Source organism: Necropsobacter massiliensis (assembly GCF_000827595.2).
In the GTDB taxonomy this organism is placed as follows: domain Bacteria; phylum Pseudomonadota; class Gammaproteobacteria; order Enterobacterales; family Pasteurellaceae; genus Necropsobacter; species Necropsobacter massiliensis.
In genome coordinates this window covers 172,482-230,152 of record NZ_LN776189.1, presented here as the reverse complement: position 1 = coordinate 230,152, position 57,671 = coordinate 172,482, and the positions used below count along the sequence as shown (strand labels likewise).

The window sequence follows — 57,671 nt, the reverse complement described above, 5'->3', positions numbered from 1 at the left end:
GAAACAAGTGGACTATATCGTTGCGAAAGCTTCGGTGGCGGCACTGGATCAACACGGCATTTTGGCAATGCACGCTTACGAAGAAACCGGTCGCGGTGTATTCGAAGATAAGGCGACAAAAAATCTGTTTGCCTGTGAATATGTCGTCAACAATATGCGCAATCTGAAAACCGTCGGCATCATCAGCGAAGACGATGTGACCGGCATCACCGAAATCGCCGATCCAGTGGGCGTTATCTGCGGCATCACACCGACTACCAACCCCACTTCCACCGCCATTTTCAAATCTTTAATCGCCTTAAAAACCCGCAACCCGATCGTCTTCGCTTTCCACCCGTCCGCTCAGCAATCTTCCGCACATGCGGCACGCATCGTTTATGAAGCGGCTGTGGCGGCAGGAGCGCCGAAAAACTGTATTCAGTGGATTGAACAACCGTCGATGGAAGGCACTGGCGCATTGATGAAACATCCGGGCATCGCCACAATTCTCGCCACCGGCGGTAACGCAATGGTGGAAGCGGCGTATTCCTGCGGTAAACCGGCGTTGGGCGTCGGCGCGGGCAACGTTCCGGCTTATGTGGAAAAATCGGCCGACATCAAACAGGCGGTACATGATATCGTTATGTCAAAAGCATTCGATAACGGTATGGTGTGCGCCTCCGAACAAGCGGCGATTGTAGATCAGGAAGTGTATGATGAATTCGTCAAAGAATTGAAATCCTACGGTGTTTATCTGGTCAACAAAAAAGAAAAAGGACTGCTGGAAGAATTTATGTTCGGCGCCAAAGCCAACAGCGCAAACTGCGCCGGCGCCAAATTAAACGCCAATGTGGTAGGTAAACCGGCGCATTGGATCGCCCAACAGGCGGGTTTTGAAGTGCCTGAACACACCAATATTCTGCTGGCGGAATGTAAAGAGGTCGGTCCAAAAGAACCGTTAACCCGTGAAAAACTTTCTCCGGTACTGGCATTGCTGAAATCCCGCTCTACTGATGAGGGCGTGAATCTGGCGGAAGCGATGGTGGAATTCAACGGTTTGGGTCACTCCGCCGCCATTCATACCAAAGATGCACAGCTGGCGAAAGCATACGGCGAACGGGTTAAAGCCATTCGCGTTATCTGGAATTCGCCGTCAACTTTCGGCGGTATCGGTGATGTATATAACTCCTTCCTCCCTTCTCTAACATTAGGTTGCGGCTCCTACGGTAAAAACTCGGTGGGCAACAATGTAAGTGCGGTGAATTTATTAAATATCAAACGTGTGGGAAGACGGAGAAATAATATGCAATGGTTTAAAGTGCCTTCAAAAATCTATTTTGAACGTGACTCAATTCAATATCTGCAATCGATGAAAGGCATGGAACGCGTTGTGATTGTTACCGACCGTACTATGGTCGATTTAGGTTTCGTAGAAAAAATCGCCAAACAAATCACCGCTCGTGGCAATCATGTTACCTATCAGTTATTTGCCGATGTTGAGCCGGATCCGAGCATTGAAACCGTACGTCGCGGGGTGGAATTAATCCGCAGCTACAAACCGGATACCATTATCGCGCTCGGCGGTGGTTCCTCAATGGATGCTGCCAAAGTCATGTGGCTGTTCTATGAACAACCGGAAGTGGATTTCCGCGATTTAGTACAGAAATTCATGGATATTCGTAAACGTGCGTTTAAATTCCCGCAGTTAGGGCGTAAAGCGCGCTTTGTCGGTATCCCAACCACATCCGGTACCGGTTCTGAAGTTACGCCGTTTGCCGTAATCACTGAAGGCGACAAAAAATATCCGATTGCCGACTACTCGTTAACTCCGACCGTGGCGATTGTTGACCCGGCACTGGTCATGACCGTTCCGGCACATGTGGCGGCAGATACCGGTTTGGACGTATTAACGCATGCCACCGAAGCCTATGTGTCCGTACTGGCAAACGACTTTACCGACGGTTTGGCATTGCAGGCAATCAAGCTGGTGTTTGAAAATCTGGAACGTTCGGTGAAAGAAAAAGACGAACACGCGCGCGAAAAAATGCACAACGCCTCAACTATGGCGGGGATGGCATTTGCCAACGCCTTCTTAGGTATGAATCACTCGCTGGCGCACAAAATCGGCGGTCGTTTCCACACTCCACACGGACGTACCAATGCGATCCTGATGCCGCATGTTATCCGTTATAACGGCACCCGTCCGCAAAAAACCGCGACTTGGCCGAAATATAATTATTACAAAGCCGACGTGAAATATCAGGAAATCGCTCGCATGCTGGGGCTGCCTTGCGCAACGCCGGAAGAAGGGGTGAAATCCTTTGCCCAAGCCTGTTATGATCTGGCGATCAAAGTCGGTCTGAAAATGTCGTTTAAAGAACAGGGACTGGACGAACAGGTTTGGATGGATGCGCGTCGCGATGTTGCGCTGCTTGCCTTTGAAGACCAATGCTCGCCGGCAAACCCGCGTTTGCCGTTAGTGCAGGATATGGAAGTCATTCTCACCAACGCGTACTACGGCTACGACGCCAGCAAATATTAATTTGCTGAAAATCAGCTAAAAATAAACCGCACTTTAGATACAAGCTCAAAGTGCGGTGCTTTTTTTAATCAATTATTAATTGCAGCTTGCACAAGCGGCGGCAAACATCCAGACCAATTTTTCCTGTTCTTTAATATAATCGCTCATTTGCGAAGCGGTTCCTTCATCGCCCGCGTCTGCGGCGACGGTAAGAATTTCCCGCTGCTGTTTCAATAACGTCTGTAAACCTGCCAACGTACCGTTTAAACATGCCTGTGCGGCACTGGCGCCCACATCTTCTTTAATCCGCGACTTGGTTAAATATTCGCTAAACGCATTGCTCGGGGTATAGCCCAATGTCAGAATACGTTCTGCAATCTCATCGACTTTCACCACTAAATCATTATAAACTTCTTCAAATTTCGCATGCAGTTCAAAGAAATTCACGCCTTTAATATTCCAGTGATAACCGCGCACATTCATATAAAAAACCTGATAAGTGGCTAATAGATTATTTAATTCGCCGGCCAGTTTTTCTGCCGAATGGGTATTTAAACCGATAGTATTTGTTGTCATCGTATGCACTCCTTATGTGTTTTGTTCGGGAGATATATTAAGCAATAATGACCTACAAATAAAATGGGTATAAATAATAGATTTAATAGAAAAATCCTATTAGTATTACCAAAATCAATAGTTACCACTTTTTATCCAGTTAGATAATAGCTGATAACCGAATTCCGACATATAAGATTCAGGATGAAACTGCACGCCATAAAGCGGTAGCGACCTATGCTGAACCGCCATAATGACATCCTCGTCACAGACCGCCGTTACCACCAGTTCCGACGGGAAATATTTGTCCGCCACCGCCCAAGAATGATAAAGCCCGACCTGAAACTGCGCTGGCAATCCACGAAACAACGCGCAATCCGACCGCACTTGCAGCGTTTTGGTCTGACCGTGGCGCACCTGCGGCAGATTATACAACTCGGCACCGAAAAAACGGCACAACGTCTGATGCCCGAGGCAAACGCCCAAAACGGATTTATCCCGATACCCCTGTTCCAGCACAGCGAACAGCTGCGGGTAAGCCTCCGGTACATCCGGTCCCGGCGAAATCAGAATATGACTGAACGGCGCAATCGTTTCGGGCCGCACATCTTCCGTATTCACCAGCGTAAACGGCACAGACAAACGGCGAATTAATTCCACCAAATTATAAGTAAAGGAATCGTGATTATTGATAATCAATAAATTTGTATTCATCTTGAGTATTAGGCTACAATCGCAAACCAATAAATTGCGCTTATATTACTAAATTAACTGAGCCTATGCCATTAAATCACTTTATCCGTCAGGCTGATGAATTCGGCACAAACAAACAGCCTTTTTTCTTTCTGATTGACTTTGAACGGCAAAAACCCGTTATCTGTCCGCCTGAGCAAGCCGAAAAACATGGCATTTCTTTTCAAATTGCCGCCCATAACAACCGATGCAACCGTCTGGCGCCACCCGCATCGCCTTTTTCTCTGAGCATGCAGCCGATGCCCTTTGCCGACTATCGCCGGGGTTTCGATATCGTTCATCAGGCATTGCAGAACGGCAATTCTTATTTGCTGAATCTCACTTACCCGACCGAAATCCACATCAATTACCATTTAAATCAGCTGTTTCTGCAATCTGAAGCGAAGTATAAGTTATTGTTTAAAGACGAATTCGTCTGCTTTTCACCGGAAACTTTTGTGAAAATCGAACACAATAAAATTTATACCTATCCGATGAAAGGCACCATTAACGCGGCGCTGCACAATGCTGAACGGCAGCTGCTGGATTCACAAAAAGAACTGCGCGAGCATTACACAATTGTCGATTTAATGCGCAATGATCTCGCAATAGTGGCAAAAAACATTAAAGTAAACCGATTTCGTTATGTCGAGAAAATTCACCGGGAAAACGGCGCAATTTTGCAGACCAGTTCGGAAATTTGCGGCGATTTGGCAGACAACTGGCAGGCGAATATCGGTTCGCTACTGGCGGCACTGCTGCCCGCCGGTTCAATCAGCGGCGCACCGAAAGAAAAAACGGTGGACATTATCCGTCGCGCAGAAGGTCAACCGCGCGGCTATTACACCGGCATCTTCGGTATCTTCAACGGCGACAGCCTGCAAAGTGCGGTGGCAATCCGCTTTATTGAACGCCGGCAAAACCGTTATTACTTTCGCAGCGGCGGCGGTATCACCATCCACAGCGATGCATATGCCGAATACCGCGAATTGCTCGAAAAAGTCGATGTTCCTTTGCGTAAGGTTTGAGCATGTATCCTTTATTTGAAACGTTGTGTATCGAACAGGGCAAAATCGGCAATCTCGCATTCCACCAGCTGCGCTATGAACGTTCGCTGGCGGTATTTTACGGCGAAAATGCAGCTAACATCTTCGATCTTGCGGAAATTATCAAAAAATCCAGCGCACTTTTACCCTTGGTGGACGAGCCCTTAATCCGCTGTCGAATTGATTATAACCGGGACAGCTATCAGATTCGCGCTTTTGCTTATCAGCGTAAACGCTATCGCACTTTTCAGCCGGTGATCTGCGACGATATTGAGTACGGACTGAAATACAGCGACCGCCGTCGGTTGGACGAACTGCTACGACAAAAAGGCGACTGCGATGAAATCATGATCATCAAACAAGGCAAAGTGACAGACTGTTCTATCGGCAATCTGATTTTTCGCCGCGGCGGACAATGGTTTACCCCGGACAGCCCGCTGTTGGCGGGCACTCAGCGAGCAAAATTAGTGGCAGAAAAGAAAATCAAAGTGCGGTCGATTTTCTTGCAGGATCTGGCACAATTTGAAGAAATCCGTTTAATCAATGCCTTAAACGGGCTTTAAGTTTCAACCAAAAACGGTAAAATAAATCCGCACATTCAATCACGACAATAAGGAAATCAATATGACAAAAATTATTCATAGCGAAAAAGCGCCAGCGGCAATCGGTCCGTATGTACAAGCAGTGGATTTAGGCAATTTGGTGTTCACATCCGGTCAGATTCCGGTGAATCCGGCAACCGGCGACATTGCCGCCGATATTACCGCACAGGCGCGTCAATCGCTGGAAAATATCAAAGCCATTATCGAACAAGCGGGACTGACCGTCGCCGATATTGTGAAAACCACCGTATTTGTCAAAGATCTCAATGATTTCGCCGCCGTCAACGCGGAATACGAACGTTTCTTTACCCAACACAATCACCCGAATTTCCCGGCGCGTTCCTGTGTGGAAGTGGCGCGTTTACCGAAAGATGTTGGGCTTGAAATTGAAGCCATTGCAGTACGTAAATAACTTGCCGATAACAGGGCACAATCGCCCTGTTAAATTTCCATCTCAAGTCAAACCGCACATATTGCCGCCACCTATCACCGACCGACATATTGCGGCGTGTTTATCTCACACAAATCGCTGCGAGGTTCTTATTCTATGATTTCACTGCACAATTTCCTTAAATTTTGCGCCATTAAGTAGTACACTAGAAACCGTTTATTTCCGCCATGTAAGAGGACAGCATGAAACCTTATTTAATTGCGCCGTCAATTCTATCGGCAGATCTCGCCCGCTTAGGCGATGATGTTGCAAACGTATTACAGTGCGGTGCGGATCTTATCCATTTTGATGTGATGGATAATCATTACGTGCCGAATCTGACCTTCGGTCCGGCAGTGTGCAAAGCGTTGCGCGATTACGGCATCCGTGCCCCGATTGATGTGCATTTAATGGTCAAACCGGTAGACCGCCTGATTCCCGACTTTGCCAAAGCCGGTGCTGATTACATCACCTTTCATCCGGAAGCCAGCGAACATATTGACCGCTCACTGCAACTGATTCGCGATTGCGGCTGTAAAGCCGGGCTGGTGTTCAATCCGGCAACGCCGTTAAGCTATCTGGATTATGTTATGGATAAGGTAGATGTGATTTTGCTGATGTCGGTCAATCCCGGCTTCGGCGGTCAATCCTTTATCCCCGCCACGCTGGAAAAACTGAAACAGGCACGCCGACGCATTGATGAAAGCGGTTTTGCCATTCGTTTGGAAGTGGACGGCGGCGTAAAAATTGACAATATCGCGCAAATTGCCCGCGCCGGTGCAGATATGTTTGTGGCGGGTTCGGCAATTTTTGATCAGACGGATTATCGCAAAGTCATCGACGATATGCGTCAGCAACTAGCAACGGTAACACAACCATGACTTCACAATTTAAACTTATCGGCTTCGATCTGGACGGAACATTAGTGAACAGCCTGCCGGATCTGGCACTGTCGGTAAATTCCGCCCTGGCGGAATCCGACTTGCCGCAAGCGTCAGAACAATTAGTCTTAACTTGGATCGGCAACGGCGCGGATATTTTAATCACCCGTGCGCTGAACTGGGCGGCGGAACAAACCGGTCGCTCGCTGAATGCCGACGAATTCAAGCAGGTGAAAGCCCGTTTTAATTTTCATTACGGCGAAAATCTTTGTAATATCAGCCGGCTTTATCCGCATGTCAAAGAAACGCTGGAACAACTGAAAGCGCGCGGTTTTATTCTGGCAGTGATTACCAATAAACCGAGCAAACACGTTCAGCCGGTTTTACGGGCGTTCGGTATTGATCATTTATTCAGCGAAACCCTTGGCGGGCAGTCGCTGCCGGCGATTAAGCCGCATCCGGCACCGTTATATTATCTGTGCGGTAAATTCGGATTGTACCCGAAACAGATGCTGTTTGTCGGCGATTCCAGAAATGATATTCTGGCAGCACATGCCGCAGGCTGCGCCGTGATCGGTCTGACTTACGGTTATAATTACAATGTTCCTATTGCCGAATCAAAACCGGATTGGGTATTGGATGATTTCGCACAAATTTTACAGATTATTTAGCAGAATTTTATAAGGAAAATAAAATGACAAAACCAGTTGTATTCAGCGGCGTTCAGCCTTCCGGCGAACTGACTATCGGCAACTACCTGGGCGCATTGCGTCAATGGGTGAATATGCAAGACGATTACGAATGCCTGTTCTGTATTGTAGATCAGCATGCGATCACCGTGCGCCAAGACCCCAACGCATTGCGCAAAGCCACATTAGACGTGCTGGCACTATATTTGGCCTGTGGTATCGATCCGCAAAAAAGCACGATTTTCATTCAATCTCATGTACCGGAACATGCACAGCTGGCATGGATTCTAAACTGTTACACCTATTTCGGCGAAATGGGACGCATGACGCAGTTTAAAGACAAATCGGCGCGCCATGCCGAAAATGTCAATGTCGGTCTGTTTACCTATCCGGTTCTCATGGCGGCAGATATTTTATTGTATCAGGCAAACCACGTGCCGGTAGGCGAAGATCAAAAACAGCATCTGGAAATTACGCGCGATATCGCTCAGCGTTTCAATGCCCTTTACGAACCGCTCTTTGCCATTCCGGAAGTGTTTATTCCGAAATCCGGCGCACGAGTCATGTCGTTGCTGGAACCGGAAAAGAAAATGTCCAAATCGGACGAAAATCGCAATAACGTAATCGGTTTACTGGAAGATCCGAAAGCGGTGGCGAAAAAAATTAAACGCGCGGTGACAGATTCCGACGAACCGCCGGTAATTCGCTATGATCTGAAAAACAAAGCCGGCGTATCCAATCTGCTGGATATTCTTTCCGGCGTCAGCGGAAAATCTGTGGCAACGTTGGAAACGGAATTTAGCGGTAAAATGTACGGTCATTTAAAAAGCGCGGTGGCGGATGAAGTTTCCGCTATGCTGACCGCACTACAGGAACGTTATCATCATTTCCGCAGCAATGAGGCATTATTAAAAAATATCGCAGCGGAAGGGGCGCAAAAAGCGCAGCAACGCGCCAAAACCACACTGGATGCAGTATATAATGCGGTGGGTTTTGTTGCGCGTTAAACCGGTAAATGGCGACGAGGCGGGCGGATGTCCGCCTTTTTTCTGAACTAATCCGCATAAACCGACTCTAACTATAAACTTTTTATATGATTTTGAGGGACGCAGCATGAAACTAATCAAAATATTACTTATCGCACTATTCGCCGTACCCGCTTGGGCGAATCTGAACACCAAGATAAAATACAGCTCAAACTATTTAATGCCCGCCTATGTTCATTTCAACACCGACGGCAAACAATATTATGTGAACGCGCAGATTAACGTGCCGCTGTATAACATCAAATTCAAATCCAACGGAACGCAAAGCGGCAGACAGTTTAATATGCTCAGCTATCAGGATACCCGTAACGACAAAGTCTATGCCAAAGCCAATATTAAAGGCAATGCCATTGAATACGGCAAAGTTAAAGACGGTCTAAAAACAGAAGCCATGAACATGCCGACCTTTGATTTGTTCACCGTTGCCTTTCAGTTAAGTTATTTTGATAAATTGCCGGTGAATTTTCAGATTACTAACGGTAAAAAACTGTATCCGATGACCAACGTCTTCGTGAAGAAAAATGAGCGTCAGGTGAAATATAATAAACAAAATGTCACGGAAATTACTTATCAATTTCACACCGGTGAGAAAGCCTTTATCGTGAAGAAACACGCCGGAGAACAATTCCCGCGCTATATTTCCTACGATAAAGACGGTGATCATTACGAACTAACCTTCAGCGAATTCGTCAAATAATCAGAATTACAACGGCAAGGAAAGCGACGGCGTCCTTGCCGCTGGTAGTTAGCCCAGAAAATAACGATACGCCGGGCTGTCGGTAACATCCTGATAGCGATACGCCAATTCTTCCAAATGCCCGTTAAATCGGATTTCATCGTTCTGATTAAATTGGAATCCCGCCAACACATTGCCGTAATCCGCACCGTGCGCACGATAATGAAACAGCGAAATATTCCAATGAGTGCCGAGCATTTCCAAAAATTTCAGCAGCGCGCCTTTCTGTTCAGGAAACTCAAAACTATATAACCGCTCTTTCGCCGGACTGGAAGAGCGCCCGCCGATCATGTAGCGAATATGGGTCTTAGCGACATCATCATCCGACAGATCCATCACCGTATAACCGTTTTGCTGGAGTTGCTCGATAATTTCCGCCTTCTCCCGTTCGCCGCTGATCCGTACCCCGACAAAAATACAGGCTTGGGTCTGGTCGGCATAACGATAATTGAACTCGGTTACAGCACGATCACCCAACAAATGACAGAAACGCAAAAAACTGCCCTTTTCTTCCGGAATCGTCACCGCCAGCATGGCTTCACGTTTTTCACCGATTTCACAACGTTCGGAAACATAACGCAAAGTATGAAAATTAAGGTTCGCGCCGGATAGAATATTCACCAGCGTTTCACCGTGCAGATCATGCTGCTGTGCATATTTTTTCAGTCCAGCTAAGGATACTGCACCGGACGGCTCGGACACGGCACGTACATTTTCAAATATATCTTTCATCGCCGCACAAATCTCATCACCGTCCACCAACACCACATCATCCAGATATTGCCGGCATACACGGAAGGTTTCCTCGCCAATACGTTTTACCGCAACACCGTCGGCAAATAAACCGACTCGTTGTAAATCCACCGGATGCCCCGCCTGCAAGGCTTCATATAAGCAGGCAGAATCCTTGCTTTCAACCCCAATTACCTTGATTTCCGGCATCAGCTGCTTAATCAACACCGCAACGCCAGCCGCCAGACCGCCGCCGCCAACCGGAACAAAAATGCGATCAATATGAGTATTTTGCTGTAACAGTTCCATTGCCAGCGAGCCTTGTCCTGCGATCACTGCCGGATGATCAAAAGGCGGAATAAACGTCATATTGTTACTCTGTGATAATTCAATTGCTTTCGCTTTCGCCTCATCGAAATTCGCACCGTACAACAGCACTTTGCCGCCAAATCCGCGCACCGCATCAATTTTAATACTCGGCGTATTTTGCGGCATCACAATCAGCGCCTGCAAACCGAGATGTTTTGCCGACAATGCCACGCCCTGTGCGTGATTCCCGGCAGACGCAGCTATCACACCGGCATCTTTCTGCGCCTGTGTCAGACCTGAAATCATGGCATAAGCACCGCGCAACTTAAAGCTGTGCACCGGTTGACGGTCTTCGCGTTTTACCAAAATCCGATTGTCCAACCGTTCGGACAGTTTTTCCATCGGCTGCAACGGCGTCACCTGCGCCAATTCATACACTTTTGAACTTAATACTGCTCTAAGATACTCAGCACCGCTCGGCTGAGCTGCTAAATTATAAACCATACGTCTGTTACTCATGAAAAAGTGCGGTTATTTTTACCGCACTTTTCGGTTAATTAAATTTTCGATTTATCCCGCACTGCGCCTTTATCGGCGGAAGTGGCGAAATGGGCGTAAACTTTTAAGGCGAAGGAGACTTCACGTTGACGGTTTACCGGTTGCCAGCCGCTTGCGTCCTGCTGCGCACGGCGCTGTGCCAGTTCCTGTTCGGATACTGCCAGGTGAATAGATCGGTTCGGAATATCAATTTCAATACGGTCGCCGTCTCTGACCAATCCAATCGCACCGCCCGCTGCTGCCTCCGGTGAACAGTGACCGATAGACAAACCGGAAGTGCCGCCGGAAAAACGTCCGTCCGTCAACAACGCACAGGCTTTGCCCAAGCCCATGGATTTCAGATAACTGGTCGGATACAGCATTTCCTGCATTCCCGGCCCGCCTTTCGGCCCTTCGTAACGAATCACCACCACATGCCCTGCCTGCACTTTACCGCCCAAAATGCCCGCCACCGCGTCTTCCTGACTTTCAAATACAATGGCGGTGCCGTTAAACCTCAAAATGGACTCATCCACACCGGCGGTTTTAACAATGCAACCGTCCTGCGCGATATTGCCCGATAACATTGCCAAGCCACCGTCCTGACTGTAAGCGAATTCTTTGCTGCGGATACAGCCGTGCTGACGGTCATTATCCACGCTGTCCCAGCGACAATCTTGCGAGAAGGCTTGCGTCGTGCGAATACCGGCAGGTCCGGCACGGAAGAATCGATGTACGGCAGGATCTTGCGTCTGCATAATGTCATAAGCAGCGATTTGCTCGCCCAAACTGGTTCCCAGCACGGTACGAGTATCGTTGTGCAACAAACCGGCGCGTGCCAGCTCGCCCAAAATCGCCATAATGCCACCGGCGCGGTGAACATCTTCCATATGGTATTTATTGGTATTCGGTGCGACTTTGCTCAAACAAGGCACGCGACGGGACAAACGGTCGATATCCGCCATAGTGAAATCCACCCCAGCTTCCTGCGCCGCCGCCAATAAATGCAATACGGTATTGGTCGAACCGCCCATAGCAATATCCAAACTCATGGCGTTTTCAAATGCGGCTTTGATGGCAATTGCGCGCGGCAACACGGATTCGTCATTCTGTTGATAATATTTGTGGCACAGCGCCACAATTTGTGAGGCGGCATTTAAAAATAATTGTTTGCGATCCGCATGGGTCGCCAAACAGGAGCCATTGCCCGGCAAACTTAGCCCCAGCGCTTCGGTTAAACAGTTCATGGAATTGGCGGTGAACATACCGGAACAGGAACCGCAGGTCGGGCAGGCGGAGCGCTCAATTGCCGCCACATCCGCATCGGACACATTTTTATCCGCACTTTGTACCATGGCATCGACCAGATCCAGCTTAATCAGTTGATCAGACAGTTTGGTTTTGCCCGCCTCCATTGGTCCGCCGGAAACAAAAACCGTCGGAATATTCAGGCGCAGCGACGCCATTAACATTCCCGGCGTAATTTTATCGCAGTTGGAAATACACACCATGGCATCGGCACAATGGGCATTTACCATATATTCCACGCTGTCGGCAATCAAATCGCGGCTCGGCAGGGAATACAGCATACCGCCGTGTCCCATGGCAATACCGTCATCCACCGCAATAGTATTGAATTCTTTCGCCACGCCGCCCGCCGCTTCGATTTGCTCCGCCACCAGCTTGCCGACATCACGTAAATGCACATGCCCCGGTACGAATTGAGTGAACGAATTCACCACGGCGATAATCGGTTTACCGAAGTCATCTTCTTTCATTCCGGTGGCGCGCCACAACGCGCGGGCACCGGCCATATTGCGACCTTGAGTGCTGGTCGCAGAACGTAGTTTAGGCATAATCTCTCCAAATCAATTTAATATTACGGCGTATATTCATACGCTTAATTTCTGCAACATAAAAGTGCGGTCGGTTTTTACGCCGTTTCCAGCACAAAATCCGCCGCCATCTTGGCATGTAACTCGGCGGTATCGAAAAACGGCAGCGGGTAATCCGCCTGTTGAATCAATAAACCGATTTCAGTGCAACCCAGCACAACACCCTGTGCTCCTTGTTTTTCCAGTGCGGCAATGGTATCCAGATAAAATTGTTTGGACTGCGGTAAAAATTTCCCCACACTCAGCTCATCAAAAATAATACGGTGAATTTCCTGCTGTGCCGATTCATCTGGCACAATCGGCTGAATGCCGCGTTCTTGCAAAGCATCGCGGTAAAAATTATCTTGCATCACAAAACGAGTGCCGAGCAGCGCAATTGTATCAATGTGTTGCGCCTTAATCGCTGTTGCCGAAGCATCTACAATATGCAAAAACGGGACTTTTACAGCGTCGATAATCGGTTGTGCAACTTTATGCATCGTATTAGCCGACAGCACAATCCCCTGTGCGCCGATTTGTTCCAACTTTTGCGCCGCCTCGGCAAGCGATTTACCGGCTTTCTCCCAATTACCGCTTTGCTGGCATTGCACAATATCTTCAAAATTTACGCTAACCATTAACAGCGGCGCGCTGTAGTTTTTGCCTAACGTCTGATTCACCAACCGGTTGATTTCACGATAATAGGTGATTGTGCTTTGCGGTGACATACCGCCGAGAATTCCGATAGTTTTCATTCATTATCTCTCTGGTTTTTATTTCAATTCAATCACATCCGGCAGTTTGACAAGCTGATTACATAACAGTGTAATCGCTCTGTCGCTTTGCACCTTAACCTGCAACAAAATTTCTTTTTGTTGCGTTTCAGTATGTAATTCAATCACTTCAAAGCCGCGGTGACGCATCACCCGCAATAAACGCTCCAGCGTTTCCGGGCGTCTGCCCGCTTTTATGGTTAATTCGTGTCGCTGCATATTATCCTCCCATTTCTTCTTCAAGCATATCTTTATTACAAGCGTTCGGCGGAACTAACGGCCAAACGTTTTCTTCCGCCGGAATACAAACATGCAGCAGATATGCCTGTTCGCTGGCGAATAAGCGCTCCAACGCCGCTTCCACATCGGCGCCTCGTTCAATGCGTTCGCCCCGAATACCGAAGGCGGAGGCAAGGGTGACGAAATCAGGATTATCATCCAGTATTGTATTGCTGTGGCGCGCTTGAAAGAACAACGTCTGCCATTGCCGCACCATACCTAAACGTTGATTGTCCAGCAGCACGATTTTAATCGGCGTCTGCGCGCGTTTAATAGTGCCCAGTTCCTGTACGTTCATCATCAATGAACCGTCGCCGGTGATCAAAATCACTTCATCCTGCGGACGGGCTTTCTGCGCGCCGATCGCAGCCGGCAAACCGAATCCCATGGTGCCGAAGCCGGCGGAGGTAATATAGTTTTGCGGTGCATGATGTTGCATATGCTGCGCCGACCACATTTGATGCTGCCCCACATCAGTTACCACAATGCTTTGTTTGTTTTTTCTGGCGGATACGCTGTTGAGCAACCACCAAGGATTGATCGGCTGCTCGCCCAGATTCTGCGCATAACGAAAATCAAACGCTGCTTTCAGGCGATTAATTTCCGCCTGCCATTCGGTTATTGCCAGCGGACGGCTTAAGGCGTTAAAAACTTCGGTTAAATCGCAGCGCAATGCGACATCAGGACGGCGCAGCTTACCCAGCTCTGCCACGTCAATATCACAATGGATCACTTTGGCATGGGGAGCGAAAGTATCCAATTTGCCAGTTACTCGATCATCAAAACGCGCGCCGAATACCAACAATAGATCCGCTTCCTGCGTCGCCAGATTCGCCGCCTTAGTTCCGTGCATACCAATCATGCCCATGTAATAAGGCGTGCCTGGTGCAATGGCGCCAAGACCTTTTAAGGTGGAGATACTCGGGATCTGCGTGACTGCCAAAAACTCGCGCAACGCCGGCACAGCATTGGCCATACCGACACCGCCACCCACATACACGACCGGACGTTTGGCATGTTGCAGCAGGTCAAGCGCTTGTTGCAGTTGGTCATGACAAAGTGCGGTCGGTTTTTCAACAGGTAATGTGAAAGGTGTCAGATCGGTTTCGGCAAATTGTACGTCTTTGGGAATATCAATCAGAACCGGGCCGGGACGGCCGCTGTGTGCGATTTGAAAAGCTTTGGCAAAAATTTCCGGTAATTCTTCGATGTGTTGTACGATAAAACTGTGTTTGGTGCAGGCAAGGGATAATCCTAATACATCCGCTTCCTGAAAGGCGTCGGTACCGATAAACGGTGACGCGACCTGCCCCGTAATAGCCACCAGCGGTACCGAATCCATTAACGCATCGCCTAATCCGGTGATCAAATTGGTGGCGCCCGGACCCGATGTGGCGATACATACCCCGGTCTTTCCGCTGGCTCTGGCATAACCGATCGCCGCCATTGCTGCACCCTGCTCGTTACGACACAACAGATGCGCTAGACCGGAATCATAAATTGCGTCGTAAACCGGCATAATCGCGCCGCCCGGATAACCGAATACTGTGGTTACATTATGTGCTTTCAAGCACGCCGTTACTAATTTAGCCCCGTTCATTTTTCACCCATTCCATTAAATTAACGCCCACAAAAAACCCCTCGACAATCACTGCGAGGGGTTTTCCGATCTAAGAAAGCAAATTACATTCCGAGTATCAGCACCTCTCGCCCCGCGGTAATAATAATCACCGCGAGGTTAATAATAATGCCGAGAAGGGAATGCTGTTTGCTCATGTACTCAATCCGTGCAAGCCGGTATGGCTTTTAATCAATTGCTAATATTGATAGCACATTTTAAAGATAAATCAACTTATTTTTTATTTTGCGCAAAGGATTGCGGTAAATACGCAAAAGTGCGGTCTTTTTTTGTGTAATTTTGTTATCATAGCGCCTGATTTAACAATAATAAGGTATTTTAATTTATGCAACCGCTTCCCTTTCGTGCTGTAGTTTCTGACTTGGACGGCACGCTGCTTAACGGCAATCATGTTATCGGTGATTTCACCATTGAAACGCTGGAAAAATTAGCCGCTAAAAATGTCGATATTATCCTCGCCACCGGTCGCAATCACACCGATGTTGCGTCCATTCTCAGCAAAGTCAGCGTAAAACGAGCGTTGATGATCACCTCAAACGGCGCGCGCGTGCATGATTTGCAGGGCAATCTGCTGTTGAGTGACAGTCTGCCGGAAGATATTGCGCTGGCAATGATGAATCTGCCCTTTGACCACAACAATGTGTTTGTCAATAGCTATCAGGACGAAGGCTGGTTTATCAATACCGAAGTGCCGGAAATGGCGAAATATCACAAAGACTCCGGTTTTATGTATCAGGTGGTGGATTTTGCCAAACATCACGGACGCGGCACGGAAAAAGTCTTTTTTATCGGACGGACGCCGCAGGACGTCGCGCCCATAGAGCAAGCGCTGCGGGCGCGTTTCGGCGAAGTGGCGAACATTACTTATTCCACGCCGAGTTGCCTGGAAGTGATGAATAAAAATGTATCAAAAGCGACCGCACTTGCGCGCATTATTCAGTCGCGGGATTACGGTTTGCAAAACTGCATCGCTTTTGGCGATGGCATGAACGATGTGGAAATGCTAAACGAAGTAGGCAAAGGCAATATTATGGCGAATGCAGATCCGCGCCTGTTACAGGCTTGTCCGCAACTGGAGCGGATCGGCCTGAACAAACATGAGGCAGTAGCAAGTTATTTGCGTGCCATTTTCGGGGTGTACTAATGCCGGTGTGGCAATCCGTGCTGTTAGTCGGCAGCGGTGCCGCACTGGGCGCCGTTGCGCGTTGGGGCTTGAGCCAGCTACTGAATCCGTTGTTTTCGCTGCTGGTGTTCGGTACGCTGATCGCCAATTATACAGGTTGTTTTATCATCGGTCTGTTGCTGGCGGCGTTCTGGCAATATCCGCAGATTGCCAGCGCATGGCGCTTATTTCTGGTCACCGGTTTTCTCGGCGGTTTGACGACGTTTTCTTCTTTTTCCGCCGAAGTGGTGGAATATTTTCTCGGCGCTAAATGGTTGGCGGCATTTACCGTGATGTCGTTGCATCTGTTCGGCAGTCTGTTGTTTACCGCGTTAGGCGTGTTGCTGTGGCGCTATTTCAGTTAACAATTCTGTAGTCGCATCATTTTCGATAAATTTAAAGATACGTTCCAGCGCCTGCGCCCGCAGCGGATCGCGTTCAAATAAAATTTCATGCTTGGCATTATCCAGCGCGACCAGCTCATGCTGCGGCAGCAACGCAACCAACGCTGCCAGTTCTTCGTTACGCACAATTTTTTCTTTACCGGCACGGAAAACCAGTACCGGAATCTCAATCCGCGGCAAAATTTTCGGCAGGCCTTTTATTGCGGTCAAACAAAGATGCACCCAACGGAATGTCGGACCGCCCAAATTTAATTCTGGGTAATTACGATTAATCCGATTCATCCATTTCATGCGGGTTTTACAAAAACTCAGTTCGTTATTATTCAAATTTGCCGGTTTATACGGCGTTTTGCCGAACACATAACGCTTTCCCTGTCCTAACAGCATCATCAGATTAATAATCAACTCATCGCGCAGCGGATGCCGTGTCGGCAAGCCGAAAAATGGCGAAGAAAAGACCGCACTTTTAATCCGATGATCATAATTCGCCAAATAATACGCTGCGATCAGCGCCCCCAGCGAATGAGCGATAACATGCTGACTATGGTAAGAATACAACCCGCTCACCTGTTCAATTACCGCCGCCATATCATCGGCATAAAAACGAAATTCATCAATGTAGCCCTTCTCACGATCTGCCAGTAAACGTTGCGAATAGCCCTGCCCGCGGTGATCAAAAACCAGCACGTCATAGCCGCGCAGGTAAAAGTCGTAGCCGACCTCCGACCATTTCAAAATATTTTCCGCCCGCCCGTTAACCAGAATCATCAGCTTGCGTTGCGTTACGCTGTGCGGCTGGATAAAGTGGCGATAAGCAATACGGCAGTGATTTTTACCGTTGATATATTGAATGGGAAACTGTGTAATAAAAGGGAGCAATTGCACCAAAGCAAATTGACAAAAACGAGGTTCTCTGATCATTGGATTCATTTATATTGTTTATTGTCCGCTGAAAAACAGGTGTATCGGGCAATGATAAGACATCCTTAAGCCAAGCGAGACCTTGACCTACAAAAAACGCATTATCATCCCTTAAGCAATTAAGGGCTATCCGAAGACAACCCTTATTGCATTATGTTACGCCACTAACTGTTTAAGAATACGACGTACAGGTTCCGCCGCTCCCCATAACAGTTGGTCGCCTACCGTAAACGCCGCCACATATTCCGGTCCCATCGCCAGTTTGCGCAAACGTCCGACCGGAACGCTTAACGTGCCGGTGACTTTGGCCGGAGTCAGCTCGCGTAATGTGCTTTCTTTATCGTTCGGGATAACTTTCACCCATTCGTTATGGGAGGCTAAAATCTGCTCAATTTCGGCTAACGGCAGATCTTTTTTCAGTTTGATCGTAAATGCCTGACTATGGCAACGCAGCGCGCCGATACGCACGCACAAACCGTCCACCGGAATTGGATTGTCACTTAAACCGAGAATTTTATTGGTTTCTGCATAACCTTTCCATTCTTCTTTGGTTTGCCCGCTTTCCGGCAGCAGTTTGTCGATCCAAGGAATTAAACTGCCGCCTAACGCCGCACCGAAGTTATCGATCGGGAAATCGTCGGCACGCATTTTAGCAGTGACTTTACGCTCAATATCCAAAATCGATGATGCGGGATCCGCCAGTTCGGCCTGTACGCTGGCTTCCAGCTGTCCCATTTGCAGCAACAGTTCACGCATATTTTTTGCGCCCGCACCCGATGCCGCTTGATAAGTTGCAACAGAAATCCACTCCACCAAGTCTTTTTCAAATAAGCCGCCTAACGCCATCAGCATTAAACTTACGGTGCAGTTACCGCCGACAAAGGTTTTAACGCCGTTTTTCAGACCTTCGCTGATCACATGTTGGTTAACCGGATCCAGCACAATAATCGCATCTTTTTCCATCCGCAGCGCAGAGGCAGCATCGACCCAATAACCGTTCCAACCGGTAGCTTTCAATTTCGGATATACCGCATTGGTGTAATCACCGCCCTGACAAGTGACAATAATATCCAGTTTTTTTAATTCGTCGATATCAAAAGCGTCTTTCAGCTCGCCCGCATCTTTACCGCCGAAAACCGGTGCCTTTTGCCCTGCTTGCGATGTGGTGAAAAACACCGGATTAATATTGGCAAAATCACTTTCCTGCTGCATGCGATCCATCAATACGGAGCCGACCATGCCGCGCCAACCGATAAAACCTACGTTTTGCATAAAATTTTCCTTATTAATAATGTTGTGTCTGAAATAAAAAATATCAGTTAATTAATTACAAGATACATTGCACAAAAGCAAGTCTTTTTATGAAAAAAACTGCTAAATTTGATTCAGCCTCCGTTTTTCACCACAGAATTTCGCATTCAGCCTTTTTTATCCAGCATCTGAATGTAACGGGTTGCCGACAACCACGCCCCAACATAACCCACAATGGCGCACATTACCAATAAGAACAGCAATTCACCGAAAGCAATGCCGTGCAACGAAAAATTCACCGCAAAAATATCCGTGACATATTTTACCGCACTGGTGAAATAGCCAATCAGACAGGCGCTGAAAATGCAGGCTAGTAACCCTCCTGCCAATCCGTAGAGAATACCGGTATAAAGAAACGGGCGCAGGATAAACTGCTCTGTCGCGCCAAGTAACTTCATAACTTCAATACTCGCCTGACTGCTATATACATCGGAACGAATGCTGTTGCCGATAACCAGAAAGACTGAAACAGTCATTAACACTGTGCATAAAATTGCAACATGCGCTATCAGCCACGAAAGTGCGGTCAGTTTTTCCATCCAATCATTATCCAGTCGAACTTCCTGCACCCCTTTGATTTTATTCAGGTTATCGCGCAGCGTATCGCGTTTCTGACTTTCATTGTAGGCTTTGCTCGGTTTGATCATCACCACCGCCGGCAGCGGGTTATCGTCTAAAATATCCAGCCCTTCGCTAAATCCCGACCAATTGCGAAACTCGTTCAGGCTTTCCTGGCGCGACACATAGTTCAGGCTTTCGACGCCCTCCTGCTGGCGGATTTTATCCACCACCAGATTGGCATCCTCTTCACTCAGATTTTTATGCAGATACACGGTTAATTCGCTTTCCGGATAAAACTGCGACGTAGCCTGATGAATATTTTTCCACAGCAGATAACTGATCGTCGGAATAGTCAGCGATACCGCAATCACCAACACGGTCAGCATCGTGCCGTATTTTCTCTTAAGCAGATCGGCAAACACTGCACGCAGCACATAATTCACTTGCACCCATAAGGACGCATTCATCGGACGAGAACTCATCACTACTTTCCTTAACGTAAATACCCTTGTTCAAGCACAAGGCAAGGTTTCGGTTTTTGTTGAACAATATTAATATCATGGGTGGCAATCAGCACCGTCATTCCCAATCGGTTAAACTCTTCAAACAGATTAAAAATCTCCAGCGAAAGCGCACTGTCCAGATTTCCCGTCGGTTCATCCGCCAGCAACAATTGCGGTTTATGTACCACTGCACGGGCAATATCCACCCGTTGTTGCTCACCGCCGGATAAATGCAACGGCAGATGATTGGCACGATCGCGCAGCCCGACTCGATCCAGCGCCGCCAAGGCACGAGATTGCGCTTCTTTCGGGTGCATGCCTGCGATAATCAGCGGCAACGCCACGTTATCCACAATGGAACGCTCCGCCAACAAACGGTAATCTTGATGCACCATACCGATCTGACGGCGTAAAAACGGAATTTCGTATTTAGACAGGCGAGTAATATCGTGCCCGTTAAACCAAATTTGCCCACCGTTGGCGCGCTCCATGCCCATAATCAGTTTCAGCAGCGTACTTTTCCCGGCACCAGAATGCCCAATCAGATAAGTCATACTGCCGACTGGCAAATGAAAAGTAAGCCCTTGCAAAGCCGGCTTGCCGCCCAAATAGGCTTTACTGACATTTTCAAAACGTATCATATTTTTGTCTCTTTAAAATCATCCGCTATTAATCGCCAAACTGCCGATAAGCGCTAAATCGCGACCAATTATAACGGATATTGCCTATTCTTGTGATGAATTTCTTATGCGCTCGTCCACCGTTTGAAAATCAACGAAGTATTAACCCCTCCAAAAGCGAAATTGTTATTCATCACATAATCCGTTGTTATTTCACGTCCGTCACCACGAATATAATCCACCTTGCCACAGCGTTGGTCGATATCATCCAGATTGATAGTCGGCGCAAACCAGCCATCACGCATCATTTCAATGCTAAACCAGGATTCCAGCGCACCGCAGGCGCCGAGGGTATGTCCCAAATAGCTTTTCTGTGAACTCAAAGGCACGTAACCGAACAGCGCCTCAGTCGCCAACGTTTCAGCAATATCCCCCTGTTCCGTCGCGGTACCATGACCATTGACATAACCGATCTGCGCTGGCGTAATACCCGCATCGTTCAACGCCAATGCCATACAACGTTGCATAGTGTCTTTCTGTGGACGGGTAATATGGCTGCCGTCACTGTTTGCGCCGTATCCTACCACTTCAGCGATAATATTTGCACCGCGGGCAAGTGCATGTTCCAATTCCTCCAATACGAACATACCAGCACCTTCACCAATCACCAGTCCGTCGCGCTGCCGATCGTAAGGACGCGGCGTTTGTGCCGGAGCATGATTACAACGACTAGCAGCATAAAGAGAATCAAACACATAAACTTCCGACGGACAAAATTCTTCACCGCCGCCCGCCAGCATCATTGGAATCAAGCCGTATTTAATTGCCTCATAGGCGTAACCTATGCCCTGACTACCAGATGAACAGGCACTGGAAGTCGGCACAATCCGCCCGGTCAGACCGAAAAAAATACCGATATTAGCAGCCGTGGTATGCGGCATCATGCGTACATAGGTATTGGCGTTAAAACCTTCGGATTTTCCCGTCATCAGCAATTCGGCGGCGGCTTTAATATCATGGGTGGAACCGGTAGAAGAACCACATGCCACCCCCATTCTGCCGTTTTGTACATCAGGCAGAATAATGCCGTTTTCATCAAGCAAACCGGCAGCAGCCAGCGCTCTTTCGGCAGCCTCTACGGTAAATTGTGATACCCGCCCCAAGCTTCTTAATTGTTTACGCTGCCAATGCTTAGGCGGTTGATAATCCGGGATCTCTGCACCTAAGCGAGCTTCCAGTTCGGGATAACGAGCCGCCCATTCCGTTTTCACCCGTACCGCATTTTGTTTACGCTGAAAAGCGTCTTTGATGTCTCGCCATTCTTTGCCGAAGGCGGTGATCCCGCCGATACCTGTTACTACTACTCGTTTCATTTTATTTTTCTCTAACACAAACCGCCGTTTACCGCGATGACTTGGCGGGTGATATACGCCGCCTTTTCATCCATCAAAAAGCTCACCGCATGCGCCACTTCCTCTGGCATCCCCATGCGCTGCGACGGAATCATTTTCACAATTTCCTCAACCGGTACATTTTCGTTTATGATATCCGTATCAATAAGTCCCGGTGCCACACAATTTACTGTGATCCGACGCTTCGCTAGTTCCACGGCAAGGGCTTTTGCCGCACCAATAATCCCTGCTTTGGAGGCACTGTAATTCACTTGCCCGCGATTACCGATTAAACCGGATACCGACGTAATGCATACAATACGTCCTGCTTTACGGCGCCGGATCATTGGCAGCATAATCGGGTGTAATACATTATAAAAACCGTCCAGATTGGTACGCAATACATCATCCCAATCCCTGTCACTTAACGCGGGAAACGCCGCATCTCGGGTTAATCCTGCATTCAGCACCACCCCATAGTAAGCGCCGAATTGTTGTATATCCTGTGTCAGAATTTGACGTACCTGTTCACGCGCTGCCACATCAAACTGCACTATCCGGACATGTCGTCCCAAAGATCGCACTGTTTGTGCCACTTCTTCCGCTGCCTCAATACGGTGGCGGCAATGTAGCACAATATCATAGCCCTGCTGTGCCAACGCTAAAGCAATAGCCTTGCCGATACCGCGGCTAGAACCGGTCACCAGAACAGATTCACTCATGATTTATTCTCCCTTTTATCTTCTTTCGGACTGAATACATTCAGCGCACCCTCAAGTAATATGGTATGTTTCATCAGATCAATAAGCTGACAGTCAAACACACCGAATCCTGCGTCATCTTGAATCGACAGGCGAATATTAATCTGCAACCGGCTGCCGATAGGGATAGTCTGATGGCGAACATGCAATTTGCGGCTGCCGAGCAAATACCCCAGACGCACCGGTTCGCCCGCCTGTATCGCCATACAGCCCGCCCAGGCAGCAATGCCCTGCGCCATAATTTCAAGTGCGGCGAAAGTCTCCAATTTGTTATGTTTGATTAAGCTATTATCCGCACGAATTTGTGTTTCTGCGGTGAGAAAATCCGCGCCGAACGCGGTAATACAATCGAGCAGAATCATCGTCCCGCTATGCGGCAGCAACGGTTCAAGACAGGTAATCGGACAACGCAGGTCAATCATCGCCTTCCCCCAGAATCAATACCGTATTATTACCGCCGAAAGCAAATGAACTGCTGGCCCCTATACGTCGCCCAGTTGGCCAGTAACTATGATGATCAGTCAGTCGCAGCAGTGCCAGATGTTGGTCGCTGATGCCGTCCCAGTGCTGCGCTGGCAGTTTTCCCTGCGGATTATAACGACGGCTGAGTACCGCCCATAAAATCCCCGCTTCAACCGCGCCTGCGGCGCCAAGGGTATGACCGGTATAAGGTTTGGTAGAGGTACAAAAAACCTGCTCACCGAAAACCTGTGTCACCGCCAGGCTTTCCATCTGATCATTATGCTGGGTTCCCGTACCATGTAGATTAACCCAACCAATTTGCGACGCGGAAAGTGCGGTCGAATTCAACGCCGTTTCACACGCCGCAATCGCCCCTTCACCAGCTGGATGCGGGGAAGACATATGATAGGCATCACTGCTGGAACCATAACCCAATAAACGGATACCATCCCTATCCAGCGCCTCCCGCGTCATTATAAACACTGCCGTTCCCTCACCGATATTGATGCCATTACGGTTTACCGAAAAGGGATTACTACGCTGTGGTGCCAACACGGATAAAGCGGCAAAGCCTTTCACAGTCAAAGGTGAAAGTGTATCTACTCCGCCGCAAATCACTGCATCACACAAATTCGCACGCAATAAACGGGCAGCGCTGATTAATGCCCGCGCACCGGAAGTACAGGCGGTAGAAATACCGTAATTCAGCCCTTGTAAACCATAAACCCTACGGATAAAATCGGCAGGCGCGGAAAACAATTGCTGTTGCTGATTAAATTGGTCGTCCGACCACTTCCCCTGTAGTGCCGCCCGTTTAAACAACGGAATATTTTCATCCACACCGGTAGTGGAAGTTCCCATTACTACTGCAATGCGCTGGGTACCGAAACGCTCGATGCAACGGATAATATTATCTTCGATCTGCGCTAGTCCGTGCCAAAGCACACGATTATTACGACTGTGATGAATGTTCTCCAGTCCGGTCGGAAATTCGCGTAATGAAACACTGATCTCACCGAAAAAATAAGGTTCTCCGCTAAGTCCGTTCGCGGCAAAAACCCTCTCAGAAAGCCGGAGAGGCGAATTTTCCCCCCGCAGTAAGGGCTGAAGGTGTGCTTCAATACCCTCGCCCATGCAAGTCACTATTGCCGGCTGAGTTAAATATAATGCTGTCACGTTATCCTCTTACTGTTCAATTTCTTCAAGCCGCCAGCGAGAATTATCCGGCAAGGCAATATCAGCGCCTTTCGGTGTCGATGTGATACACCAAACTTCTTCGCCGTACATATAATAATGCTGCCCGTCCGCCATCCGACGAATTTCACTGAATTCAAACAACGGAAGGGCTGGATGCAAATAAACGGCAATTGCTGAAAACAGCTGCTGAGCCCGGCGATTCGGGATAATAAAGCCGTCGTTACGCCAACCTTGCTGCGTCAACAATAAACGGGCAACCGGTGCGCCTAAAGCATCGGTTTGCACCCAACGCCATTGCTGCGGTGAAGACTGCAACGCTAATAGAGTTGCCTGGCTCTTCGGTTGCAATTGCATCAGTTTAAACAGGCGAGTTTCCGTCACTGACAGCGGCAATTGCTTTACTGTTAAGGGGGTGGCACAACCCCACATCGCGAATAAGCAAATCCACAAACCTAATTTACGCCACATTTTTCCTCTTTATTGATGTGATAACCGACTACATGCCCGGTTTATTGTACAACATGAATATGATCAATATGCTCAGTAATACACCGATACTGACACTGAGACCAAAATATGCCACCGCCGGAGTTGAACTCAGCGCGAGCAATACAAACGAGATCAATGTGGTCGCAGCGGCTAAGGATAATGCTGCACGTTTGGCATACAGCGGAGCCTGCACAGTCTGCATATACGCAGTATAATCAATACCGATAGCGGACACTAATAACAAACCGAACATCGAAAACAGCGTAACCGGCACCTTAAGCCAGCCCAAAATCCCTATGGTGGCAACAATGGCAAGCAATGGTACAAACAGCATCCGAAGTGTGCGTCTTAAACCCAAAAAACGCCACAATAACAAACCCGCCAGAAGAAAAGACAACCCTTTCAACCAAGCTGCCTGATCACGAGTCTGCTGAAAAGTGCGGTTTAACTGTGCGGGTTTATCCAGCCAATACACCGTACGGTTATCCGCCAGCGCAGAGACCGCCTGCAAATCAGTAATTCCGCTGACATTCACCAAAGCGGCAACTTTGCCTGCTGCCAATTCTCCCAAGTATAAAGGACGGTATCCCTGCGCGATCTGCATGGCCAAAGCTTCGCTTAATAATACCTGCGGCTGCGCGGATAGCGCCTGCAATTCCTGAGCAATACGTTCTGCCGGCATGCCGATCTGCGATAATACCGCATAATCCTGCGTTTGAATTTTCCGGGTCAATTGGCGGATAAAATCCTGCTGTTCGCGCGCCGACATAATCCAGCGGCTTAGCGATTGGAAGTCCTGTAGTTTATTGTGTGTTTGTAAATCCAGCAGCTGCTCACGCAATGTATTATCCGCTTCCAATAAGCTGTCATCGTTTTCCGCTATCAGCAGAAAATATCGACTGCCAGGTTCAATGCCAGTAATACTGCCGATTTTCTGCACTTGTGCCAACAGTTGCGGCGGCAATGCTACCCATTGCCGCACATCATCTTGCCATTCGCTGTGATAAATGCCGATAGCAAGCCAGATAGCAATACCGGAAACGATCCACTTTCGCCCTACCGACGACAAACGAAAGGAAAAATTCTCACCGAAAAATGACCGCACTTTTCGCATTCTCACCATGTCAAAACGTGCCGGCAGATAAAACCAGGTGCACAGCACCGCACTAAACAATGCCACAGCAGAAAATAACGCTGTTTGGCGCAGCACAGGCAGTCGGGTGAAACCAAGCAAGGCATAACCAAGCAGCGTGACCAACAGACTGACTAAAAACGTTAAGCGCAGTTTACGCATCGCTTTTTCCGCCTGCCAATCTGAATTAAACAAAGCTCCACTCAACCAATGTAGCGGAAAATCAATCAGGACCCCAATTAAACTGGTACCGATAACCAGAGTCAGAATATGAATCTGACCGAAAACAAATACGGTTAGCGAAACACCCGCCAGCATACCGGCAGCAATCGGCAAAAACAGCCATAATACCCGTAAGGTTCTGAATACCGCCAGCAATAACAACAAAGTTAAACCTATGCCGATAAATGCCATGCTGCGACTTTCCTTTTCCGCCTGCTGTTTTGCTGCCGCAGCAAATAATGCATTGCCAGCCACCAGCCATTCGCCGTCCTGCTGCTGCACAACCTGCTCGCCACTTCGCATAAGTGCCGGCAATGACTGTTGCGGATTAATCAGATTGCCGTCCGCTAACTCTGCCCGCAGTAATACCCAAGTTTTATCCGCAGAGGGGATATATAGCATTCCGTTGCCCGCATGCCACATTATACGACCGTGCAACCGGGATTGCGGAAGAACAAAACGACCGAATCCAAGCCAATCTTGTTCTGTGGGCAGTAAATGCGTTGCCATAAACGGATTGAGCATTTGTTCCGCATATTGCTGAAAATAAGCGCGAGGTTCGTTCAATAACTGGCGTCGGATATCCACTGGCAACACAGCCAAACGCAGCCGTTTAATCTCATCTCTGAGTAATGTTGGCTCGGGTTGTTGGCGGGCATCTACCTGCTGAAACAAGGCGCTTTGCCGCCACTGTTCAGCAATGCTTGCCGCAAGTTTAAAGGCCTGCGCCGCCTCATGATGTCCGATCAGAGCAATCACCTGCCGGTTCATGCTGTTTTCCTGCTTATTTTCAGCAGCAAGCAGAATCGGCGAACGTCCTGCTTGTTGCGGCAACAAAGCCTGTAAATCCGTTTGCAGCCAGTTTCCCGTATATAATTGCGCCCCGAACAACAATGCCATGCAAAGCATAAACAATCGGTATAGAAAAAAATAAACGGGAGAATGTCTGTCCATGATAAATATTTACAACCTGTCCGAATACAATAAAGACACAGCTCACAGCAACGCCTGTCTGGCAAATTCGCTTAAGCCTTGATCAATACGGATCTGCTCAAAGCTAATCAGAGTGCGATCACCCTGCGCTTCATTAAGCTCAATGCCTTCTACTGTATTGGCGCCTCGGATTTCAATACGTCGGAAAATCTGTTTCATTAACAAACTATTTGGAATCAAGCTGAGCTGCCAGTCCTGTGCCGTACCGTTCAGCACAATATCAAACTGTTCGGACAAGGCCGCCACATCACCAGTCAATAACCCCAGAAATAAACTCACTTGCTGCGCTTGCCCGACGCCATCATTGAGTACCCACTGCGCCCCGTTCCACTGCGCAATGCCCGCCCCGGTCACTCGTAAATCGGAGGCGAACGGAGTATGCATCTGCCACAACAGCCCTTTATTTTTCAGCAATGTAAACTGCCCACGCGTAGTAATGGGTTTACTCATCGCTGACAAAAAACGTTGCTGAGTAAATTCACCCTGTATAGTTTGTGGCTGTTGTAACCGGGTCATCAACTGTTGCTGAGAAAACGCATGTAGCGATAAAGAAAACAGCAGTGCCCACAAGGTAATTACATATTTTTTCATATCTAAATCCGCTCTTTTTCCGGCTGGAATCCGTGATAATTTTCCAGTGCATCACGCCACGACTGTGGCGTTTGCAACTGCATTTCACCGCTAGCCATTGCTACCGCAACCTGCGTCGTGCTACCTTGGGTCAATTTCCTCTCCGTTTGTATATCAACAATCGTATAATCCATGCGCAGACAGCTTTCATACTCTGTCACAGCCAACTCGACTCGAATTCGCTGGCGGAAAAAAGCCGGTCGGACATATTTCAAATTCAATTGCACAATCGGCCAGCCGTAACCTTTTTCACGCATAACATTATAGTCGTAACCGAGTTCTGCTAAAAATGCACAGCGCGCCATTTCCAGATATTTAACATAATGACCGTGCCACATAATATTCATGGAATCCACATCAAAAAACGGAATTTCATATTCCGAACAATGACGAGCGTAAATATGTTTTTTTATTCTCATACTGTCGAACGACATCAATCTCTTCACATAAAATAGGTGCGTATCATACGCACCTGGGAAAAATTACTTCACAATATCGCCTTTTAACGCCACCCCGGCAATGGTTCTGCCCGCATGACATTCATATTTATCGGCACTGGCATATTCTTTTTTCTTATAATAAGACACCAAATTGCTGACTTTACTGCCGCCTTCTTGTTTCGCCCGGTCCTGAAAGCGTTTCACAGCAGATAAAAAGACCCAGCGGCAGGCCTCTTCATCGCTTTTATTCAGTGCATTGGTTTTCGGATTGGAAACCGCACCTTTAACCAGCACATTACCCGGCACGGATTTAGCAAAATAAAGCGGAATTGCCGGATCCAGCACCTGTTTAGCCTCAGACGAATTTAATGCTTGCTCAATCGAATAATAATGGGTGGTATCCCGCGCTGAACAGGCAGCTAAGCTCAACGCAATCAAGGACAGTACAAGATTTTTTGTCAGTTTCATAGAGAACTCCTGTTATTAAAAGATAAGTTATGGTTGCCTATTCCAAAAATCATAAAAATTAAACCATAATAGCGGATTTTTTGCACATTCTTTAGCAAGCTCATCCGCATATTTTTGCATTGCCTGATGAATGTTCTGTCTGCGAATCTTTCCCCGTCCAGCGATTGCGGGGCAAAAACGCCGCAACTGCAGGCGATAACGTCCTTGTTCCTTTAAGCAAAAGATGGTGTTCACTGGCGCCTTCAACAGGCTTGACAACAACCAAACACCTTGCGGAAACACCGCACTTTGTCCAAGAAAGTTCACGGTTTCGGTTTTTTCACCGTGTAGCGGAATACGATCGCCGGCAATAGCAATCCACTCGCCACGCTCAATACGCTGATGCAACTCTAGCATTTTCCGGGCATCCAGTTCATCAACCTGAATCAGCGACAATTCGTCTGCGCCCGCTGCATGCAGTGCCCGATTAAATACAGCCGCATGGCGGTGATGCACCAGTATGTTTAAGCAAAAATTAGGATGTCGTTCGTTTTTAATCAACGCACGACTAATTTCGACATTGCCGAAATGCGCACACAGCAGAATCTGTCCTCGCTTCCCGACAGCGTTCATCTCCTCACAAAGGTTATCCTGATCATCAATGATCACATCTTGATAACGGATTTTCCCCTGCCAGACAGCAAAGCGATCAGCAATCGCCTCGCCAAAATTTAAAAACTGGCGAAAAACTGCATGAGCCGGTAAATCAACAAAGGGACACGTCTGGCATAAACGTTGCTGATAAACAGCAATATATTTTCGCATCAGGCGCGATGTTAGAAAAAAATACAGCACGATCCAAAAAGTGACAAAGCGGATCACTGGCAACGGAAAATATAGTACAATCAGCCGAGTAAGATGCAGGAAAATCCCGTTTCCTCGCTCTGTCTGCCGCGCCCAATGTTGTTCATTCATCGCCGTTTCCCCTTAAACAGACGTGCCAGCATGCCAAAAAACAAACGGGCATGCATTTTACTCAACAACCAGTTATCCGCCCAAGGGCGAAAATGGGAAACACCATCACGTCCATACCGCACCGGCGTATCCAGCCAAATCATAGGCATTTTGCGCCAATGGCAACGTACCAGTATCTCAATATCAAAATCCATACCATCGCCGACATATTCTTCATTAATCAGCTGCACTGTTGACGCTAACGGATATAGACGAAAACCGCACATACCATCAGGAATATCGAAAGAAACGGTATTTAATGCAATCCAGAAATTGCTGATTTTTCGCCCGTACAGGCGGGATTTCGGTGCATCCGCACCATACAGCGGACGACCACAAATAAGTGCGGTGGGATTTTCGTGCATTTTCTGACACATATTACGGGCGTCCTGCAGCTGATGCTGTCCGTCAGCATCCACCTGGAGAGCATGAGTGAACCCAGCCTGCAACGCCTGTTTAAATCCGGCTTTCACAGCACTTCCTTTACCACCATTGTGCGCACAAAAAATAACATTCACCGACGCATTACGTTGCAGCTCACGCAAAACCGCCCGATGCGGCTCATCAGAACCGTCATCTACAATCCATACCGGCAGATTCAATGCTAGTAACGCGTCAGTTACCGCGCTCACAGTATCCGAATGATTATAATGAGGAATCACTGCCACTACTTTGATGATGTCATTCATCGGTTCACCTCATCCCGTATCGCACGGCAAACAGCAGCAAAATCCGCCCATCGGATTTTCGCCTGACTGTCGCGTGGCAATTGTTCACAGAAACGCCAGAAACGAGGCAACGCAAAAGCTTCCTGTTTCGGTGCGAGAAAAGTTCTAAAGGTAGTAATCAGTGCTTTTCGCCCAAGCTGTTTAAATGCAGCAATTCCCGCTTCTGTTAATGCGATCCAAGCCACCGGACGTTGTTTTTCCGGATGCAATCCGACATAACAATCGCGCACATAAGGATGCATACTTAAATCGCGCTCAATTTTCACTAAGGAGACCCGTTTATCACCAGCCTTTACAATACGATCCAATCGTCCTAACAATCGAAAACCCTGCACTGACATTTCCACTGCGTCTTCAGTTTGTTCGCGTCCACTAAACCAAGGCGATTCCACCCATAACGCACCACGTTTATCTCTGCCAACTCGACTTTCAGGCATCGGCTGCCAGAAACTGTGGTCAGTACGACGGGCAATGACGCCGGTTTCACTGCTGCCGTAAATTTCCACCACCGGAACAGATAAACTACGGCGTATCGCATTGCCACAGGCTTCCGGCAGCGCACCACCGGAGGAAATAATGCCCGCCATCGGAATCCGCATTAGCGCCGGATCAGCCAAATTCAGATTAGTCAATAAAGTCGGGCTGCTGATCCACAGGACTTTTTCCGTAGTCTGACAGCCACAACTTGCCGCGATTAAATCATCGGGATAAAGCAGCTGCGCATTATTCACACGCCACCCCGCTACAAGTGGCAAAAATACCCGGAAAGTCAAACCATAAAGATGCTGTGTGCTCACGCTACCGAGCAAATAAATATTTTCGTTAAAGGGCAGGATTTCCCGCAGCGCCTGCGCCTCATGCCACATTTGCTGTGCGGTTTTCACCACAATTTTTGCTTCACCTCTGCTACCGGAGGTTTTCAACCGAATTTGTGTCTGATTCTGTATATCGGGAACTAATGTAAAGTGCGGTGGTTTTGGCAGCAGTTTATGAAAGAGGGCGTATTGTGTAAAATTCGACTTGGTCAAAAAAAGATCTGCATTCTTCGCCACCCAGCGACGATTTTCTGCCAATAGATTCGGCGGCAACAAGACATCAACCTTTGCTTCCAGACAAGCCAGCAATGCGCAGGAAAACGCTGTGCAGTTTTCCAGCCATAATGCTGCAGTACGGATACGATCCTGTCGAAGCTTGCAGGCAAGCTGTTGTACGCGATAAATAAAATCCGGCGGCGCGCATAACATACGGCGCTCCGACAAAAAAACGGAAGAAGACAGTATTTCGTTATTCATCGTGATGCTAGTAGCCCATCGGTATCAGAAAATACGATAGACAATACATTCGGTCTGTTGATAATTCAGTGCCGATTTTAACATCGTGCACACAATTTGAGAATATTTGCGACACGAATTATGTGTGTGATTTATTGATAATTTGTTGTCTGACATACCATTCGCTCCCCATCAATAGCCCCATCAAAATATATGAAATCACACCACTGAACCATGCCCAATAGTCATATTGATGGCTCACCACAAACACGCTGTTTACAATAATATTAAACAAAAAGAAACCGCACCATAATAGCGTAACTTTACGGGTATAAATAACTGCGCGTGGCGATAAGTCAGGCTCCCGTACGCGAGCCAGACGTTCCACTGCGGAACGGGAAGTCAGCAAACTGCCACCGAAAAGCATCAGCATACCGCCATTAATAAGCACAGGATACCAATACATGACGCCGATTGTGCGGGTCAAGGCAATCAGTGTCAGCAACCCTGCCATAACAAAGGCAATGGCTCTCACCCCGCCCGTTTTCTGCAAGATGCCTTTGATGCCCCATAACAAAGCAAGAAAATAGAGTAAATTGGATAACAAAGCAGGCCGCTGCGCCGCAGCAAACAACCACAGCAAAGGATAGGCTGCACTAAGCACGATGAGAATAAAATTGGTCAGTATTCGCGCGCTATTCAGCATAAAATACCACCCATCCGCTGGCGCAAGTTTCGCCTTCGGTCATTAACTGAAAGCGCACACGATATTTTTCTTGTTCCCGTTTAAGCGTGATTTCCAGACTGTCATTGGGACGCAAAAATTTCTGAAATTTCAGATTATCAAAGCGTAAAACAGGTTGTTTTACACCACAATATTGCCTGATTAAACCCATAATCCATTGTAATTCCACAGCCCCAGGAACCAGTGGAAAAGTGGGGAAATGTCCTACAAAGAATTTTAGCTCAAGCGGCACAATCGCATTGAATAGCCATGTTTCGCCTTGCTGTTGGTGTGTCAACCAAATCGGTTCATCCAGTGCATTAGCCCAAAAATGTTCCGATTTGCACCGCACTTTAGCCTGACTATAACCGGGCAAAAACGCACTGAGATGCCAGTAACAGGGAATAACCGTCGTGTTTTGGTTTTCTGCCAAATAAGTTCTCAGTATTTTAAGTACAAAAGCTCGTCCTTGCGTTCGAAACGCGGCAATCCCATCAGCGTTCAGCAACATTAGTGCAGCCGGCACACTGTCAACAGGATGCCTAACCACATGGCAATCCGCAATCCAGTGATGCTGCCATAATAGATGTTGTAAATCCGTGCAAGACATTTACCTTCATTCCTGCACTAGGCGGCACTAATTCGTTTGACAGCCTCAATCACATCTTTGACAGTCCGCACATTGCGGAAATCTTCCGCCTGTAATTTATAGCCAGTCTGACGTTTGATATAGTCGATCAGATCGATAGCATCAATACTGTCAATCTCAAGCTCCTCATATAAATTCGTTTCTGGTGTTATCTGTGCTGCATCCACCTCAAATAAGGACACTAAGGCATCGGTCAATACCTGTTGGATTTCCTGTTCTGTCATGCTGCCCCCTACGCTTGCTGCGAACGGATAAAATCTGCCAGCGTGGCAACACTGGTGAAATGTTCGCGTAAATTGTGCTGCTCACTATTTAATTGCAATCCAAAAGTTTTTTGTACTGCCAACCCCAACTCCAGTGCATCGACTGAATCCAGTCCTAACCCGTCGTCACCGAACAGCGATGCATCTGTTTCAATCTCTTCTACGCGGATATCCTCCAACGCGAGGCTATCAATGATTAATTGTTTAATTTGTAGTTCAAGTTCCATTTTTAGTCCTTTGAATAGGTATTAAAATAATTTTCTAAAAATTCGTTTAAGCGCCGTGAAGCAATCGGTAGCGGCTTTTCTGCCAACCAGTCACGCGGATCAATATCTTCGCCTACCGTCAGTTCGTAACGAATGGTACGCGCCGGAATACGATACCATGGCTGTCCTTTCTTAAAATTAAGCGGCTGCATTTTTATCACCACCGGCGTAATCACTTTCGCGCTGCGCAAACCGATGGACACTGCACCGCGATGTAGCTTCACAGTGCCGTCCCAGTCAGTTCGTGTGCCTTCGGGGAAAAGCAGCAGTGCCTGTTGCTGCAAGATATCATGGCATTGCTCCAACAATGCCTCCGATTCGGTGTTAGGAATAAAACCGCAGGCTTTTATCGGTGCACTCATCGCCGGATTATACATTAAATCTTTTTTTACCACACAGTTAAAGTGCGATATCCGACTGAAAATCAATACTACATCCAATAAGGAAGGGTGATTAGCCAATACCAGTTGCCCCGGTCTGCCCAAACGTTCGAAACCGTGATATTCCACCTGCAGAATGCCAGTGCATTGCAGATAACGGACAAAAAAACGCCAGGTGGCACCAACGATGCGGCGCCCTTTTCGTTGAACGGCTAAATTATTGTGCGGATAATTTTTAGTATAAGGATATAAAATAAGATGAAAAATTACGCCGACGATGCCGAATAACACGAAACCGAACAGCGTCGCCAGCAATCGTTTCAATTGATCTAGCTTTTCTGCCATTGCCAATAGCCTCCGCCGGAACTCGGTGTCTGCCAGCGCAATTCGTTCAGATACTGCTGTTTCACCCAGCTTAACGTGTTATCGATACATAACGTCTGCGGTGCAGCTTGTGAATGCAGGCTCAGGTGATATTGTTCCCCTCGTTCCACCAATAAAGCCAGGGCATAGGAAAAAGGATGCCGAAAAACAGGTTGTACATGATATTTTTCCGATAACGGTGATTCTGCCGTCACCACTAACACGCGCTGAGCGCCATCATTTAGTAACAGATAAGCTTCCATCAACGCCATTTCAAGGTTATCTTTATTCGCGCTAATTGCCGTACATTCCTGTTTAACCCCGCGGATTTCCGACCACTGCCCTACCAACGCGTTGTGAACCGATAAACTGAAAGAGGTGGGTGAAATGTCGCCTTCTTGCCATAACTGTTGCCATAACATAAAACTGCGGTTGATTTCACTGTTGAACGAGGCATATACCACCGGAATATTGCTTTCCTGTTCGGTCAGAGGCCAAGCGGCGGCAAAGAACAGCCGGGCGGCATTACTTAAACGGCGGCGTTTTAACGGCGGCAAAAAATCAAGCGGTGGCATAATCGTCTCCCGCTGAGCCACGACAGTGCGCCAATGCGACTCGCCCTTACGCCAGTCAGCAGGAAAGAGCGGTCGGTCACAGACAATTTTCCAGTCCGTAATATCAAACGAAAAATGACAAACCTGTTGTTGCATAATTTTTTACATACAAAATACGAAATACCGGTTATTCTTCACGAGCAAACAGCGCATCAATAAATTCATTTGCCCGAAACTCGCGTAGGTCTTCGATTTTTTCGCCAACCCCGATATAACGGATCGGCAACTTAAACTGATCGGCGATAGCAAAAATCACGCCACCTTTTGCCGTGCCGTCCAGCTTGGTCAAGCTAATGCCGGTCAGTCCCACGGCTTCATTAAAGAGTTTCGCCTGACTAATCGCATTTTGTCCGGTGCCGGCATCTAAGGTCAGCATAATTTCATGTGGCGCGCTGTCGTCATATTTTTTCATAACACGGACAATTTTTTTCAGCTCGTCCATCAGATTATTTTTATTTTGTAAACGCCCTGCCGTGTCGGCAATCAGAATATCAATATTACGCGCGGCTGCCGATTGCATTGCATCAAAGATCACCGATGCCGAATCCGAGCCCGTGCTTTGTGCGATCACCGGAATATGGTTGCGCTCGCCCCAAACTTGCAACTGTTCTACCGCCGCGGCGCGAAACGTATCGCCCGCCGCCAACATTACCGATTTGCCCTGTTGGCGGAACTGGCGGGCGAGTTTGCCGATAGTGGTGGTTTTGCCCACGCCGTTAACACCGACCATTAAAATCACATACGGTTTTTTCTGGTCGTCAATTCGCAACGGTTGTTCCACCGGCTGTAAAATATCAGTCAATTCGGTTTTCAGCTGCTGATACAACAATTCCGCGTCTTTTAGTTGTTTATGGCTGGCGTGCTGAGTCAGATTATCTATAATTTTGGTGGTGGTCGGTACGCCGATGTCGGCGATGAGCAACTGCTCTTCCAGCTCTTCAAACAAATCGTCATCGATCTTTTTACCGGAAAACAGATTACGAAAACCATCGCCGATATGTTGCTTGGTTTTTAATAATCCTTTAACTAAACGACTGAAAAAACCGCCCTCGCTCGGTTTTTCCTGCTCCTGAAAAACGGTTTCCGTTTCCGTTTCCGTTTCCGTTTCCGTTTCCGTTTCCGTTTCCGTTTCCGTTCGTTTCCGTTTCCGTTTCCGTTTCCGTTTCCGTTTCCGTTTTCGGCGTTATTGTAGTGCTACTCCGTTGCGATTCAAGCGCCGACAAAGCCGGTTCTGCGGGCGATTCGGCAGTTTGAAAAACTGCTTCAATTTCTACCGCACTTTCCACTGCATTTTCTACCGCACTTTGTAAGTTGATACCCGTTTTGCGACGAGATTGCACCTCACTTTCCGCTTTATCCGGCGCTTGTTCGTTATCCTGTGCGGAGGTATTTTCCTGCGCCGGCTGTGAGGTTGGGGATTGTTGTGTTTTCTTTTTTCCCATGCCGAACCAAGACCAGAAACCGCCTTTTTTATTCTCTTCTGACATAAATCGCTCGCTATTTTCTGAAAAAATTATTGGTTTTACCGATTTTGTACTACACTAAGCAAAATTTTGGCATAGTTTATCATAATTTATCTCTTCTCTATGAAAAAAAATCCTCTCTCACAGGGCGCGCAACGACCTGAGAACAAAGGCGAAGTGCGCATTATCGCCGGACGTTGGCGCGGGCGTAAATTGCCGGTGTTAAACGCACAAGGGTTACGTCCAACCGGTGATCGGATTAAAGAAACGCTGTTTAATTGGCTGATGCCTTATATTACCGATGCCCGTTGTTTGGATTGCTTTGCCGGCAGCGGTTCTCTCGGTTTTGAAGCGCTGTCCCGCAACGCAAAGCAGGTGACATTTTTAGAACTGGATAAAACCGTCGCTGCTCAATTAAGCAAAAACCTGCAACGTCTGCAATGCACAGCGCAACAGGCACAGATTATCAATCAGGATAGTTTGCAATTTCTGAATCAGCCTCAAAACACACCGCACTTTGATCTGGTGTTTCTTGATCCGCCTTTTCATTTCAATCTGGCGGAAAAAGCAATCGACTTATTGCACCGGCATAATTGGCTGTATCCTGGCGCCTTAATTTATGTAGAAACTGAAAAAGACAAGCCGTTGCACGTGCCCGCCAGCTGGCAACCAGTAAAGCAAAAAACCAGCGGTCAGGTGAGCTATCGACTATACCAACATTCAGGTGCGCCGATATAAACCGTTTTGCAGTATAATCAATTCCTGCAATTCCAGCTCCAGCAGCTGAATCAGCAGAGTTTCCGCCGTTAAACCCGATTGTGCCGCCAGTTCATCCAGACTGATCGGCGTATAACCGATGCGAGCATAAAGTTCGGGATAAGCCGGATTTTGCGGTGGCGTGTAAGCGGCGGAAGCATTCCGCGCCCGTTCGGCAACGAACGGTTCGCCTCTCGTCTTATAATCACCGTCGTAGGAAAGTGCGGGCAGATTTTCCACAATATCCCGCACATTTTCTACCAGCATTGCGCCCTGTTTAATCAGTTTATGACAACCTTGACTAAATTCGTTCTGTACATTACCGGGTACGGCAAACACTTCTCGATTTTGTTCCAGCGCATAACGTGCGGTAATTAAGGAGCCGCTGCGTTCAGTCGCTTCCACAACCAGCGTAGCTAACGACAAACCGCTGATAATGCGATTGCGGCGCGGAAAATTTTCCGCCATCGGTGGCTGATGAGGCAAAAACTCGGAAACCAATGCGCCGCCGTTGTCGATAATGTGCTGCGCCAGCCGGCGATGTTTAGCCGGATAAACGTTTTCCAGTCCGCTACCAAGCACTGCAACAGTTTGTCCGCGAACATTCACTACCGCCTGATGACAAAATCCGTCGATACCTAACGCCAGTCCGCTGGTAATCACAAAACCGATCGAACATAATTCGACGGCAAAATGCTTCGCCCAATATTCTCCATAATGTGAACAGCGCCGACTGCCGACCATGGCAATTTGCGGTTGAGAAAGTGCGGTCGAATTTCCGCACAAAAACAGCAACGGTGGCGCCGCGCTGATTTGTTGTAATAAATAAGGATAATCTTGATGATAAAAATCAATCAGTCGGTTTCCTTCTTTGTTGGCCCAACATAACGCCGGCTCAATATATTTCATTTCTGGTTTAAACCAGCGACGAATTTGTTGCGCTTTCCAACCTATATGATGAAAAGCCGTTTCGTCATAATTCGGCAGATCCGTGATGTTAACCTCAGTGATGATTCGATGAATTGCGCTACTGCCCAACTGAGGAATCTGCATTAGGCGGAGAAAAATTTCATTGCGTGTCATAAGGATTGACAACCCCGAATAAATAAAAGGCATTATTTATCGGACAAACCCAAAGCACCAGATTTTCCGTGATTTTAAAGGCGGTTTTGCGTGGCGGATCGAGAAAATAAAAAATTATTTTTATAAAAAAACCTGCCGATCGCGCTCGGCAGGCTCAAGATACGGAAAACAGCGGCATTACCCCAGCAGCCATTTATCCACCAGTTCCTGCGTTGTTTCTTTATGCGTCCACATGCTGCCAAACTCCGGCGGTGGGAATTTGCTGTGGTTGTAACCGACAAATCCGCTGAAATCAAATACCGCATGGGGATAGCCATTAATCAGCAAAAAGGCTTTGTAGCCGTCTTCCGACCAAGCAATCTGCAATTTACGCGGTTCATGTAAAGACTGCGCTTCAATATCCTGCACCGAATAAACAAACAGACTGTCTACAACCGGTTGTTCGGTCTGGTGTAAATCCATGGCATAAAAATATCCCGTCTCGCCGTCGTCTTCAAAAATCACCACCAGATGTTCGTGTTGCGTAGAATGAGCGCCGCAGCGATAAGCCTCCCCTAGCAAAATTTGCTCGTCAAGTACCGTATAAATCATATTTTCTCCCATCGCGTCGGTTAATAAAAAGGGAAAATCCCGTGACAAAAAAGCCACCAAGTGTTCTTGGTGGCTGTGATTAAATCAAGACCGAATTATGCCTGACCTTTTACCGCTTTTAAGCCTAAGAATGGTGCTTTATCACCTAAAGCTTCTTCAATACGGATAAGCTGGTTGTATTTGGCGATACGGTCGGAACGGCTCATAGAACCGGTTTTGATCTGACCTGCCGCAGTACCCACCGCTAAATCGGCAATTGTTGCATCTTCGGTTTCACCGCTGCGGTGAGAAATCACGGCAGTATAACCGGCCGCTTTTGCCATACGGATAGCCGCCAATGTTTCGGATAAAGAACCGATTTGGTTAAATTTAATTAAGATAGAGTTAGCAATACCTTTTTCGATACCTTCTTTCAGAATTTTAGTGTTGGTGACGAATAAGTCGTCGCCGACTAATTGGATTTTGTCGCCCAATACTTTAGTCTGATATGCAAAGCCTTCCCAGTCGGATTCATCCTGACCGTCTTCAATGGATTTGATCGGATATTCTTTGCATAACTCTTCTAAATAATGTGTGAATTCTTGAGATGTAAAGGATTTGCCTTCACCTTTCATTTCATATAGACCGTTTTCTTTGTTATAGAATTCGGATGAAGCGCAGTCCATCGCCAAGGTAACATCTTTACCTAATACATAGCCGGCTTTTTCCACCGCTTCTTTGATACAAGCCAATGCCGCAGCGTTAGACTCAAGGTTCGGCGCAAAACCGCCTTCGTCACCCACTGCTGTGCTTAAGCCTTTAGATTTCAATACTTTGGCAAGATTGTGGAACACTTCCGCGCCGATACGCAGCGCTTCACGCAAAGTTTTCGCGCCAACTGGTTGAATCATGAATTCTTGAATATCAACGTTATTATCCGCATGTTCACCACCATTGATGATGTTCATCATCGGTAACGGCATAGAATAAAGACCCGGTGTGCCGTTCAGATCTGCGATCCATTCATACAGCGGTTTGCCTTGTGCTGCAGCGGCAGCTTTTGCATTGGCTAAAGATACGGCTAAAATTGCGTTCGCACCGAATTTGGATTTATTTTCGGTACCGTCCAAGTCGATCATAATGCGGTCGATTTCTTTCTGATTCAACGCATCTTTACCGACAACGGCTTGAGCGATTTCGTTATTCACGGCAGCAACAGCTTTTAATACGCCTTTACCTAAGAAACGTGATTTATCGCCGTCGCGTAATTCCAATGCTTCACGGGAACCGGTGGAGGCGCCAGACGGAGCGGCCGCCATACCGACGAAACCGCCTTCCAAATGCACTTCAGCTTCAACGGTCGGGTTACCGCGTGAGTCAATGATTTCACGGCCGATTACTTTAACGATTTTTGCCATTTTAATTTTCCTCTTTTAAGTTAATTCAAACGAATTCTTACAAACGGCAAATATAGTAAAGCGTTTTTCGCCGTTTGTCTTGCTAAAAATCATGCTTATTTGATCAAACACAGCTTTTAGCTTATTTTTTCTGATTTTCCTTCGCGGCTTTAATAAAGCCGGCAAACAACGGGTGTCCGTCGCGCGGCGTCGAGGTAAATTCCGGATGGAACTGACAGGCGACAAACCACGGGTGATTCGGTACTTCAATAATTTCCACCAGTTTTTTATCCGCCGATAATCCGGTGACTTTTAAGCCCGCCTTTTCAATTTGCGGCAACAGCACGTTATTCACTTCATACCGGTGACGATGGCGTTCTTCAATGGTTTCCGCACCGTACAGCTCGCGCGCTAAACTGCCTGCCGCCAAATGACACTGCTGCGCGCCGAGGCGCATTGTTCCGCCCAAATCGGATTTGTCGCTGCGTGTTTCAATATTACCGTCGGCATCCTGCCATTCGGTAATTAAACCGATCACCGGCTGCGGGCAGGCTTTATCAAATTCAGAAGAATTCGCCTGTTCCATACCGGCCACATGACGGGCATACTCAATCAATGCAACCTGCATCCCCAAACAAATACCTAAATACGGAATGTTATTTTCGCGCGCATATTGTGCGGTCAAAATCTTACCTTCCACCCCGCGATAACCGAACCCGCCCGGCACTAAAATGCCGTCCAGCCCTTTCAAAATATCTGTGCCTTTGGTTTCCACATCTTGTGAATCAATATATTTAATATGCACGCTCAATCGGTTTTTTAGCCCACCGTGTTTCAAAGCTTCATTAACGGACTTATAGGCATCCGGCAGCTCGGTATATTTGCCCACCATACCGATAGTCACTTCGCCGGTCGGATTCGCCTCCTGATAAAGTACCTGCTCCCATTCGGAAAGATCCGCCGGCGGGCAATCCAAATGAAAACGCTGACAAATAAACTCATCCAGTCCTTGCGATTTCAGCAATGCCGGAATCTGATAAATGGAATTGACATCTTTCAGCGAAATCACCGCTCTTTCCGGGACATTGCAGAATAACGCGATTTTAGCCCGCTCATTCGGCGGCACCATACGATCGGAGCGGCAAATCAGCACATCCGGCTGAATACCGATAGATAACAATTCTTTTACCGAATGCTGGGTCGGTTTAGTTTTCACCTCACCGGCTGTCGGAATATAAGGCACCAAAGTCAGGTGCATGAAAATAGTACGCTCCCGCCCGACCTGCACCGCTAGTTGACGCAATGCCTCCAAAAACGGCAGGGATTCAATATCGCCGACCGTGCCGCCGACTTCAACAATCGCCACATCATGTCCCGCCGCACCGTCAATCACTCGAGCTTTGATTTCATTGGTAATATGCGGAATCACCTGAATAGTGGCGCCCAAATAATCCCCGCGCCGCTCTTTGCGCAATACCTCGGAATAAATCTTGCCGGTGGTAAAGTTATTGCGTTTGGTCATTTTGGTGCGGATAAAGCGCTCGTAATGGCCTAAATCCAGATCCGTTTCTGCCCCGTCTTGGGTGACGAATACTTCGCCGTGCTGGGTCGGGCTCATCGTGCCCGGGTCAACGTTAATATAAGGGTCAAGCTTCATGATAGTCACGTTAAGACCGCGCGCCTCAAGGATCGCCGCTAAAGATGCCGCGGCAATACCTTTACCCAAAGAAGAAACCACACCGCCTGTGACAAAAATATAATTGGTAGCCATATTAAACCTATGTATTTGGAATGAAAAAGTATGATAATAAATGCAATAAGACGGGATGACAGTCTACAGTAAAAGGCGGTTTAACTCAATCGCTGTGCAATAAGAATTTGTGCCCGCGCGACAGATTTCCGCCGTTGGCCCATTCTCAAAGTGCGGTGCTTTTTTACACAGTTTTCGGCAAAAAAGAAGGCCGTAACAACAGCCTTCTGTAACCGAATTAAGCGCTTGATTAATCGCGCGTATCGCTTTCAATCGGTTTAATGGTTTCGTCGAACACCGGTAACGGTTTATGTTCACTTGCGATATAAGTATAAATCACCGGCAATACGAACAGCGTGAATAATGTTCCGATCGCAAGACCGGCGACAATCACGATACCGATACTGAAACGGGACACCGCGCCAGCACCAGAAGCGTATAATAACGGTATCAGACCGGCGATCATCGCTGCTGTCGTCATCAAAATCGGACGCAACCGCACTTTTGCCGCATGGGTAATCGCATCGATTCGGTTTTTGCCGTGATTAAGCTGTTCTTCTTTCGCCACTTCACACATTAAAATACCGTGTTTGGTGATAAGTCCGACCAGCGTAATCAAGCCGACTTCCGAATAAATATTAAGCGTCGTTCCTGCTACGCCGAAGAAGCCGAAGAAATTCAGCGCCAACAGCGCGCCACTGACCGCCAACGGCACGGAAATCATAATTACCAGCGGATCGCGGATAGATTCGAACTGAATGGCCAGTACCAAGAAAATAATCACCACCGCCAAAGCGAACGTTACTGTCAACGAGTTGCCTTCCTGTACTAATTGACGGGCCTCACTCTTGAAGTCATAGTTATAACCTTGCGGCAGTTCAGTCGCCGCGGTATCTTTCAGCCACTGTACCGCATCACCGATACTGCTGGACGGCGACGGCACCGCCTGAATAATCGCGGAGTTCAGCTGATTGAAACGTGGTAATGAACTTGGCTGCGACTCCAGCTTAACATGTAACAGGCTGCTCAACGGCACGGACTGCCCATTGCTGGCTTCGACAAAGTAATTGTCCATACTTTCCGGTGACAGACGGTCTTTACGTTTTACCTGCGAAATCACTTTATAAGCACGACCGTCAATATCCACGCGGGTAATGGTCGCCGCAGACAAATAACTTCCCAGCGTATTACTGATCTGGCTCATGGAAATACCATAAGAACCGGCTTTTTCTTTATCCACAGTAATTTTCATCTGCGCCGTGTCAAATTTCAGATCCAGCGAGGTATAAATAAACTGCCCGGATTTCTGCATCGCCTGTAAGAAGTTACCGGCAACATTGGCTAAATTGCTATAATCGTTCGCCGTACTGATCACAAAACCAATCGGCGGTCCTTGTTCACCGGTATTAATTTCCGGAAACGGGAAACCGCTGACTGAAATTTCAGGAATTGCCTTCGCCTGACTGTTCAGATCCGCCAACACTTCACTTTGTTTACGTTTACGTTCGTTCCAGTCTTTCAATGAGATCACATTTAAAGATTGATTGCTGCTCGGCGCACCGGAAATCACCATGGAGAACTGCACTTCTTCGGTATTGCGCAGAATTTTTTCATATTCTTTCATGGCGCCCTGTACATAATCGATATTGACATTCGATGGTGCCGTGCCTACCGCAATAAACGCCCCTTTATCTTCTGCCGGAGTTAATTCACTGGACAGCGAATTAAACAACATCGGCAAGGTGGTGAAAATAATCGCCGCGAACGCCAACATACAGCGGCGACTTGCCATCACCAAACCGAGCGCATAAGCATAACCGCGATTTAATTTGCCCAGAGTGCGTTCAATTATTTCTTCTAGTTTGGATGGATTGGTATGCGCTTTCAGCAGTTTACTGCTCATCATCGGTGATAGGGTTAACGCTACAATTCCCGAAATAAACACCGCACCTGCCAGCGTCAGTGCAAACTCTTTAAACAATGAACCGGTAATCCCGCCCATCAACGCCATAGGTGAATATACCGCCACCAGCGCAATGGTCATTGAAATCACCGGCACCGCAATTTCGCGGGTACCGATAATTGCCGCTCGGAACGGTGTCTCGCCCAGCTTAATATGGCGATCCACATTCTCCAGTACCACAATCGCGTCGTCCACCACCAGCCCGATTGCTAAAATCAGCGCCAGTAAAGTCATCAGATTGATTGAAAAGTCAAACGTTTGCAGCATCATAATTACCCCGATTAAAGAAATCGGAATAGTAATGATCGGAATCAAAATTGCCCGGAACGAACCAATAAACAGCGTAATCACCACCAGCACGATCACGGTGGCTTCCAAAATGGTATGAACCACCTCATTGATTGAGCTGTTAATCGCAATGGTCGTATCGTACAGAATATCGGTTTCCATACTGTCCGGTAAACTTTTCTTGATATTCTCATATAACGGACGAATATTCTCCGCCACGGTCAGCGGGTTGGCGGTCGACGTCGGGTCAATCGCCAATACGACGGAGTCGGAACCATTCGCCACCGCACGGCTGTCGTCGCTTTCTTTATTGAGTTCGACATCGGCAATATCGCGTAAACGCACCAACTTATCGCCGTCGGAATATACGATCAGATTTTGTAGCTGCTCAATGGTGGTTGTCGTGGTTTCGACCTTATTTTTATAGACCGTGAAATAACCGTTATCATTACCGGCTGCGGTCTGGATATTATTGGCGGACAACGCCGATGCCACTTCCGTCGCCGATAAATTCTGCGACGCCATTTTCTGCGGATCTAACCAAATCCGCATCGCATACTGTGACGCCCCGTAAATGGTGACTTTCGCCACGCCTTCAACCGTAAAGAACTGCGGCTTAATCACACGTTCAATATAATCGGTAACTTGACTGGCATCCAGCTTTTTGGAGCGAAAACTGATGTACATAATCCCCGAACCACCGGTTGACGAAGTAATCGTCGGATCATCAATACCACTCGGCAGTTCCGAACGTACTGAGTTCACCTTTGCCAGAATATCTGCCAAAGCGGCGTTCGGATCCGTATTGAGCTTCATTTTTACCGTAATGGAAGAGGCGCTCGGGCTGCTGGAAGAAGACATATAGTCAATATTATCCGCCTGTGCAATCGCCTCTTCCAGTTTTGAAGTCACGAAAGCCTGAATCAGGCTGGCATCAGCACCAGCATAAGTGGTGCTGACACTGATAACCGTCGTCGTCATTTTAGGATATTCACGCACCGTCAGCTTCGCAATCGCCTGCAATCCAAGAATAATGATTAACAGACTGATTGAAATCGCTAATACCGGACGACGAATAAATATATCTGTAAATTTCATTCGTTTGTATTCCTAAGCTTAATTAAAGATTGGTTTTCTGTACCGGTTCAGAGGTACCTACGCCCTCTTTATCCGCAACAATCACTAAACTGCCGTTGCTAAGGTTCTGCTGCCCACCGGTCACCAGCTGATCACCGACTTTCACTTCATCACCGCTTAACTGCGCATAAATGCCCTGACGATCTTTGGTGAACACTGTAATCTGCTTAGCGCGGTACACTTTATCAATATTGTCTTTATGCGGGAAATTGTCGTTATCCATCAGCTTGCTTTTATCTTCTTCGGAAAGCGGCACCAATAAATAGGCGATTTCACCGTACATGTTGTAGCTCACCGCCACCTGCGGCACCACGATTTGATTGCTCTCAGTTGGCAAAGCAATACGCAAACGGGTAAACATACCAGACAGCAGTTTGCGTCCGTCTTCGGGTTCAAAGGTCGCCTGTAAATCGATTAAGCCGGTGGAAGAGCTGATTGCAGGTTCAATCGCGGTCACTTTCGCGCCGAAGGTTTCCCCTAAACGCGCATCAGCAGTGGCAGTCACTTTCTGTCCTACATGCAGATGCTCAAGTAAATTTTGCGCCACGGAGAAATCAATTTTCATTGAGCTGGTATCTTCCACCCGCACAATTTCGGTACCGGTGGTGACATATTGTCCGACATTGACTTTAACGATCCCGGCAACACCGTCAAATGGCGCCACAATCTGACGGCGCTCAATAGTCGCTTTCAACGAATTGATATTGGCGACCAACGAATCGTAAGTCGCTTTAGCGTCGTCTAAATCCTGTTGCGAAATGCTTTGGCTTTTAAACAACGACAAATAGCGCTGATAGGTTTGCTTGGCGGACGGTAATTTCGCAACCGACGCTTGCAAGGTCGCCTGCTCCACCGAACTGTCCAGTTCCACCAGTAACTCGCCTTTTTTTACACTTTGACCGGATTGAACCAAGACTTTTGAGACCGCACCTGCAACCTGTGCACTAAGCATCGCGCCCTGATTCGGTCGCACCAGACCGGTAGTTTCAATCACCGGCGTCCACTGTTTGGACTCCACCTTGATTGCCGTAACCGGGTTCGCGGTTTCAGGCATGCTTGACAGATATTTCCCGACAGCAATGCCTTTAATAATATTGGCACCGATCATCGCGACAAATACCAACACCAGCACAGCTAATATCACTTTCATGGTAAAAGCATGAGAGCGTTTTGGTCTCGTATTTTGAGCTTGATTACTCATAAAAAAACTCCGTAAAAAAGATAGAGATAAAACAAATACAAATTATTTCTGAATTGCGCGCCATGTTCTTTCGATCACAGCTTCCAGCATTTCATCGGATAACTCTTGTTTAAAAAAGATCCGATCAAAGGCTAAATTGATTGCACTGCCCAACCCCAGTGAAAACAAAATCTGACTCGGCAACTCTGCCAACACCGCCTCCTTAATTCCTTTCTGGCAAAAATGGCTCCAATGGCTCTGGTGTTCCAGTTCGGTGCAAATCTCGTAAAAATGGGGCAAAGACTGATACTGGCTCATATTCAGCACGGTTTTCGGATTGTTTTGCAAAAAGCGCCAAATATTCCACCACATCTGTCGGTATTGTTCAAAATAAGAGCGGGTTTCATCATGGTGCCGTTCTAATTCGGCGGAAAAAAGCGAAAAAAGCCGACGGGCAAACTGCTCCAGCAGCTCATCCTTACTTTTAAAATAAATATAAATGGTACCGGGAGAAATCTTCGCTTCTTTTGCGATCTTGTGCATTGAAAGGTTGTGCAATCCCTTTTCCGCCATTAAACGCTCCGTCGCGGCAAAAATCTGCTCGGCCATGTCTGTTTCTAATTGACGCATAATAATTAAAATAAGTTATGAAATTAAAGAAAAAGTCGCATACAGTAAGTCAGGAGGTTTATTTACAAATAAGCGTCCGAACGAGGGGACTGAATGAACGTTCGTTCATTTTAATGATTTTTTTCGGTTTAGCAAGCAATAAATCCGACAATCGCCGTATTATAGGGCGGTTACACAAAACGTCTGCGGGTAAATGCGTGGCACATTCGCAACGGTGCATTTGCGATAAGATGCCGAAAACTCAACAAAAAATGACCGCACTTTGCACCGCAATCTAGCCGTTACCACGCGATAAAACAAAAGAGCCGTAAATAACGACTCTTTTGCATTCATTTCAATCGCTTTTAATCGCGTTACATGCCGATCACCACACAACCGGCAATAGATTTCGCTTGTTCCAATGCGCGATTGGCAGCTATTCGGTCGCCAACCGGGCCGACCACAACCCGATTCCAGTCGGCACTGGCGTTAACCCGCGCATTAAACCCTGCCATTGCCAGACGTGCCTGCATATTTTCAGCCTGCTGCCGATTTTTAAAGGCGCCGCACTGCAACCCGAATTTTTTCTCTGTTGTTGCGCTACTTTGTGCCGTCTGTGTAGTTTCTGCTTTCTTCGGCTGTTCACGCGCCACTTCCTCCGCTGGCTTTTTCGTCTCCGCTTTTTTGACTTCGGCGACAGGTGCCGGTTTCGCTTCCTGCACAGGTTTGTCTTCGGCGCTTTGAAGGGCTGCTTTCAAGCCGTCTTCCTCAGCTTTTTTACGTTCTTCCGCCTGCTTCCGGCGCGCATTTTCCGCCGCTTGCTGTTCCTGTTCCATAGCCAATAGCACTTTTTTCTGTTCTTCCGTCAAACGCATATTTTTTTCCAGCGACTGCGGATTATCATCCACTGGCACAGTGCGAGTTTCCAACGCTTTAATATAGCTCCACACCTCTTCCGGTGGCGTCGGCAACATGCTTTTCGGCATTTTCTTCTCGCTCGATTCCAGTGCCGGCGTCATATCGGCAGATTTTTCTTTCAATAAATATAATCCACCGACAAAAACAACCGGTACAATCAATGCGATGAGCAACAGCAATGATCTACTGGTTCTTTTTGTCTGTTTCTTTTTCTTCTTTGAGCCGCTGCGAGCGACATAGTCACGTTGAGCCACAATAAAACCTGTTCCGTTCCAAAGTTATATTTCAATACAGTGCGACAATAAAAGGCGGCGCAATGTTTGAAAAACCTCACGCCGCCCGCACTCCCATTGAGTTTCCAAAAAGCAATCGCTAAGCGGCAAGAGAATGTCGATAACGGCGTGAATAAATAAAAAATCACGGCAATTCTACTGAAAAAGCGCATTTTTTTCCAGCGCTAAGTTAAATCCAGCGGATCCACGTCCAAAATCCACCGCACTTGTCCTGCCTTCAGTGCTTCCTGTTGTTGAAAGCTGGTCAGAATTCGCTGCAATGCCGCGCGGGAATCATGCTGTAGCAACAGCTGCCAGCGATAATAGCCGGCTTTTTTACTGAACGGCGCCGGCATCGGGCCTAAAATCTGCAAGTTATGAAGATGTTCGCAGTCTGCCAGTTTCCGCAAATGATCGGCAATCTGCGCTAACAGGAGTTCGACCTCTTCATTGTGTCGACCGTGCGCTTTAAACAACGCCTGTGCGCTAAAAGGCGGTAAATCCATAGTGCGCCGAAAATTCAACGCCTGTGCGGCAAAAGCGCCGTACCCCTCGGTCAGCAAACAGCGCAGCAACGGATGATCAGGATAATGGGTCTGCAATACCACTTCGCCACGCTTTTCAGCGCGCCCTGCGCGCCCCGACACTTGCATATACAACTGCGCCAGACGTTCTTCCGCGCGAAAATCCGGCGAAAACAGTGCGCCGTCCACATTTAATAACGCCACCAGCGTCACATCGGGAAAATGATGACCTTTCGCCAGCATTTGTGTTCCGATCAAAATCCGGCTTTTACCTTGCTGAATATCCTGCAAATGGCTTTCCAATTTGCCTTTACGCGCCGTACTGTCGCGATCGATCCGGGTAATGTGATACTGCGGAAATCGCTGATGCAAGATCTCCTCCAACTGTTCCGTGCCTTGCCCCGTGGTCATCAAATGGGTCGAACCGCACTCGGCGCATTGCATCGGTACCGGCGCCTGCGTCGCACAATGATGACAACGCAACACCCGCGCATGACGGTGATAAGTATAAGGTTTATCGCAATGCCGGCATTGCGCCACCCAGCCGCATTCATGGCAAAACAAAACCGGGGCAAACCCGCGCCGATTTAAAAACAACAGCACCTGATTACCTTGCCGTAAATGCTCGTCCATCTTTGCCAGCAACGCATCGGACAAGCCATGTCGCACCCGCTGCTGTTTTAAATCAATCACAAAATGACGCAATGCGCCGCCGCTACCGGCACGTTTGGACAATAAAATATGGCGATATTTGCCGCTTTGCACGTTATTCAGACTTTCCAGACTCGGCGTGGCAGACCCGAGTACAATGGGAATATTCTGCTGCTTGGCATAAACCACCGCCAAATCCCGTGCATGATAACGCCAGCCGTCCTGCTGTTTAAATGAGAGATCATGTTCTTCATCGATCACAATCAGCCCCAAATCCTGAAACTGAGTAAATAACGCAGAACGCGTGCCGATTACCACCGCACTTTGCCCGCTGCGCGCCCGCTGCCAAACCTGTAAACGCTGGGTATCATTCAAATTAGAATGCAACACGTCGATTTCCGCATTAAAACGCGCTTGAAAACGCCGCACGGTTTGCGGGGTCAGTCCAATTTCCGGCACCAGCACCAGCACCTGACGCCCCTTTTTCAGCACATCCTCAATAAATTGCAGGTAAATTTCCGTTTTGCCGGAACCGGTAATGCCGTCGAGCAGCCAAGCGGCAAAGCCTTGATGAAAAATCAGCTGCGTTAATGCCAGCGCCTGCTCTTTATTCAGCGTCAGCCGATCCTGCTGGTCGGCTATCGGCTTATCGCCTAAGGCCTGCCGCCAACTCAACGGTCGTGGTGTGATTTCAGATTCTTCAATATAGGCTTTTTCCCGCAGCATCGACCAAACGGCGGCGCTAAATGGATTATTGCCTTTTTCCTGCGGCGATATTGCCAACGCCGTTAAAGCTTGCGCTTGTTTTTTTGCCCGCTTCAGGCTGTTATTTTCCAGCGCCTGACGTCCAAGTGCGGTCAATTTAAATAAAACTTTCGTTTTTTCCACCGCACTTTCGCCCTGCCGCAGTTTAACCGGTAGCGCCTGCAACAATACTTCGCCCAGCGGAGCCTGATAATAGCTCGCCGCCCAATCCAGCAATGCTCGCATCGGTGGGTTAAACACCGATTGCGCATCTAAACAGGCGATGATCGGCTTAAGACGGGCAGACGGCACCGTCGTTTCCACCGGAAAATCCAACACGATGCCGACTCGCCGTTGTCTGCCGAACGGCACCAACACCCGCGAGCCGATTTGCGGCTGCGGCATGTCGTCGGTCAGCATATAGTCGAAAAAACGGAAAAGCGGTACGGCTAAAGCGATGCGGATAAGTCTCATAACTCACTCAAATGATATAAATTGCCGTTATTATAACGAATTTATCCCGCCCCTTGAATATTCCTTTTTTTCGGGTATAATCTGCCTCCTTATTAGCATTGCCGTTATACGGCGTAATATTAACCACACTCGGTGCCGAATTCAGTTTCGGAAAGCGGAGTGGCTTCAGATTGAGGTTTTCTATGAAACAAGGTATTCATCCAGAATATAAAGAAATTACCGTCACTTGTTCTTGCGGTAATGTCATCAAAACACGTTCTACCGTAGGCAAAGACTTAAACTTGGACGTATGTGGCAATTGCCATCCGTTCTATACCGGTAAACAACGCGTGGTTGACACCGGCGGTCGTGTCGAACGCTTTAACAGCCGTTTCAAAATTCCGGCGACAAAATAATTCGAATTCTTATCAGAAACCTCGCTTCGGCGAGGTTTTGTTTTATAGCGTGAAACAGGCGTTTGCCACCGTTTCAGCAGCACATCAAGGCTAAACTTTTCCGGTTATGCGGCATATCGCCCGTTTTAAATATTTTTTCGTCAGTCGACGCCATAAAATGCGGAATACGGATTTGTTTTCTCTGACAGAACCGACTTTATCCACCTCATTAAACATCATGCCCTGCCGGGCAATATAATCTAATCGCTGTTGATGCATGCCGTCGCGCGGATCCAGCGCATAATAAACTGTCGCCACACTCGTTTCGCCGTAAGGCTTGTGTCTTAATTTTTCAAAAATTAAACGATCTTCCCCATCGCCGTTTTCATTTGGCGAATCCGCCCACAAATGTAAAATATCTGCCGTTTTGATTTTATTGACCAGCATGCCGGACGGACGCACAAAACCGCCTTGTGCGGCAAAGAAACCTTTGTCCGGTCCGACACTTTCTAAATAATCGGGACACAAACCCGTACCTTGATTTCCGTTGGCATAAATGCAATATGAAAAAGCCCAACTCTTATCTGCTATCGCCTGCACAATCAGTCGGCAATGCTGCGGCGCTAGCCAGTCATCGTCGTCCAAATACATCACCAAAGGCGAATCGGCCGCAAAAGATAAAACGGTTCTCAGCGCACCGCCAAAAGTGCATTTATGAACGCCGCCATGTCGGACGGAAGTGGAATAGCCGGGCTCAAACCATAACAACGAACAATTTTGCGGCAGTTGCTTCTCCAACGTCCGCCGCAATTCGGCGGATTTCCCCGTTAAGTCTTTATCTACGCCGACCAAAATCTGAATGCGTCCGCTAAAATCCTGTCGGTAAATCGAGGTGACCGCACGCAGTAACGAACGGCGGCAAACTGTCGGCACTACAACAGCAATATCGTGCATAATCTTTTCTCTTAATTGTTGTTTTTGCCGCTTACACGGACGGCAAGTTGCGCATTCAACCACGCACTTGCCTGTTCTGTATCAAAATTTTGCGTGGCATCCGAATCCGCTGCCGCCCCCTGCCCGACGAGCATTTTAATGTTCGCGGTATCGCGCGCATAAGGTTGCCATTTGGCGATATTGGTCGGGAAATTCGCATAAAACGCCAGCAAGGGTTTATCAAATGCGCAGGCGACATGCACCGTGCCACTATCTACCGCCAGTACAATATCGGCAGAATTCACCAACGCCAGATATTGTTCCACCGTGGTTTTCTGCGCTTCTCGAATTTCGGGCAAGGCGCCGAATTGGCTCAGCTGCGCCAAATAGGCTTGATTCTGGGCGCTGTAACCTAATTGAAGATCGATGTTATCCTGCAAGTGCGGTGGAATTTTATGCAGAATCGCAGCACATTCCTGCGCCGGCAGTTGGCGCCGTTTTGAGCTGCCCTGCGGACATAACAGCACACGGATTTTGTCTATTTGCCATTGTTTTTCCGCCAGCTGGCAAACCGCCTCGGACAGCCGTAACTGATAAAACAACGGTGGCTGAGAGGCGAGATAAACGCCCAGCGCGCTGTGTTTCAGATAATCCTTAAAATGTGTATGTGGCGGCAGCGGAGTATAAAAATCATAATTATGAATATTATCTAACGAATAATATTTTTTTGCGGTTTTAACAAAGATCATCACCCGCTCAGGTGCTAGTATCTTGTCTAAAATCAAGCTCTTAGAATTAAAACGGGTGGTGAAATCGAGATAAAGATCCCACTTTTTCCGCTGTTTAACATAAGCTACCGGCGTCATGGTAATCAGTTCATCCACCACGCCACTTGCGGCAAACACCGCCCGATTACGCTCAGTGACAAATACCCCGATTTTTAAATGCGGATAACAGGCTTTTAACTGGCGTAAATGCAACCCGTGCGCAACCGCATCGCCAATGGCATCGCCGACAGGATTCAGCAAGACAGAATCAAGCTGTCCCAGATCGGTTTTTTTAGTCGGTCGGCGAGAACCGAACACGTTAGCAATAACTCGTTTTATCAACATATAACCCCATAACAAAAACAACCGGGCAAGCACCGCCCGAGTGGTTCAAATAGATATAATTCGTTATAATAGCCAGCACGTCGCGATTTGATACACTATGCCGAGCCTGAATTTATGAATATAAAAAATACCCTGAGAAAAATCCGTCTTCGTTTGGGTAAACGGTTAATCGACACTCGAAAAGAGAATTATTATCACATACCGGCAACTATAAAGAAAATCCTTTTTCTGCGTCAAGATGGAAAAATCGGCGATTATATTGTCAGCTCTTTTGTTTTCCGTGAAATAAAAAGACAGCGTCCCGATATAATTATCGGCGTCGTCTGTCGCGCAAACAATGCCTATTTATTTAACGCCAATCCTTATATTGATCAGCTTTATTTGATCAAAAAACGCAGTATTGCGGATTTAATAAAGTGCGGTCTGAATTTAAGAAAATTACAGTTTGACGCCTTAATTGATCCTACCATGCTACTGCGCAACCGCGATTTACTGTTTATTCGTTTAATTAATGCACGCATCAATTTAGGCTATCTGAAATCCGATTACGGTATCTTCAATTTGAATATTACCGAGCCGACGCTGCATTTTGCCGATATTTATAAAGCGGCATTGGAAGCACTTGGATTTAATCATATTAATACGCAATACGATGTGCCTTTTGATAGACAAGCAAATCTTGATATAGTTTCCTTTCTTGAACACAACGGATTGTCTGGCTTTATTAGCGTGAATTTTTTCGGGCACGGTTCCGCACGTCGCTTTAACCAACGGAATATTGCCGCCGTATTAGAATATTTATTGAAAAATACGACCTTACCGATTGTATTATTAACGTATCCCGCTGTGACTGCGCAATTAAAACAAATTATGCAATCTGTTAGCGCATTATCGAGCGTGCCACAAAAACTATTTATTAACGAAAATACCAAGACCATATTTCATAATATTGAACTGATTCGTTATTCCGCTTTATTAATTTCACCGGATACGGCGACAGTTCATATTGCGGCGGGGTTAAACAAACCGATGATTGCGTTTTACAGTCAGGATCAGGACAATTTTATTCACTGGCACCCGAACAATCACAATACGACGCATATTTTGCGTTATAAAGAAAACGTCAATGAAATTCAGCCCGCACAACTCTTACCCGAATGGCTCAAATAAGGAGAAATAATGCAACTTGTTTTACTCACCTTCGGCGAGCGCTTGGAAAATCATTATCAGGCGGTATTTTCCGTGCTGACTTATTTAAAAGATCCGCTCATCAAACGGGTATTGATAATTACGGATCGTCCGCAATATTATGCCTGGCTGCGCGAGCGGGCGGAGGTGATGGAAATCAGTACGCAAACATTGCGCGAATGGCAGGGTGCGCAAAATTTTTTCTGGCGGATAAAAATCAAGGCGCTGGAATTGGCGCAGCAACATTATCCCGCAGAACATTTGTTGTATGTAGACAGTGATACCTTTCTGGCAGGCAATCTGTCCGCGGCGGAAAGCCGATTGGCACAAGGCACCGCGCTAATGCACAAAGCGGAATGCACGCTGGATGCCGGTTGCGACAAAACCTTGCGCAAAATGCACCGCACTTTAGCCGCCAACACTTTTGCCGGTATTCCGATTACGGATAAAACACAAATGTGGAACGCCGGTGTCATCGGCTTGCCGGCGCAACAGGCGCAGGCAATGATTCGCCTTGCATTACACGCCTGTGACGAAATGTGCGCCACCACCTGCCCGCGCCGTCTGGTTGAGCAATTTGCCTTTTCCGTCGCGTTAAACCATGTGGGCGGACTGAGCGCGTGTGATAATGTGATCGGGCATTATTGGGGCAATAAAACGGAATGGAATCGTCTTATCGCCGAGTTTTTCATTAAAACGCAGTTGCAAAATTTAAGTCTGACGCAAGCCGTCGAATCGCTGCGCACTTTCGATTGGCAACAAATTCCGTTATCTAAAAAGCAACGCAACACTAACGCACAATTAAAACGCGTAATCGATAAGTTGTTTAAGCCGAAAAATATCCATTATTTTTCTTAATTTATCTTTATCACTCTCATTGACTGACAGGAAAGCAATATGATTATCGGACCTTATATCAACGGCGCCGCTATTATTCTCGGCGCCTGCATCGGTGCAGCGCTGGGCGGACGCATACCGGCGCAGCTGCGCCAGAACCTGACCTTAATTTTCGGGCTGAGTTCCATGGGCATGGGGATAACAATGGTCGCCAAAGTCAACACCATGCCAGCAATGATTCTCGCCGTGCTGCTCGGCACCATTATCGGCGAAATCATTTTTCTGGAAAACGGCATCAATAAATTCGCCGCTGGGGCGAAAAATTTGATTGAGAAAATAGTGCCGAATAAACCGAGGGCGATGTCGTCGCAAGAAGAATTTCTGAGTAAATTCGTGGCAATTATGATTCTGTTTTCATTCAGCGGCACCGGCATTTTTGGCGCTATGAACGAAGGCATGAGCGGTGATGCCAGTATTCTGATCGTTAAAGCCTCACTGGATTTTTTCACTGCCATCATCTTTGCCACAACGCTGGGCATTTCCGTCGCCACTATTTTTGTGCCGCAAACCTTGTTACAGCTGATACTGGCTTACTGTGCGGTTTTTATTATTCCTTGGGTGACGCCCGAATTGCGCGCCGATTTCGGCGCCGTAGGTGGCATGCTGATGATAGCGGCGGGTTTTCGGATCTGCGGTATTACGATGTTCCGTGTCGCTAATATGCTGCCGGCGTTGTTGCTCGTGATGCCAATTTCTGCATGCTGGAGTTCGTTTTTCTGATCGTTATCAAAACGCAAGGGCGGAAACCGCCCTCAACGGTTATACATCCACCCGCAGCGACACCAGCAGCTGATCGATTTTAAAATTCTCGGTATCAATAATTTCAAATTTATATTTGTCATACAGCACAAAATCTGTTTTTTTCGGGATTTTACGCAGCATATACATCATAAAACCGCCTACGGTTTCATAATTTTCCTCGCCGGGAAAGGATTCAATATTCAGCGCACGCATCACATCTTCCAGCGGCGTCGCACCGTCAATCAACCAAGAGGTTTCATCTCGGCGAACAATTTGTTCTTCCTCGCTGGAAACCAGCTCGCCCATGACGATGCTCATCACATCTTTCAGCGTCACGATGCCCACTACCAAAGCATATTCGTTTACGATAACCGCAAAATCCTCGCCTGCCGATTTAAACAGTTCCAACACCTCAAACAACGACAACGTATCCGGAATAAACAGCGGCTTACGCAATACGCGCTGATCCGTCAACGCCACTTTTTGTTCCTGCAAATAGAGGGTCAGCAGCGAATGCGATTCCACATAACCTAAAATTTTGTCTAAGCCGTTATCACAAATCAACAGTTTGGAATGGGGATTGTCTTTAATCGTCGCCAGCACTTTCTCGCGGGCAAAAGTGCGGTCTAAAAAAACAATGTTTTCGCGGGTCGTCATCGTTGAGGTGACGGTGCGTTCTTGCATATCAAAAATATTTTCGATCAAATAATGTTCCTGTGCTTTCAGCACGCCCGCCTCGGCGCCAGCATCCACCAACGCCACAATATCCTCGGAAGTCAGATTATCATCCCGTTCAGTGGAAATCTTAAACAGACGAAAAACATTGTTGGCAACGGTATCAAATAGCCAAACCAGCGGCTTTAACACCAGCATACTGAACTTCATTACCCGCACAGTGCGCAATGCCACGGTTTCCGGGCTGGTCATCGCCAACCGTTTCGGGATTAAATCCGCCAGTAAAATAAACGCCACCGTGACCACCACAAAAGACAACCAAGAGGCAACGGATTCTACCGCCTGCAAGGCGGTATAACGGGCTAAAAGCGTTTCTAAAAACGGACTAATCGCGCTTTCGCCGATCATCCCGCCCAGAATCGCCACCATATTCAGACCGATTTGCACCACCGTAATAAAACGCCCCGGCTGCGCTTGCAACTGCAACACCATTTCCGCCCGTTCATCGCCCTCATGCGCCAGACTCTGCAATTTCAGTTTCCGCGCACCGGCAAGCGAAATTTCGGCGGAAGAAATGACCGCACTAATCGCAATTAGCAGAATTAAAATTAAAATCGCTTCAAATAAACCCATAATAGTTACTCTATCCGATTAACGAAAGACGAAACTGGTGCGTAAATCGCACCAGCTTGAT

The 57,671-nt window shown here is 47.6% G+C and carries 56 protein-coding genes and 1 pseudogene (1 of these 57 only partly in view); 15 read left to right on the top strand and 42 right to left on the bottom strand.

Annotated features, from left to right (window positions below):
* Positions 1-2,521, top strand: partial view of a bifunctional acetaldehyde-CoA/alcohol dehydrogenase gene (gene adhE, locus BN3349_RS09790; RefSeq protein ID WP_040977111.1) — the 3' portion only. The gene continues 104 nt to the left of window position 1, outside the view; only the last 2,521 of its 2,625 coding nucleotides appear in the window; its start codon lies beyond the left edge, outside the window; the stop codon is at positions 2,519-2,521.
* Between the two features lie 75 nt (positions 2,522-2,596).
* Here adhE and BN3349_RS09785 read toward each other — a convergent pair whose 3' ends face one another.
* Together BN3349_RS09785 and BN3349_RS09780 are read right to left on the bottom strand one after the other, a co-directional pair.
* Positions 2,597-3,076, bottom strand: a complete 480-nt coding sequence (locus tag BN3349_RS09785) for a Dps family protein (RefSeq protein ID WP_040977109.1) — start codon at positions 3,074-3,076, stop codon at positions 2,597-2,599.
* 114 nt (positions 3,077-3,190) lie between these two features.
* The gene (locus tag BN3349_RS09780) at positions 3,191-3,769 is read right to left on the bottom strand and encodes an anthranilate synthase component II (protein WP_040977108.1); all 579 of its coding nucleotides are present in this window, start codon (positions 3,767-3,769) and stop codon (positions 3,191-3,193) included.
* Positions 3,770-3,834: 65 nt separating this feature from the next.
* On the opposite strand from BN3349_RS09780, the gene BN3349_RS09775 reads away from it, so the two are divergent.
* The 7 genes from BN3349_RS09775 to BN3349_RS09745 all read left to right on the top strand — a co-directional run bounded on the left by BN3349_RS09775 (position 3,835) and on the right by BN3349_RS09745 (position 9,178).
* Positions 3,835-4,815 carry an aminodeoxychorismate synthase component I gene (locus BN3349_RS09775; RefSeq protein ID WP_040977106.1) on the top strand — a complete coding sequence of 327 codons (981 nt, stop codon included), beginning with the start codon at positions 3,835-3,837 and terminating at the stop codon, positions 4,813-4,815.
* A gap of 2 nt (positions 4,816-4,817) precedes the next feature.
* A complete protein-coding gene (locus BN3349_RS09770) occupies positions 4,818-5,396 on the top strand; it encodes an aminotransferase class IV family protein (protein ID WP_040977104.1) in 579 nt (192 codons plus the stop codon).
* A 61-nt stretch (positions 5,397-5,457) separates the two neighbouring features.
* Positions 5,458-5,847, top strand: a complete 390-nt coding sequence (locus BN3349_RS09765; protein ID WP_040977103.1) for a RidA family protein — start codon at positions 5,458-5,460, stop codon at positions 5,845-5,847.
* Positions 5,848-6,068: 221 nt separating this feature from the next.
* Positions 6,069-6,746: a ribulose-phosphate 3-epimerase gene (gene rpe, locus BN3349_RS09760; RefSeq protein WP_040977101.1), complete on the top strand. Its 678-nt coding sequence runs from the start codon at positions 6,069-6,071 to the stop codon at positions 6,744-6,746.
* A complete protein-coding gene (locus tag BN3349_RS09755) occupies positions 6,743-7,417 on the top strand; it encodes a phosphoglycolate phosphatase (protein ID WP_040977100.1) in 675 nt (224 codons plus the stop codon). Before rpe ends, BN3349_RS09755 begins: the two co-directional genes overlap by 4 nt.
* A gap of 23 nt (positions 7,418-7,440) precedes the next feature.
* Entirely contained in the window at positions 7,441-8,442 is a 1,002-nt protein-coding gene (gene trpS / locus BN3349_RS09750; protein WP_040977099.1) for a tryptophan--tRNA ligase, read from the top strand.
* 106 nt (positions 8,443-8,548) lie between these two features.
* Positions 8,549-9,178, top strand: a complete 630-nt coding sequence (locus tag BN3349_RS09745) for a hypothetical protein (protein ID WP_040977097.1) — start codon at positions 8,549-8,551, stop codon at positions 9,176-9,178.
* Positions 9,179-9,226: 48 nt separating this feature from the next.
* Here the strand turns inward: BN3349_RS09745 and ilvA are convergent, their stop codons facing one another.
* From ilvA to ilvG, 5 genes are all read right to left on the bottom strand, one after another.
* Complete coding sequence (gene ilvA / locus BN3349_RS09740; protein WP_040977215.1) at positions 9,227-10,762, bottom strand: threonine ammonia-lyase, biosynthetic; 1,536 nt, start codon at positions 10,760-10,762, stop codon at positions 9,227-9,229.
* Positions 10,763-10,815: 53 nt separating this feature from the next.
* Entirely contained in the window at positions 10,816-12,651 is a 1,836-nt protein-coding gene (gene ilvD, locus BN3349_RS09735; RefSeq protein WP_040977096.1) for a dihydroxy-acid dehydratase, read from the bottom strand.
* A gap of 77 nt (positions 12,652-12,728) precedes the next feature.
* Complete coding sequence (locus BN3349_RS09730) at positions 12,729-13,424, bottom strand: aspartate/glutamate racemase family protein (protein WP_040977095.1); 696 nt, start codon at positions 13,422-13,424, stop codon at positions 12,729-12,731.
* 18 nt (positions 13,425-13,442) lie between these two features.
* Positions 13,443-13,661, bottom strand: coding sequence for an acetolactate synthase 2 small subunit (gene ilvM / locus BN3349_RS09725; protein WP_040977094.1), 219 nt, complete (start codon positions 13,659-13,661; stop codon positions 13,443-13,445).
* 1 nt (position 13,662) lies between these two features.
* Positions 13,663-15,321, bottom strand: a complete 1,659-nt coding sequence (ilvG, locus tag BN3349_RS09720; protein WP_040977092.1) for an acetolactate synthase 2 catalytic subunit — start codon at positions 15,319-15,321, stop codon at positions 13,663-13,665.
* 364 nt (positions 15,322-15,685) lie between these two features.
* On the opposite strand from ilvG, the gene BN3349_RS09715 reads away from it, so the two are divergent.
* Together BN3349_RS09715 and crcB are read left to right on the top strand one after the other, a co-directional pair.
* Positions 15,686-16,504, top strand: coding sequence for a Cof-type HAD-IIB family hydrolase (locus tag BN3349_RS09715; protein WP_040977091.1), 819 nt, complete (start codon positions 15,686-15,688; stop codon positions 16,502-16,504).
* Entirely contained in the window at positions 16,504-16,887 is a 384-nt protein-coding gene (crcB, locus tag BN3349_RS09710; RefSeq protein WP_040977090.1) for a fluoride efflux transporter CrcB, read from the top strand. Before BN3349_RS09715 ends, crcB begins: the two co-directional genes overlap by 1 nt.
* Here the strand turns inward: crcB and BN3349_RS09705 are convergent.
* The 23 genes and pseudogenes from BN3349_RS09705 to ftsY all read right to left on the bottom strand — a co-directional run bounded on the left by BN3349_RS09705 (position 16,855) and on the right by ftsY (position 36,765).
* The gene (locus BN3349_RS09705) at positions 16,855-17,847 is read right to left on the bottom strand and encodes an alpha/beta fold hydrolase (RefSeq protein WP_048736432.1); all 993 of its coding nucleotides are present in this window, start codon (positions 17,845-17,847) and stop codon (positions 16,855-16,857) included. The two genes, crcB and BN3349_RS09705, sit on opposite strands and share 33 nt — an antisense overlap.
* A gap of 156 nt (positions 17,848-18,003) precedes the next feature.
* A complete protein-coding gene (gene asd, locus BN3349_RS09700) occupies positions 18,004-19,119 on the bottom strand; it encodes an aspartate-semialdehyde dehydrogenase (protein WP_032109335.1) in 1,116 nt (371 codons plus the stop codon).
* Positions 19,120-19,265: 146 nt separating this feature from the next.
* The gene (ftsX, locus tag BN3349_RS09695; protein WP_040977088.1) at positions 19,266-20,201 is read right to left on the bottom strand and encodes a permease-like cell division protein FtsX; all 936 of its coding nucleotides are present in this window, start codon (positions 20,199-20,201) and stop codon (positions 19,266-19,268) included.
* An 11-nt stretch (positions 20,202-20,212) separates the two neighbouring features.
* Positions 20,213-20,863, bottom strand: coding sequence for a cell division ATP-binding protein FtsE (gene ftsE / locus BN3349_RS09690; RefSeq protein ID WP_032109333.1), 651 nt, complete (start codon positions 20,861-20,863; stop codon positions 20,213-20,215).
* A gap of 104 nt (positions 20,864-20,967) precedes the next feature.
* The gene (locus tag BN3349_RS09685; RefSeq protein ID WP_040977214.1) at positions 20,968-22,215 is read right to left on the bottom strand and encodes a beta-ketoacyl-ACP synthase; all 1,248 of its coding nucleotides are present in this window, start codon (positions 22,213-22,215) and stop codon (positions 20,968-20,970) included.
* Positions 22,216-22,226: 11 nt separating this feature from the next.
* The gene (gene fabG / locus BN3349_RS09680) at positions 22,227-22,955 is read right to left on the bottom strand and encodes a 3-oxoacyl-ACP reductase FabG (protein WP_040977086.1); all 729 of its coding nucleotides are present in this window, start codon (positions 22,953-22,955) and stop codon (positions 22,227-22,229) included.
* Positions 22,952-23,416 carry a hotdog family protein gene (locus BN3349_RS09675; RefSeq protein WP_040977084.1) on the bottom strand — a complete coding sequence of 155 codons (465 nt, stop codon included), beginning with the start codon at positions 23,414-23,416 and terminating at the stop codon, positions 22,952-22,954. Before BN3349_RS09675 ends, fabG begins: the two co-directional genes overlap by 4 nt.
* On the bottom strand, positions 23,409-24,632 hold the full coding sequence (locus tag BN3349_RS09670; RefSeq protein WP_040977083.1) for a beta-ketoacyl-ACP synthase: 1,224 nt from the start codon (positions 24,630-24,632) through the stop codon (positions 23,409-23,411). Before BN3349_RS09670 ends, BN3349_RS09675 begins: the two co-directional genes overlap by 8 nt.
* 9 nt (positions 24,633-24,641) lie before the next feature.
* A complete protein-coding gene (locus tag BN3349_RS09665) occupies positions 24,642-25,121 on the bottom strand; it encodes a hypothetical protein (protein WP_101430491.1) in 480 nt (159 codons plus the stop codon).
* A gap of 28 nt (positions 25,122-25,149) precedes the next feature.
* On the bottom strand, positions 25,150-27,396 hold the full coding sequence (locus BN3349_RS09660; RefSeq protein ID WP_245853791.1) for an MMPL family transporter: 2,247 nt from the start codon (positions 27,394-27,396) through the stop codon (positions 25,150-25,152).
* Between the two features lie 96 nt (positions 27,397-27,492).
* Positions 27,493-28,080 (bottom strand): LolA family protein, encoded by a 588-nt coding sequence (locus BN3349_RS09655; RefSeq protein ID WP_040977080.1) that lies wholly within the window; start codon positions 28,078-28,080, stop codon positions 27,493-27,495.
* Positions 28,081-28,082: 2 nt separating this feature from the next.
* Positions 28,083-28,532 carry an acyl-CoA thioesterase gene (locus tag BN3349_RS09650; protein WP_180334845.1) on the bottom strand — a complete coding sequence of 150 codons (450 nt, stop codon included), beginning with the start codon at positions 28,530-28,532 and terminating at the stop codon, positions 28,083-28,085.
* Between the two features lie 69 nt (positions 28,533-28,601).
* Positions 28,602-29,027: a hypothetical protein gene (locus BN3349_RS09645; protein WP_032109327.1), complete on the bottom strand. Its 426-nt coding sequence runs from the start codon at positions 29,025-29,027 to the stop codon at positions 28,602-28,604.
* A gap of 27 nt (positions 29,028-29,054) precedes the next feature.
* Positions 29,055-29,981 carry a lysophospholipid acyltransferase family protein gene (locus BN3349_RS09640; RefSeq protein WP_040977079.1) on the bottom strand — a complete coding sequence of 309 codons (927 nt, stop codon included), beginning with the start codon at positions 29,979-29,981 and terminating at the stop codon, positions 29,055-29,057.
* Complete coding sequence (locus tag BN3349_RS09635; protein ID WP_040977078.1) at positions 29,978-30,709, bottom strand: glycosyltransferase family 2 protein; 732 nt, start codon at positions 30,707-30,709, stop codon at positions 29,978-29,980. Before BN3349_RS09635 ends, BN3349_RS09640 begins: the two co-directional genes overlap by 4 nt.
* On the bottom strand, positions 30,706-32,040 hold the full coding sequence (locus BN3349_RS09630) for an AMP-binding protein (RefSeq protein ID WP_082024907.1): 1,335 nt from the start codon (positions 32,038-32,040) through the stop codon (positions 30,706-30,708). Before BN3349_RS09630 ends, BN3349_RS09635 begins: the two co-directional genes overlap by 4 nt.
* A 118-nt stretch (positions 32,041-32,158) precedes the next feature.
* Positions 32,159-32,725 carry a COG4648 family protein gene (locus BN3349_RS09625; RefSeq protein ID WP_040977075.1) on the bottom strand — a complete coding sequence of 189 codons (567 nt, stop codon included), beginning with the start codon at positions 32,723-32,725 and terminating at the stop codon, positions 32,159-32,161.
* Positions 32,715-33,353, bottom strand: a complete 639-nt coding sequence (locus BN3349_RS12260) for an ApeI family dehydratase (RefSeq protein WP_048736425.1) — start codon at positions 33,351-33,353, stop codon at positions 32,715-32,717. The genes BN3349_RS09625 and BN3349_RS12260 overlap by 11 nt, the downstream gene beginning before the upstream one ends.
* Before the next feature lie 17 nt (positions 33,354-33,370).
* Positions 33,371-33,616, bottom strand: a complete 246-nt coding sequence (locus tag BN3349_RS09615) for an acyl carrier protein (protein ID WP_040977074.1) — start codon at positions 33,614-33,616, stop codon at positions 33,371-33,373.
* 8 nt (positions 33,617-33,624) lie between these two features.
* A complete protein-coding gene (locus tag BN3349_RS09610) occupies positions 33,625-33,882 on the bottom strand; it encodes a phosphopantetheine-binding protein (RefSeq protein WP_040977072.1) in 258 nt (85 codons plus the stop codon).
* Between the two features lie 2 nt (positions 33,883-33,884).
* Complete coding sequence (locus tag BN3349_RS09605; RefSeq protein WP_040977071.1) at positions 33,885-34,646, bottom strand: lysophospholipid acyltransferase family protein; 762 nt, start codon at positions 34,644-34,646, stop codon at positions 33,885-33,887.
* Positions 34,631-35,374 (bottom strand): beta-ketoacyl synthase chain length factor, encoded by a 744-nt coding sequence (locus tag BN3349_RS09600; RefSeq protein ID WP_040977070.1) that lies wholly within the window; start codon positions 35,372-35,374, stop codon positions 34,631-34,633. The genes BN3349_RS09605 and BN3349_RS09600 overlap by 16 nt, the downstream gene beginning before the upstream one ends.
* A gap of 31 nt (positions 35,375-35,405) precedes the next feature.
* Positions 35,406-36,765, bottom strand: a pseudogene (ftsY, locus tag BN3349_RS09595) (signal recognition particle-docking protein FtsY).
* Between the two features lie 99 nt (positions 36,766-36,864).
* On the opposite strand from ftsY, the gene rsmD reads away from it, so the two are divergent.
* Positions 36,865-37,479, top strand: a complete 615-nt coding sequence (gene rsmD, locus BN3349_RS09590; protein WP_040977069.1) for a 16S rRNA (guanine(966)-N(2))-methyltransferase RsmD — start codon at positions 36,865-36,867, stop codon at positions 37,477-37,479.
* Here the strand turns inward: rsmD and dprA are convergent.
* The 9 genes from dprA to priA all read right to left on the bottom strand — a co-directional run bounded on the left by dprA (position 37,462) and on the right by priA (position 51,057).
* Positions 37,462-38,580 (bottom strand): DNA-processing protein DprA, encoded by a 1,119-nt coding sequence (gene dprA, locus BN3349_RS09585; RefSeq protein WP_040977205.1) that lies wholly within the window; start codon positions 38,578-38,580, stop codon positions 37,462-37,464. The two genes, rsmD and dprA, sit on opposite strands and share 18 nt — an antisense overlap.
* Before the next feature lie 177 nt (positions 38,581-38,757).
* Positions 38,758-39,171, bottom strand: coding sequence for a DUF2251 domain-containing protein (locus BN3349_RS09580; RefSeq protein WP_040977203.1), 414 nt, complete (start codon positions 39,169-39,171; stop codon positions 38,758-38,760).
* A gap of 95 nt (positions 39,172-39,266) precedes the next feature.
* A complete protein-coding gene (gene eno / locus BN3349_RS09575; RefSeq protein ID WP_040977068.1) occupies positions 39,267-40,568 on the bottom strand; it encodes a phosphopyruvate hydratase in 1,302 nt (433 codons plus the stop codon).
* Positions 40,569-40,689: 121 nt separating this feature from the next.
* Positions 40,690-42,318 carry a glutamine hydrolyzing CTP synthase gene (gene pyrG, locus BN3349_RS09570; protein ID WP_040977067.1) on the bottom strand — a complete coding sequence of 543 codons (1,629 nt, stop codon included), beginning with the start codon at positions 42,316-42,318 and terminating at the stop codon, positions 40,690-40,692.
* A 229-nt stretch (positions 42,319-42,547) separates the two neighbouring features.
* On the bottom strand, positions 42,548-45,646 hold the full coding sequence (gene acrB / locus BN3349_RS09565) for a multidrug efflux RND transporter permease subunit AcrB (RefSeq protein ID WP_040977066.1): 3,099 nt from the start codon (positions 45,644-45,646) through the stop codon (positions 42,548-42,550).
* Positions 45,647-45,668: 22 nt separating this feature from the next.
* A complete protein-coding gene (acrA, locus tag BN3349_RS09560) occupies positions 45,669-46,886 on the bottom strand; it encodes a multidrug efflux RND transporter periplasmic adaptor subunit AcrA (protein WP_040977065.1) in 1,218 nt (405 codons plus the stop codon).
* Positions 46,887-46,928: 42 nt separating this feature from the next.
* Complete coding sequence (locus BN3349_RS09555) at positions 46,929-47,495, bottom strand: TetR/AcrR family transcriptional regulator (protein WP_040977064.1); 567 nt, start codon at positions 47,493-47,495, stop codon at positions 46,929-46,931.
* 353 nt (positions 47,496-47,848) lie between these two features.
* The gene (gene ftsN / locus BN3349_RS09550) at positions 47,849-48,646 is read right to left on the bottom strand and encodes a cell division protein FtsN (RefSeq protein ID WP_040977063.1); all 798 of its coding nucleotides are present in this window, start codon (positions 48,644-48,646) and stop codon (positions 47,849-47,851) included.
* Positions 48,647-48,849: 203 nt separating this feature from the next.
* Positions 48,850-51,057, bottom strand: a complete 2,208-nt coding sequence (gene priA, locus BN3349_RS09545) for a primosomal protein N' (RefSeq protein ID WP_040977062.1) — start codon at positions 51,055-51,057, stop codon at positions 48,850-48,852.
* 182 nt (positions 51,058-51,239) lie between these two features.
* On the opposite strand from priA, the gene rpmE reads away from it, so the two are divergent.
* Complete coding sequence (gene rpmE, locus BN3349_RS09540; protein ID WP_032109298.1) at positions 51,240-51,452, top strand: 50S ribosomal protein L31; 213 nt, start codon at positions 51,240-51,242, stop codon at positions 51,450-51,452.
* 90 nt (positions 51,453-51,542) lie between these two features.
* On the opposite strand, the gene BN3349_RS09535 is transcribed toward rpmE, so the two are convergent.
* Positions 51,543-52,385 carry a glycosyltransferase family protein gene (locus BN3349_RS09535; protein WP_048736423.1) on the bottom strand — a complete coding sequence of 281 codons (843 nt, stop codon included), beginning with the start codon at positions 52,383-52,385 and terminating at the stop codon, positions 51,543-51,545.
* A gap of 11 nt (positions 52,386-52,396) precedes the next feature.
* A complete protein-coding gene (locus tag BN3349_RS09530) occupies positions 52,397-53,476 on the bottom strand; it encodes a glycosyltransferase family 9 protein (RefSeq protein WP_048758270.1) in 1,080 nt (359 codons plus the stop codon).
* Between the two features lie 114 nt (positions 53,477-53,590).
* Between BN3349_RS09530 and BN3349_RS09525 the strand changes: the two genes are divergently transcribed.
* From BN3349_RS09525 to BN3349_RS09515, 3 genes are read left to right on the top strand one after another with little or no spacing between them, the layout of a single operon-like run.
* Positions 53,591-54,646 carry a glycosyltransferase family 9 protein gene (locus BN3349_RS09525; protein WP_040977061.1) on the top strand — a complete coding sequence of 352 codons (1,056 nt, stop codon included), beginning with the start codon at positions 53,591-53,593 and terminating at the stop codon, positions 54,644-54,646.
* Between the two features lie 9 nt (positions 54,647-54,655).
* The gene (locus BN3349_RS09520; protein ID WP_040977060.1) at positions 54,656-55,522 is read left to right on the top strand and encodes a hypothetical protein; all 867 of its coding nucleotides are present in this window, start codon (positions 54,656-54,658) and stop codon (positions 55,520-55,522) included.
* A gap of 39 nt (positions 55,523-55,561) precedes the next feature.
* Positions 55,562-56,281: a DUF554 domain-containing protein gene (locus BN3349_RS09515; RefSeq protein WP_040977059.1), complete on the top strand. Its 720-nt coding sequence runs from the start codon at positions 55,562-55,564 to the stop codon at positions 56,279-56,281.
* 39 nt (positions 56,282-56,320) lie between these two features.
* On the opposite strand, the gene paeA is transcribed toward BN3349_RS09515, so the two are convergent.
* Positions 56,321-57,610 (bottom strand): polyamine export protein PaeA, encoded by a 1,290-nt coding sequence (paeA, locus tag BN3349_RS09510; protein ID WP_040977057.1) that lies wholly within the window; start codon positions 57,608-57,610, stop codon positions 56,321-56,323.
* Between the last annotated feature and the right edge of the window lie 61 nt (positions 57,611-57,671).

Coding starts and splice junctions, on each gene's coding strand:
- BN3349_RS12260 (WP_048736425.1), bottom strand. CDS start 33,353: ATGTCTTGCACGGATTTACAACATCTATTATGGCAGCATCACTGGATT.
- BN3349_RS09685 (WP_040977214.1), bottom strand. CDS start 22,215: ATGAAACGAGTAGTAGTAACAGGTATCGGCGGGATCACCGCCTTCGGC.
- ilvG (WP_040977092.1), bottom strand. CDS start 15,321: ATGAACGGGGCTAAATTAGTAACGGCGTGCTTGAAAGCACATAATGTA.
- BN3349_RS09635 (WP_040977078.1), bottom strand. CDS start 30,709: ATGAATGACATCATCAAAGTAGTGGCAGTGATTCCTCATTATAATCAT.
- BN3349_RS09530 (WP_048758270.1), bottom strand. CDS start 53,476: ATGTTGATAAAACGAGTTATTGCTAACGTGTTCGGTTCTCGCCGACCG.
- BN3349_RS09610 (WP_040977072.1), bottom strand. CDS start 33,882: ATGGAACTTGAACTACAAATTAAACAATTAATCATTGATAGCCTCGCG.
- asd (WP_032109335.1), bottom strand. CDS start 19,119: ATGCAAAACGTAGGTTTTATCGGTTGGCGCGGCATGGTCGGCTCCGTA.
- rpe (WP_040977101.1), top strand. CDS start 6,069: ATGAAACCTTATTTAATTGCGCCGTCAATTCTATCGGCAGATCTCGCC.
- eno (WP_040977068.1), bottom strand. CDS start 40,568: ATGGCAAAAATCGTTAAAGTAATCGGCCGTGAAATCATTGACTCACGC.
- BN3349_RS09520 (WP_040977060.1), top strand. CDS start 54,656: ATGCAACTTGTTTTACTCACCTTCGGCGAGCGCTTGGAAAATCATTAT.
- ftsX (WP_040977088.1), bottom strand. CDS start 20,201: ATGAGTTCTCGTCCGATGAATGCGTCCTTATGGGTGCAAGTGAATTAT.
- BN3349_RS09555 (WP_040977064.1), bottom strand. CDS start 47,495: ATGCGTCAATTAGAAACAGACATGGCCGAGCAGATTTTTGCCGCGACG.
- BN3349_RS09645 (WP_032109327.1), bottom strand. CDS start 29,027: ATGAAACTGACAAAAAATCTTGTACTGTCCTTGATTGCGTTGAGCTTA.
- priA (WP_040977062.1), bottom strand. CDS start 51,057: ATGAGACTTATCCGCATCGCTTTAGCCGTACCGCTTTTCCGTTTTTTC.
- BN3349_RS09765 (WP_040977103.1), top strand. CDS start 5,458: ATGACAAAAATTATTCATAGCGAAAAAGCGCCAGCGGCAATCGGTCCG.
- BN3349_RS09730 (WP_040977095.1), bottom strand. CDS start 13,424: ATGAAAACTATCGGAATTCTCGGCGGTATGTCACCGCAAAGCACAATC.
- BN3349_RS09515 (WP_040977059.1), top strand. CDS start 55,562: ATGATTATCGGACCTTATATCAACGGCGCCGCTATTATTCTCGGCGCC.
- BN3349_RS09660 (WP_245853791.1), bottom strand. CDS start 27,396: ATGGCATTGTTGTTCGGGGCGCAATTATATACGGGAAACTGGCTGCAA.
- BN3349_RS09640 (WP_040977079.1), bottom strand. CDS start 29,981: ATGAATGAACAACATTGGGCGCGGCAGACAGAGCGAGGAAACGGGATT.
- BN3349_RS09780 (WP_040977108.1), bottom strand. CDS start 3,769: ATGAATACAAATTTATTGATTATCAATAATCACGATTCCTTTACTTAT.
- fabG (WP_040977086.1), bottom strand. CDS start 22,955: ATGAGTGAATCTGTTCTGGTGACCGGTTCTAGCCGCGGTATCGGCAAG.
- BN3349_RS09770 (WP_040977104.1), top strand. CDS start 4,818: ATGTATCCTTTATTTGAAACGTTGTGTATCGAACAGGGCAAAATCGGC.
- ilvA (WP_040977215.1), bottom strand. CDS start 10,762: ATGGTTTATAATTTAGCAGCTCAGCCGAGCGGTGCTGAGTATCTTAGA.
- ilvM (WP_040977094.1), bottom strand. CDS start 13,661: ATGCAGCGACACGAATTAACCATAAAAGCGGGCAGACGCCCGGAAACG.
- BN3349_RS09525 (WP_040977061.1), top strand. CDS start 53,591: ATGAATATAAAAAATACCCTGAGAAAAATCCGTCTTCGTTTGGGTAAA.
- acrB (WP_040977066.1), bottom strand. CDS start 45,646: ATGAAATTTACAGATATATTTATTCGTCGTCCGGTATTAGCGATTTCA.
- rpmE (WP_032109298.1), top strand. CDS start 51,240: ATGAAACAAGGTATTCATCCAGAATATAAAGAAATTACCGTCACTTGT.
- BN3349_RS09630 (WP_082024907.1), bottom strand. CDS start 32,040: ATGAATAACGAAATACTGTCTTCTTCCGTTTTTTTGTCGGAGCGCCGT.
- BN3349_RS09600 (WP_040977070.1), bottom strand. CDS start 35,374: ATGCAACAACAGGTTTGTCATTTTTCGTTTGATATTACGGACTGGAAA.
- BN3349_RS09715 (WP_040977091.1), top strand. CDS start 15,686: ATGCAACCGCTTCCCTTTCGTGCTGTAGTTTCTGACTTGGACGGCACG.
- BN3349_RS09625 (WP_040977075.1), bottom strand. CDS start 32,725: ATGCTGAATAGCGCGCGAATACTGACCAATTTTATTCTCATCGTGCTT.
- BN3349_RS09775 (WP_040977106.1), top strand. CDS start 3,835: ATGCCATTAAATCACTTTATCCGTCAGGCTGATGAATTCGGCACAAAC.
- BN3349_RS09605 (WP_040977071.1), bottom strand. CDS start 34,646: ATGGCAGAAAAGCTAGATCAATTGAAACGATTGCTGGCGACGCTGTTC.
- trpS (WP_040977099.1), top strand. CDS start 7,441: ATGACAAAACCAGTTGTATTCAGCGGCGTTCAGCCTTCCGGCGAACTG.
- BN3349_RS09705 (WP_048736432.1), bottom strand. CDS start 17,847: ATGATCAGAGAACCTCGTTTTTGTCAATTTGCTTTGGTGCAATTGCTC.
- BN3349_RS09675 (WP_040977084.1), bottom strand. CDS start 23,416: ATGATTGACCTGCGTTGTCCGATTACCTGTCTTGAACCGTTGCTGCCG.
- BN3349_RS09665 (WP_101430491.1), bottom strand. CDS start 25,121: ATGTGGCGTAAATTAGGTTTGTGGATTTGCTTATTCGCGATGTGGGGT.
- acrA (WP_040977065.1), bottom strand. CDS start 46,886: ATGAGTAATCAAGCTCAAAATACGAGACCAAAACGCTCTCATGCTTTT.
- crcB (WP_040977090.1), top strand. CDS start 16,504: ATGCCGGTGTGGCAATCCGTGCTGTTAGTCGGCAGCGGTGCCGCACTG.
- dprA (WP_040977205.1), bottom strand. CDS start 38,580: ATGACACGCAATGAAATTTTTCTCCGCCTAATGCAGATTCCTCAGTTG.
- ilvD (WP_040977096.1), bottom strand. CDS start 12,651: ATGCCTAAACTACGTTCTGCGACCAGCACTCAAGGTCGCAATATGGCC.
- rsmD (WP_040977069.1), top strand. CDS start 36,865: ATGAAAAAAAATCCTCTCTCACAGGGCGCGCAACGACCTGAGAACAAA.
- BN3349_RS09655 (WP_040977080.1), bottom strand. CDS start 28,080: ATGAAAAAATATGTAATTACCTTGTGGGCACTGCTGTTTTCTTTATCG.
- BN3349_RS09755 (WP_040977100.1), top strand. CDS start 6,743: ATGACTTCACAATTTAAACTTATCGGCTTCGATCTGGACGGAACATTA.
- paeA (WP_040977057.1), bottom strand. CDS start 57,610: ATGGGTTTATTTGAAGCGATTTTAATTTTAATTCTGCTAATTGCGATT.
- BN3349_RS09615 (WP_040977074.1), bottom strand. CDS start 33,616: ATGACAGAACAGGAAATCCAACAGGTATTGACCGATGCCTTAGTGTCC.
- BN3349_RS09785 (WP_040977109.1), bottom strand. CDS start 3,076: ATGACAACAAATACTATCGGTTTAAATACCCATTCGGCAGAAAAACTG.
- BN3349_RS09535 (WP_048736423.1), bottom strand. CDS start 52,385: ATGCACGATATTGCTGTTGTAGTGCCGACAGTTTGCCGCCGTTCGTTA.
- BN3349_RS09580 (WP_040977203.1), bottom strand. CDS start 39,171: ATGATTTATACGGTACTTGACGAGCAAATTTTGCTAGGGGAGGCTTAT.
- ftsE (WP_032109333.1), bottom strand. CDS start 20,863: ATGATACGTTTTGAAAATGTCAGTAAAGCCTATTTGGGCGGCAAGCCG.
- BN3349_RS09745 (WP_040977097.1), top strand. CDS start 8,549: ATGAAACTAATCAAAATATTACTTATCGCACTATTCGCCGTACCCGCT.
- pyrG (WP_040977067.1), bottom strand. CDS start 42,318: ATGGCTACCAATTATATTTTTGTCACAGGCGGTGTGGTTTCTTCTTTG.